Below are 51,386 nucleotides of genomic sequence, written 5' to 3'. Positions count from 1 at the left end.
ATAGGGCAACTGTGCAGAGGGGGTATTCTTTGATACAGCTGTTGGTGGTGATGCTGTTGGTTTCGATATTGGCGACGGCTGCCTTTACGGTCTATCGGGAATCGGTCCGCTCGGCCAACCTGCGTGCAGCGCATGCCGCGCTGCTGGAAAATGCGCGCTTTATGGAGCAGTTCTACGCGAAAAAGGGCAGCTTTAAGCTGACGTCGACGAAGTGGCCGGAACTGCCGGTGAAGGAGGCGGGCGGTTTCTGTATCAGGATGAGCGGTCAGGCTAAGGGCATCCTGGAGGGTAAGTTTACCTTGAAGGCGGTGGCGCTGGATAGGGAAGCGGAGCCGAGGGTGCTGCGCTTGAACGAGTCGCTGACGGCGGTGGTGTGCGGGAAGATGAAGGGGAAGGGCAGCTGTACGGACGGTGAGGAGATATTTAGGGGTAATGATGCGGAGTGCCGGCCTTTTATGGGGTGACAATAGAGTGGAAAGGAGATAAGAAAGTAAAAAGGACGTGCACAGGCACGTCCTTTCGGGAAAGGGGTTATTCGCTCCAGCTGACCCAGCCCAGCATCCAAGTAAGGAGAATCAGACCACCAAATACAATACGGTAGTAGGCAAAAGGCACATAGTTTTTACTGGAGACAAATTTCAGCAAAGCTTTTACTGCCAATAAACCGGCGATAAATGCAGCGATAAAACCGATAGCAATTTGTCCGACATCTTGCAAGGTAAAGAGTTTGTAGTTTTTTAAGATGTCGTAACCTGTTGCCGCAATCATCATTGGCACAGCAAGGAAAAATGAAAATTCGGTAGCCGTTTTACGTTCCAGTCCCCACAACATACCGCCCATAATCGTACTGCCTGAACGTGATGTACCAGGGATAAGGGCGCAAATTTGGGCGCATCCTACAACAAATGCGTCAATTGGGCGCATATCATCGACATGGTTGACTTTAGGTTTGGCTTTTGTTTGGCGTTTTTCAACCCATAAAATGAAGAAGCCACCTAATACCAGCATGGTAGCAACGGTAATCGGGTTGAAAAGATGTAATTTAATTTGTTTACTGAATAAGAGGCCAACAACCGCAGCAGGTATGAAGGCAATAAATAAATTCAGTACAAAGCGATTGGCTGTCCGTTCTTTACCGAGTCCTTTTATGATATGGGTAAATCGTTGGCGATATTCGAATACGACGGCTAATACGGCACCGAGTTGGATAGCAATTTCAAATACTTTTCCGTTGCTTTGAAAGTTCATTAAGTCACCGAATACAATCAAGTGACCGGTACTTGAAATAGGGAGGAACTCGGTTAAACCTTCGATAATACCGAGAATAAGTGCTTTAAATAAAATCAGAATGTCCATAAGTTTTCAGACGGCCTTGAGGCCGTCTTTCTTTTGTTGAATAGTTAAAGTGGTTTTGAGGATTGTTCGCGACGGACTTTGACGATGAGGTCATCTATGGTTTTCATACCGACTTTCCAGTCGCTACCATTGAAATTGACTTTGTATTTACCACCGACGATGACAGTTGGTGTGTTTTCAATTCGATAAGTTTCCGTCAATTGCTGCATTTTTGCAGCAGCCGACGCGGCAGCAGGGCTATTGTAGGCTTGAAGCAGTTTTTGACTGTCAAAACTTGTCTGTTTACCAACCCATGATCGGAATACATTTGCATCAGCCAGGTTGATTTTTTGTTCGTAAACTGCTTTGAAGATGACTGGATTGGCCTGATATTTTAAACCTGAAAGATTGACGGCAGCGGCTACTTTGGCCAAGCCTAACATTTCAGGCATCCAAACGACGTGTTCTGTCCGTAAGGAAACATCTTTGGCAAAGGTTTTGCTGTGTTGCAACAAAACGGGATCGAGATGGTAACAATGGACGCAGAAGTAGCCAAAAAATTCTAGCACTTCAATTTTTCCGGCTTGTTGCTGCGGAATAGGGCGACTGAGGACAGTATAGTCCACGCCCTCGGTAGCAGCCTGCGCACTCAGACTGAGCAGGCTCAGGCTGAGTGCGGAAATGGTTTGTTTTATATGCTGCTTCATCAGTGATTCCATTATTTGCTAGAACGAATCAAGCTGTTGATATTATGGCCTTGCAGGTTTTTTTGCAGTTTTACAGCGGCTTCCTGCGGCATGGTATTACTTTGAACTCGGTAAATGGTTTTGTCGCCGTTTTGCGATTCAACCACTTTGGAAGAAACACCTAAAATAGCTAGTTTTGCACGTTGTGAGTCTGCGCTGGAGCGGTCTGCATATGAACCAAGTTGCAGGAAGGCTTTTTTACCGCTGTTCACAGCTGCTTCGGCTTTTTCTGCTGACTGTTTACTTGCAGTGTTGCTGCTTTCTTTTGTTGTAGAGGCATTTGCTGCTTTACGTGCTTTTTCGATGCTGCCGCTGTTGAGGATTTGCTCAGGTGTCGGCTTGTTTTGTTTTTTGACTTCGGCTGCTTTTTTCTCAGCCAATTTGCGCTCGGCACGCTCTTTTTGTTTGTCGGTCAGTTGGTCGGCTGCTTTTTTATCTTTTGCAGTTTTATCAGTAGCTTCTTTTTCAGCTTTGGCTTTTTCTGCGCGTTTTTTCTCTAATTCAGCTTTTTTCTCGGCCAGTTTTTTCTTGGTGGCTTCTTTTTCTGCTTCCGTTTTTGCGGCTTTTTCTTTGGCTTCACGTTCGGCTTTGTCGACGGCAGTTTTGTCTGCTCTTTCTTTGGCTTCGCGTTCGGCTTTGTCGGCGGCGGCTTTTTCAGCTTTTTCTTTAGCTTCGCGTTCGGCTTTTTCTGTTTCAGCTTTATCCGCTTTTTCTTTGGCCTCGCGATCGGCTTTTTCCTGAGCCTCTTTTTCTGCTTGAGCTTTCTCTTCAGCTTCTTTGGCAGCCTTTTCAGCCGCTTCTTTTGCTTTGGCTTCTTTCTCCGCCGCTTCTTTTTCAGCTTTGGCTTTTTCTTCATCTGCTTGGCTGGACGAGTTGTCGGTAGCTGGGCGTTTCTCTGCTTTGTCCTGAGGTTTCAGGATTTCAGGTTCTTCGCTTTGTTTAGGCTGAGTCAGCTCTTTGAAAACGTTTTGGTTGCCTTGGTTCAAGAAGAACAAAATACCGGCAATAATACCTGTTGCCAGTATCAGGCCGAAAAAGAAACCGGCCAAGCCTTTGCCATATTGTGTAGATTTTTTCATGACTTACCTTGTAATAATGTGTTCAGACGGTCTGAAGGGAGACTGTCTGAGTTTGGATTCGATATTTTATCAATAACCGTTATGGACGGCAAAATCCTGATGCTTTGTTTACTCTAGTTTTACTTAAACATAAAGATTCAGGCCGTCTGACAAGTTAAAGGGCGCGACGGAAGCCGATGGCTTTCATCACATGGGTTTTGCTGACTTCTTCATCACCCGCCAAATCGGCCAGCGTACGGGCGACGCGCATGATGCGGTGGAAACTTCGGGCGGAAAGGGACAGTTTTTCGAGCATAGTTCCCAAGGCTTCTTGCGCTTCTTTTTGAATACGAGCTTTGCCATCGAGCTCGCCGACACTCAGTTCTGCATTGACTTTGCCTTGTCGGTTGTATTGGATTTTGCGTGCGGCGGTAACGCGTTCCAATACGGTAGCACTGGATTCGCCTGCTTCCTGTTGCATCAACTCGGCAGCGGAAAGGCTGGGTACTTCGATGGTTAAATCAATACGGTCGAGCAATGGCCCTGAAATTTTGTTGCGGTAGCGGGCAACGCTTTCAGGCGTGCAGCGGCAAGGTTTGGATGGATGACCAAGATAGCCGCAAGGGCAGGGGTTCATGGCGGCGACAAGTTGGAACTTGGCTGGATAAACTGCTTGGCGTGCGGCGCGGGAAATATGGATTTCGCCGTTTTCCAAAGGTTCGCGCAACACTTCTAATACTTTACGGTCAAACTCGGGCAATTCGTCTAAAAACAACACACCGTGATGTGCCAATGAAATTTCGCCCGGACGCGGGTCTGAACCACCACCTACCATGGCAGCCGAGCTGGCGCTGTGATGAGGGCTGCGGAAAGGGCGGTTACTGTCGAGTTGCTGTTGATGGTTGGGTAGGAGCGAACGCAATGCCCATACTTCGACTAATTCGTCTTCGGTCAAAGGCGGAAGGATGCCGGGCAAACGTTGCGAAAGCATGGATTTGCCCGTACCCGGCGGACCCATCATCAGCAGGCTGTGTCCGCCTGCCGCTGCGATTTCCAAAGCAAGGCGGGCGGTATGCTGGCCTTTAACATCAGCTAAATCAGGAATTTTACTTTGTTCAGACGGCCTTTGTGGCAGTTTGCATTCGGTTTGTGTCAACGGTTCGATGCCGTTTAAATGGGCGGCCACTTCACCCAAAGAACGCGCTCCATAAACCGCGATACCGCGCATAACGGCAGCCTGTTCGGCATTTTCTTGCGGCAATACAAACGAACGGCCTGCCTGCATTCCCTGCCATGCCATGGCCAGTGCACCGCGCACGGGACGCAGCAGGCCGGATAGCGCCAATTCTCCGGCAAACTCATATTGGGAGAGCTTTTCAGGATTGATTTGTCCCGATGCGGCAAGAATGCCTAAGGCAATCGGCAAATCGAAACGGCCGGATTCTTTTGGGAGGTCGGCCGGTGCGAGGTTGACGGTAATTTTCTTGGCGGGAAAGTCGAAGCCGCTTTGGATAATGGCGGCACGCACACGGTCGCGGCTTTCTTTAACTTCAGTATCGGGCAAACCGACGATATTGAAATGTGGCAAGCCGTTGGCAAGGTGGGCTTCCACTTCGACCAACGGCGCATTCATGCCGCTTAAGGCGCGGCTGTAAACCAAAGCAAGCGACATGTTTCAGACGGCCTTATTCGGCAGCTTCAGTTTGTTGTTTGATTTCGGCAACAGCTTCTTCTGCAGCAGCTTCGGCCGCTTTCAAAGCAGCTTCTTCAGGCTCTTGAGCGGCTTCGAGTTTGGCCAAACGGGCTTCCAATTCAGCCAGTTTGGTACGGGTTTTAATCAAAACCTGTTGTTGGATGTCGAATTCTTCGCGGGTCACCAAATCCATGCGGTTGAATGCGCTGCCGAGCATGGCTTTAACGTTTTTTTCCATGTCTTTGGCAGGGCTGTTGGCGATGGTTTCGCTGATTTTGGAGCTGACTTCTTCAAAAAGTTGTTTGCCGAACATAATCCGTATCCTTTATTCAGAATGTATATAGAAATTCAAGTGGCTATTGTATAAGGAAAAAGGCCGTCTGAAAACGGGAATTTTGAGACGGCCTTTGCTTTCTATCGTAAATATTCCGTGTATTTTAACGTTCAACACGGGCTTCAAAAATAGACATCAGCCAAGCGCCGCCTGTGAAGCCTTTGCATGAGCCGGTGGTGTGTTCCTCACTGCGGACAAACGTTTTACCGTCCCACACCGCTGCATTGCCAGACCAGCAGTCGCCGATCCCTCGGCCTTTGAAGCTGCCGCTAAGGGTGGCTGTTTTCTCATCGAATCCGCCGTGACTGCCGTATGTCATTGGCGGCAGCACTTGTTCGATTTTGGTTAATTCTTTGTTGGCAATGGCATAGTAGCCGCCGGTTTGATAGGCTCCGCCGATACAGATGGCCTCTACCAATACTTGTTGTTTGTTGAGCGGATAAATACTTAGGCTGCGATTCCAATCCATGTGCTCTTTATCATGCAGGGCGGGGCAGTAATTGTCATCGTCAGTGGGAGCATAGTTGTTGCTGTCTCGCAGCAGTTTCATGACGGCATTGTGGCGCGACGTGTTTTGCTCCAGCGTATCGCTTGCTTTTTGTAGTACGGCAACGGCACGGATAACGGGTTTGGGTTGAGGATTGAGGACTGCCTGATTGCTGTTGCCTTTGCGTATCAGCGCGGAAGGTGTGTTCAGACGGCCTTGGAATTCATCCGCTTTCAACATTGCCGCCGCTGCGCCTTTGTCGGACAAATGCCATTCATATTTTCCAGATCGGATGCTGATTTTGCTCTCTTTTTTCAATGCTTCGAGTAAGGCACTGGTTTGCGCGCTGCTCAATTTGCCTTGGCCTTTTTTGTTCAACGCCAATTTGCCCAGTGATTTACCGTTCAATACTAATTCGTTGCGGGTTGCAATGCTGGCGAGTTGTGTGTCATCGTCATTAAATGACAGCAAGGAAACTTCGCCAATTACGGCGGCATTCGCCCCTGCTTGTCGGGTAAACAGGATAGAAACCGGCGGTTCTGTTTCATCTGCCTGATATCCGGCAAGACGGCAGGTGCCGGTATTGTCGCAAGCAATGTCCCAGTCTTTGTAATTTTGATAAAAGCCTTGAGGCGGAGCAGCCAGTGCGGTGGCAGGCAAAACAGCCAGCAGCCATTTTTTCATGATGTATGCTTTCAGTTTTATTTATGTAGATTCACAAGGAAAGCATAGCAATCCAAAATTTCATTGCACTGTTTTTGTGAAAATACGATGTGTCGTTCGTAAAAAGGTTTTGAATATTTAGATGTAAAAAGGCCGTCTGAAACTCCCGTTCAGACGACCTTTATTGTTTTTCTACACGCCTGCGGCTGCTTTCAATGCGGCTGCTTTGTCGGTGCGCTCCCAAGTAAATTCAGGCTCCTCGCGGCCGAAGTGGCCGTAGGCGGCGGACTTGCTGTAAATCGGGCGCAGCAGGTCGAGCATTTGGACGATGCCTTTAGGACGCAGGTCGAAATGTTCGCGAACCAGGGCAATCAGTTTTTCTTCGCTGATTTTGCCGGTACCGAAAGTATCGATGGAAATCGAAGTCGGTTCGGCAACGCCAATGGCGTAGGAAACTTGGATTTGGCATTGGGTTGCCAAACCGGCGGCTACGATGTTTTTCGCAACATAGCGGCAGGCGTAAGCGGCGGAACGGTCCACTTTGGACGGGTCTTTGCCGGAGAATGCGCCGCCGCCGTGCGGAGCTGCGCCGCCGTAGGTATCGACGATGATTTTACGGCCGGTCAAACCGCAGTCGCCTTGCGGGCCGCCGATAACGAAGCGGCCGGTCGGGTTGATCAGGTATTTGGTTTCGTCGGTCAGCAGTTCAGACGGCAGAACCGGTTTGATGATGTGTTCGATCACGGCGTTTTTCAGCTCTTCGTAGCCGATAGACGGATCGTGCTGGGTAGACAGGACGACGGTGTCGATGCGTTTTACTTTGCCGGTTTCGCTGTCGTAAACCACGGTCAGTTGGGCTTTGGCATCAGGACGCAGCCAAGGCAGGCGGCCGTCTTTGCGCAATTCGCTTTGGCGTTGCATCAGGCGGTGGCTGTAATAGATGGCAAACGGCATCAGGGTAGGGGTTTCGTCGCAGGCATAGCCGAACATCAAACCTTGGTCGCCTGCACCTTGGTTCAAGTCGATGCCTTCGCCTTCGTTCACGCCTTGGGCGATGTCCGGAGATTGCTGGTCGTAGTACACGCCGACCGCGCAGCCGTTGGCATCAAAGCCCAGCTCGGAGGAGTTGTAGCCGATGCGTTTGATGGTTTCGCGTGCGACTTTGATGTAGTCCACTTGGGCGGTGGTAGTGATTTCGCCTGCCAATACGCACAAGCCTGTGTTGACCAAGGTTTCTGCAGCGACACGCGCTTTGGGGTCTTGCGCCAAGATGGCATCCAAAATCGCATCGGATACTTGGTCGGCAACTTTATCCGGATGGCCTTCGGATACCGATTCGGAAGTAAACAGATATTCGCTCATTGCTATTCTTTCATTAAAAACAGGCTGCTGTGTTTTCAGACGGCCTTTTATTTCGGACAGCGGAAATCATAACAAAAACTCCGCTTTTTCTCTATACAAGTGAGAAACATTCGCACTTGCCTGCTGTTTCGGAATCCTGTTGCGCGTTTCTTACAGGCAAAAAAATTCCCGCATTAAGCGGGTTTGGATTGCTCTGGCGAGCCACATCGGTTTTTCAACCGTCCACCTTACCTTTCCGTTTGAAAAGCAGGTTGGCATGGAATTCCCAACTCTTAATGCAGCGCGGATAGTAGCAGAAAAGCAGGTGTGCCGCAATATATTTGCCCGAAGTCTGTTTTGTTCAGACGGCCTGTTTCGTTTACAATCTGTCCACTTCATTTTGGTAAAACCTTATGCAAACGCTTGTTACCTTTGTTTTTAAATTTTTGGCCGCGCTGCCTTTGGCTTGGTTGCACAAATTAGGCAACCTGCTGGGCGGTTTGGGTTTTCGCGTGCTGTCGAAAGATCGCCGAAGGGTATTCGAAAACATGACACTTGCCGGCTTGAACCCGACGGATGAGGCGGTGAAAAAAGTTTTCCGTGAAACGGCAAAAGGCGGCTTGGAATTGCCGGTGGCGTTTTTCAGACGGCCTGAAGAAATTGAAAACCTGTTTGTCAGCGTCAACGGTTGGGAACATGTTCAGACGGCCTTGAGTGTGGGCGAAGGTTTGCTGTTTATCACGCCGCACATCGGCAGCTATGATTTGGCGGGCCGCTACATCAGCCAGCAACTGCCGTTTCCTCTGACGGCGATGTACAAGCCGCCGAAAATCAAGGCATTTGATGCGGTGATGCAGGCAGGGCGCGTGCGCGGTAAAGGCAAGACTGCACCGACCAGCATTCAGGGCGTCAAACAAATCATCAAAGCGCTGCGCGGCGGCGAAGCAACCATTGTGTTGCCGGACCATGTACCGTCTCCGGAAGAAGGCGGCGACGGCGTCTGGGTGGACTTTTTCGGAAAACCTGCCTATACCATGACGTTGGCGGGCAAGCTGGCGCAAGTCAAAGGCGTGAAGGCTTTGTTTTTCTGCGGCGAGCGTCTGCCCGACGGCAAAGGCTTTGTCTTGCACATTGAACCTTTGCGCGGCGAATTGAACGGCGATAAGGAGAACGACGCGCGCGTGATCAATGAAAATACCGAATATTGGATACGCCGTTTTCCGGAACAATATTTGTTTATGTACAACCGCTACAAACATCCCGAAGGCGCGCCGTTGCCGCCGCCGGAAGTATAGGCTTGCCGAATGTAAAAAACCTGCTTGGACTCAAGCAGGTTTTGTATTTGGTCGGAATGAGAGGATTCGAACCTCCGACCCCTTCGTCCCGAACGAAGTGCGCTACCGGGCTGCGCTACATTCCGAATGTGGGAAATTATAGATAGGAGAAGCCGGTTTGTACAGGGGTCGATAAATAATTAATAATTGGCTGCCGATGGGTTTGTTTTAGGCCGTCTGAAGCGATGTGTTTCAGACGGCCTGTGTTTTTGTTTGCCGCTTCTGCTGAAGCATTTGTCCTAATGGCATTATAATGTGGGCAATTGTTTTTTAGATTGTCTGCTATGTTTTATCTTTATCAGTCCGACCGTTTGGAAGCGCTTGCCGAAATGTGCGCGCATATTCATCAGGCCTTGCCCTTGGATTCTGTATTGGCGCAGGAAGAAGTGGTGGTGCAGAGCCAGGGTATGCGGCGTTATTTGAATGTGTTTTTTGCGCGCAAACTCGGCGTGGCGGCGAATTTGAAGTTCAGCCTGCCGGCCGGTTTGGCGTGGCAGCTGATGCGTAAATTGGTTCCCGATGTGCCGCCGCTCAGTCCGTTTTCGCCTGAAGTCATGCGTTGGCGTTTGCTGGATTTGTTCCGCAGCGAAGCGTTTCAGACGGCCCCGGAGTACGAAAACGTGCGCCTGAAGCTGGAAAGTTATTTGCACAGTTCGGCATCGGCGGATTATCAGCTTGCCGGACAAATGGCGGATATTTTCGACCAATATTTGGTGTACCGTCCGGATTGGATTGATGCGTGGCAGGCTGGGAAACTGCTGGGTTTGGGCGATGATGAGGATTGGCAGGCGCGGCTGTGGCGCTATTTGGACGATGGCAGCCAATCTGCGCCGCACCGCGTGGCCTTGTGGGAAAAGCTGTTGGCGCAGTTGGATAAATCGGTCTTGCCGCAAAGGTTGTTTGTATTCGGTATTTCGACAATGGCGCCGATGTATCTGCAACTGCTGCACCAAATTTCCAAACATTGCGATGTGTTTGTGTTTGCGCTCAACCCGAGCAGCCAATATTGGGGCGAGGTCATCGACGAGGCACAGATTTTGAAAAGGGGCGATGAGGCGGATTTGTCGCAGGCAGGGCATCCGCTGTTGGCTTCTTTGGGCAAGCAGGGGCGCGATTTCTTTGATTTTCTGTCGGAAGTGGAAACCGAGCAGGATATTCAGGTTTATGAAGAGGGAAAAGACGATACCTTATTACATTGCCTGCAAAACGATATCCAAAACTTAATCATGCCGTCTGAACGCTTATATCAACAGGAAGAAAGCGAAGCAGGCGCGCAATCGGCTTTGGTTCAGGTTCACGATGCGGGCGGCAATCCAGTGTGTGTTGAGCCGAACAAGCTGCTGAATGATGGCTCCGTCAAAATCGTTGCAGCACACAGCCCTTTGCGCGAATTGCAGATTTTGAAAGAAGAGCTGTCGCTGGTGTTGCAAAAAAATCCCGACTGGCAGCCGCACGATATTGCCGTGTTGACACCGAACATCGAGCCGTACAGCCCGTTTATCGAAGCCGTTTTCGGACAGGAGCAGGCAGGCAGCCAGGCTTTGCCGTATTCGATTTCGGATGTGAAACTCAGCCGCCGCCAGCCGTTGCTGTATGCTTTGGCGCAAACTTTGGACTTGCTGGAAAGCCGGTTTGAAGTGGACAAGGTTTTGCCTTTGCTGGAAAGTCGGTTGGTGTTGCAACGCTTTGGTTTGAGCGAGGAAGATGTGTCGCTGCTGCATGAGACTGTTGCCGGATTAAATGTGCATTGGGGTTTGGATCAAACCATGCGCGAGGGCAAAGACAACCTCTTTACTTGGCAACAGGCGGTAGAGCGTTTGGCTTTGGGCTGGATGCTGCCCGAAGGTGGCAACGGTATGTGGCAGGGCGTGAGCGCGTGGCATAGCAACGTCAACCAGCTGGACGTGTTCAGAGGCTTTGCCGAATTTATCCGTACTTTGGCCGATATGGCGGCGCAATGGCAAGCGCCTGCCAATGTGGAAGGCTGGGTGCAGCGTTGCCGCGATTTACTGGAGAAACTGTTTGCTCCGGATACGGACGACCAATACGCCAAGCAGCAGTTTGAGCAGTCTTTGGCGAAATGGCAGGAAGAGGCTCAGTTGGCCGAATTTGACGGATTGTTGCCGTGTAAAACCGTTATCCGCCATATCCGTCGCTTTTTGGACAGCGAAAGCCAAGCCGGTTTTTTGAGCGGCGGCATTACTTTTTGCAGTATGGTACCGATGCGCAGCCTGCCGTTTAAAATGGTTTGCCTGTTGGGTTTGAATGACGGCGATTTTCCGCGCAATACCAAAGCGGCGGTGTTCGACCTGATTGCCAAACATCCGAAAAAAGGCGACCGAGCCCGCCGCGACGACGACCGTTACCTCTTCCTCGAAGCCTTAATCAGCGCGCGCGAAATGCTGTATTTGTCTTATATCGGCCGCGATATACGCAATGATGCCGAGTTCGCGCCCTCTTCGTTAATCAGCGAGCTGCTGGATACCATTGCTGCCATGACGGGGAAAAGCGGGCGCGAGTTATCGGAGAAATGGGTGAAACATCATCCTTTGCAGGCGTTCTCACGCCGTTATTTCCAAAAGGATGCGCTTTCAGACGGCCTTTTCAGTACGCGCCAAGATTACGCCGATGCGTTGAACCAACCGCAAGCGGAAGCGCAGCCGTTTTTCCGTGAGGTTTTAAGTCAGGAAGAACCGGGCAAAACCATTCATCAAGACGAGCTCATCAGTTTTTGGCACAACCCTGTCAAAGTTTGGCTGAAGAAAAACTTAAGCTGGGATCAGCCGTATCTGGACGGCGCATGGGAATCTGCCGAACCGTTTGAGCCGCAACATGAAGGTCGGATTGCCGATGCCTATTTGGATGCGCGGCGCAAAGGGGAAGACTTTGAAGATACGGCCATTCGGCTGAATGCAGAAAGCCTGATGCCGGTAGGCGAGTTGGGTGGCTTGTGGCAGAAGCAGTATCAAATATCTGCGAAAAACGTGGATGCCGAGCTGATACGCAGTAACAAAAGGCCGTCTGAACCTTATGAAGAACACTTTGACGATTTGGTTTTACAAGGCACCATCGGCAATCTTTATGAGTGCGGCCGCATTGTGTTCCTAAATCAAAAAGACAATGCACCCAACCGCATTGCCCGTTTATTGGAGCATTTGATTTTTTGCGCCATCGCCCCTAAATCCGTTGAAAGCCGACAAACCTATATTGTCAGCCTGGGACAGACCGAAACCTATGCCGCCATCGGGCAAGAGGTGGCGAGGGCACTTTTGAAAGAATGGTTGGTATATTTCCGAATCGGACAAAATACCCCCTTGCCGTTTTTTGCCAAAACCAGCCTTGCCGCTGCGGAGGAGTACAACAAGAAAGAGGATTGGGATGCTGCCTTGAGAAAAGCCCATGAGGTTTTTAACGGCAACAAAATGAGCAAAGGGCAGAAAGAATATACCGAAGTGAAGCTGGTGTTTGGCCATTCGGACGAATCGCCTCTTGATGAGCCGCTATTTGAAAACCTCGTCGTCAATCTGCTTGTTCCGCTTTTGACCGGTGTGGCAGGGAAAACCGATACAACAGAACAGGAGTAAAGCATGGCCAATTATGCAGAATATTTGGATTTTGATACTGAAGAAGACAAATTGAAACAGCAGCAACTCTATCAGGCAACCGAGCTGTCGGCGCAAACGGTAGCGGCGGTCAAAAAGATCAGCCGTCTGCAAAACTGGCTGCTTGCCGCTGCGCCATATTGCCCTGATTGCCGCGTGTTTGTGCCGTTTATTCAAAAAATGACGGAGTTGAATCCCAATATCCGCGTCAACTATATTGCCCGAAACGATTTTGGCGACAGCAGCCGTTTTGAGAATCCGCGCCAACAGGAAATCGTCCGCGCCAATCAAAAAATTCCTGCGCTGTTTTTGATGGGTCATGAAGAGGAAGGGCCTGTGTTTAACGAGTTTCCGCAAGTGGTGTTAAACCAAATTGCGGCAGATGAAACCCGTCGCACAGAATTGCGCGATGCGTACCGTGCAGGCGAGTTTAATGCCGATATTGAGGCTCAGATTGTAGCGGCGTTGGCATGGGCAGGGCAGCGTTGTTGACAGATATTGCTGGTGTGTACAGCCATGTTTTGAACCGCTTTGATATTTTGTTTCGTAATAAAAAGGCCGTCTGAAAAGATTTCAGACGGCCTTTTTTTAATGCTTAACGCTTGATCAAATCTCGATTTTATTCGGCGTAAAGGTTTGCCATTTATTGCAGGCAGGGCAGTGCCAGAAGAAGACTTGGGATTTGAAGTGGCAGTTGCGGCAGCGGTACATGACGCTTTTTTGCAGCTGGCGGCCGATAATCGAACGAATCATATCGGCATCGGCTTTCCACTCCGGATTCATATTGCTGAGTTTCAAACCAAGCAGGCGGTACACGCCGTTGAGGTCGGGTTTTTGGCGGACGAGTTCGACAGCGATTTGCGCCGCTTCGGTTTCGCCTTTGAGCAGCAGGGCCTTCTCGTAGATGACGTTGATTAGGTCAAGATCGGGGAAGGTTTGCATATAGCCGATCAGGCGGTTGAGGCCTTCTTCCTGCTTGCCTTGCGCGGCATAGGCTTCATAGAGTTTCTCGCCAACCATGCTCAAATAGGCGTGGTTTTGCTGCTCGATGGCGGAATACGCTTCCACTGCGGCAGGGAAATTGCCCTGACGGTATTCGATGTCGCCGAGGATGATGTTGGCGCGTGTACATTTTTTGTTGGCTTCGAGTGCTTTGCCGATGTTGTAGCGGGCGGCATCGAAGTTGGATTTGAACAGCGCGGCTTGGGCAATTTCGCAATAGAACTGGGCAATTTCAAACTGGTAGGTTTGTTCGTCATGGCTCAAGAGCTGTGCCATCTCGATGGCTTTTTCCCAATCACGATCCTGTTGGTAAATGCTCAAAAGGTGTTGGCGGGCTTCGCGTGCCATATCGCCTTCCTGTAAGCCGAGGAAGATTTGTTCGGCACGGTCCACCAAGCCTGCGCTTTGGTAGTTTTGCGCCAATTCAAAAAGTACGCGCGCGCGTTTTTCGTTGACGGTGTCGGGCGAATCGAGCAGGGCGCGGTGCATATTGATGGCTTTGTCGTTTTCGCCGCGTTGGCGGTAGAGCTTGCCTAAGGTCAGATTCAAATCGTATGACTGCGGCTGCTGGTCGATGACTTCTGCCAATTCGCGTGCAGCGCGGCCGCTGTTGCGGTCAACGAGGGCGTCAAGGCTTTTGTAAAAGCCGGCCGGTATGCTTTTGGCCTGTTTCAGGACGGTCTTCATATCGACGCGCGCGGCAAACCAGCCCATAGCGAAGAAAACGGGTAGGAGGACGATGGGCAGTAAGATGACCCACAATTCGTTGTCCATGGTATTCCTTTATTGATTGGTGGCGTTACGCTTTGGGAGCGGTTTCGGAAGCCGTTGCCGGTGTTTCGGTTTTGACCGGAGTCAGGTCTTTTTCGGAAAGGTGGGCGTATTTTTTCACTTCGGCACGCAGGCGGTTGTTTTCGCTGCGCAGGGTCAGCAGACGGCCGAAGAGGGCAAACATACCGAACACGATGCCGATAATAAAGGCGCCGAAAAGCACGACAATCAGCGGCAGATTGACGTTTTGGCCGGGCAGGTAGAAGAAGGATACGGTGTGGGTATTGGTGATGGCCAGCAGGAGGAAAACAAGAAGAATCAGGATTTTGATGATGGTATAGATGAGTTTCATGGGTTGCTCCGGGTGGGCCGCGGTTGGTGCAGGCCGTCTGAAAAATGGTATCAGTTTAAACGATTTGCCGGATTTCGGATAGGACGGCATGTTTCAGACGACAGGGGAATGGTGTCTTTATGCTGACGGGTACTTGTCAAACCCATATTGAAAGGCGTATTGTTCAGTCTTTAGTTATTATCTTACAAATCAGAATAAGAAAGGCAATCATCATGAGCAGACCAGTCCCAGCCGTATTCGGCAGCGTTTTTCACGCTGAAATGCCCGTTATCGCTTATCGTGAAGGTAAATGGCAACCGGTAGAATGGCAATCTTCCAAAGACCTGACACTCGCCCCCGGCGCACATGCTTTGCATTACGGCAGCGAATGTTTTGAAGGTTTGAAGGCATTCCGTCAGGCAAACGGCAAAATCGTGATGTTCCGCCCGACCGCTAACATCGCGCGTATGCAGCAAAGCGCAGATATTCTGCACCTGCCGCGTCCTGAAACGGAAGCTTATTTGAATGCTTTGATCGAATTGGTCAAACGTTCCGCCGAGGAAATCCCTGATGCGCCTGCCGCTTTGTACCTGCGTCCGACTTTGATCGGTACCGACCCTGTGATTGGTAAAGCCGGTTCTCCTTCCGAAACAGCCTTGCTGTACATTCTGGCTTCTCCTGTCGGCGATTATTTCAAAGCCGGTTCGCCCGTTAAAATCTTGGTGGAAACCGAACACATCCGTTGCGCCCCGCACATGGGCCGCGTGAAATGCGGCGGCAACTACGCTTCCGCCATGCCTTGGGTATTGAAAGCCAAAGCAGAGCACGGTGCAAACCAAGTATTGTTCTGCCCGAATGGCGACGTTCAGGAAACCGGCGCGTCCAACTTTATCCTGATTAACGGCGATGAAATCATTACCAAACCGTTGACCGACGAATTCTTGCACGGCGTTACCCGCGATTCCGTACTGACTGTTGCCAAAGATTTGGGCTACACCGTTACCGAGTGCAACTTTACTGTCGACGAGCTGAAAACTGCGATTGAGAATGGTGCGGAAGCGATTCTGACTGGTACGGCTGCGGTTATTTCTCCGGTAACTTCTTTCGTGATTGATGGTAAAGAAATCGAAGTGAAGAGCCAAGAGCGCGGTTACGCAATCCGTAAGGCGATTACCGACATTCAATACGGTTTGACAGAAGACAAACACGGCTGGTTGGTCGAAGTTTGTTAAATAGAACGCATTTAATAAAAAAGCCGTCTGAAATATTTTTTCAGACGGCCTTTTTTATTGGTTTTTAGATGGTGAAAGCAATAATAAAATACTAAATTTTGCAAATAAACGGTAGTATTTTAAGATAATCGGTATATAATGCGCAATTATGTTGTAAAAATACATATTGAAAATATCGAATTTTATCGATTTTTCGATGAAGTTAAAAACATTTATAGATATTTATTTTGTATATTTTGTAAATTTAGTTAAATTGGGAATGCTAAAGGCATGTTGTGTTAGAATTTCCCTCCTTTTTGGCTTCGCGGGGTTAACTCTGTCACGCCAAAAAGGAAAGTAATACAAGATAAAACCATTTTTATTTTGCTATAAAAATCAAAAATAACTTAACTTTGGATGAACTAATCAATTAAAAAGGGACTCTGATACATTTCCGTCAAAAATAACCGGATACATGGTACGCGGACAGATTGCCTATAAAAGTCATCCAAGGGTTCTGTCTAAGCACCATTACCGTTTCCAATCAGAAAACCGGCAGAAGGGGAAACGCTGCCGAGTTTCTCAAAGTGGCCAGCTTCAGTTTGGCCTTTATACAGGCAATTGCTGTTACGACAGAACCCGTCTTACCTCTTTATTCAATCGAACTTTTTTGTTGCACGCTTGTGCGGTGGGAAAGGACGATATTTGATACAAGGAAATACGCTGATTATGTCACATAAACTTGCTCCTCTTGGCCGTACCCATATTCGTCACGGCTCCTCAACTCCTGAAACCACTTCCGAATCATCTTCTCCGCTAAAAGAATGGATACACACTCAAAATTGGGGGGATAGTCCGTCGGTTTTTCCAGAACCCAAGCAATTAAGCGGTAAAAATACTGTAACGAGGGAGGCGGTTCATGTGGCTGAGGCAGCAAGATTGGACAGCATTTCATCATCTTCAGACGGCCTTGTGACAAAAATGCATGTCGCACGGGCCAGCGTTGCTTCTGCAAGCGGTGTTTCCAGTAAAAACACTATTGCGCCTAAAGTAACAAATAAACCTGCCGCTGCCGATAAAGTAACGGCAGCCAAACCAGTCAATAAATCGATGGAAAAAGTCCTGGCTGAAAGGCAAAAAATTTACGAAGAGGCTAAAGCAAAAAAAATAGCCGAAGCCGCAGCAGCCAAAGCGCAGGCGGTTGAGCGCGCAAAAGAAGCGCATAAAGCGGCAGTTGAAAAAGCGATTGCAGAGCGTAAAGCCAAACAAGAAGCCGCCCGTAAAGAGAAAGAGGCGGAAGACAGAATTGCCGAAGGAAAAGAAACAGTTGAAATTGCGCATAAAAAGAATTTGAACGATTCAGACGGCCATAACAAAATTACGAGCGTTTCTGCCGGCAAAAAAAACTCCATGAGTCACGATAGCCACCTCAGCTCAGGCAAAGAAAACAAAATTGACGATCATGCCGAAAGTAGGGTCGGTGTATCTGGAAAATACCGCGTGTATCAATCTAAAGATTACGGTAATTATGTTCGTGTGAATGATTTTGGTGCCGATGCACAGGGTAAAAAAGACAGCCTTCAGGCATTTAAAGCGGCTTTAGAAGTGGCTCATAAAGAAAAAGCCATGGTCTTCTTGGATGGGACTTACTATATTTCCAACCAGATTGTGATGGATAAAACTGTTTCCGGCGCGCGCGGTTTGTTTGGCTCGGGCATGGGCAAAACCAAAGTAACGTTTGATAAGGCGCAGACAGGCGTATTCAATCCGGACACCAACCATGACGATATCCGCGAATTTGCCGGTATTTTGGTCGATGGACAAAACAATAAAACCATTGCCGACTTGTCGGTTCAATATACCAACCTTGATTTTTACCGTAAAGGCTTAAGCTATTTTGGCAAGGTAAACGGCATTTTGGTGAACGATGCGGACAATACTTTAATCAGCAAAGTAGAGGTTTCCGGAGCCAATCGTGCTGGTGTGATGTTTACGTCGACCGCTTCTTTGGAAACGGAAAACGGTCAAAAGCTGACCTTTAAAGCGCGCGTACAAAGCGGCGAAATTGATGAAAAATATGAAGCGCTGCCTTTGGGTGAAAACAACCGTATTGTTGATTCGTATCTGCACCACAACCGCGTTGCCGGTGCGCTGATCGGTTTCCAACAAAACTTTATCGGCGAGGGCAACCGTTTGGATTGGAACGGCCACGAAGCGGACGGCGGTACCGGCTACGGTATGGCTGTGGCTGCGGGTAGCTACAATTACGGCATCACATACCGTAAAAACACAACCGACCACAACTACCGCAAGGGTTTGGATGTGCATGATGGTACAGGCATTGTCATTGAAGACAATGTGTTAACGGGTGACCGGCTGTATGGCATCGTTGCCTACAACCGCCAGTTTTCTATGGATAAAGTCAAAATTACCGGCAATACCATTATCCAAGACCCGAGCTTCCGTTTGAATGTTGATGATGACTTAGGCAAGTACTACCACATGTATTCAGGGATTCAGGTGCAAACCAATACCCAATACAAAGATTTGCACTCGGCTGATAAAGGTTATTTCGATATTAGCGATAATGTCATTAAAAATCTGACGGTTTATCAAAACAATATTCAGACCTACGCGATTGAGTTCCGTAACCATGAAAGCAAAATGGATTACACGCTCAATATGGCAAACAACAAGATCAGCGGTGAATCCACCAAATATCTGATTGCCGTCATCAACGATACCTACGACCGCGTTTTATCTAAAAACGGCATTGGCAGCGGTACCATTACCATCAGCGGCAACGATGCCGATATTGGCAAGATTATGAAAGGCGCGGTACCGGTTTATGTGGAAGAACACCATGGCAATGTCGCGATGCATGGTGCGGTGACGATTCACGACAACAAAATTTCCGTACGTGAAAAATCGGACGGCTATGTCGAATTTGCTTATTTGAAAAGCAATGCCAAAGAGTACAACATCACCAATAACACATTGAAACTTGGTGGTACTCTGAATGATGCTTTGGTAGACGTACACAGTACCAACCCTAAGGGCAAGGCATCTTTAAATGTAGCCAACAATAAAATCATGACGGACATCAAAGGCGAACTGTATGATTCATGGCTGCGCTTTGAAAACGACATCAAAACGTATTCTGAAGGCAATAGCCATAACGGCGAAGCACTGAAAAAGGTGAATACGACCGGCAGTAAAGTTGCATTGAGCGATATTTTGTCAGAAGCCAACCATATTGTCGAAACGACTAAAGAGACTGTGTATCACCATACTAAGAACGTGTATACATCAGGAGTGGAAGAACATCATACAACGACAGGAATTTTGTAAGTTGTTGAAGCCTTAATCTTTATGGTTTAAATATCGATAAATAAAAAAAGGCCGTCTGAAAATTTTCAGACGGCCTTTTCATCTAACTCACATTATTTAGCCAGTTCGGCACGCAGTTTGTGGGTTACGTTCATCATCACTTGGAGTTGTTCCAAAGTTTCTTTCCAGCCACGTGTTTTCAGGCCGCAGTCTGGGTTAACCCACAGACGTTCAACCGGTACAACCTCGATGGCTTTGCGCAACAGATGCTCAACTTCAGCTTCAGTCGGTACGCGTGGGCTGTGGATGTCGTAAACACCTGGGCCAATGTCGTTCGGGTATTTGAACTCGCCGAACGCAGTCAAGAGCTCCATGTCGGAACGTGAAGTTTCGATGGTGATGACGTCAGCATCCATAGCGGCGATGGCTGGCAGGATGTCGTTGAACTCAGAGTAACACATATGAGTGTGGATTTGGGTGCTGTCTTCGCAACCGGTAGAGGACAGGCGGAAAGATTCGCCGGCCCAGTTCAGGTAGGCATCCCAATCGGCACGTTTCAAAGGCAGACCTTCGCGGATGGCAGGTTCGTCAATTTGGATGACTTTGATGCCGGCTTTTTCCAGATCCAATACTTCGTCGTTCAGAGCCAGTGCGATTTGTTTGCACACGGTAGAGCGCGGAATATCGTTGCGGACGAAAGACCATTGCAGAATGGTTACAGGGCCGGTCAACATACCTTTCATCGGGCGTTTGGTCAGGCTTTGTGCGTAAGTAGACCAAGCAACAGTCATGGCTTCAGGACGGCTTACGTCACCGAAGATGATAGGTGGTTTCACGCAGCGTGAGCCGTAGCTTTGTACCCAGCCGTATTGGGTGAATGCAAAACCGCTCAACAGTTCGCCGAAGTATTCAACCATGTCGTTACGCTCGGCTTCGCCGTGTACCAGTACGTCCAAGTCCAGTTTTTCTTGCTCTTCAACCACCAAGGCGATTTCTTTTTTCATCGCGGCTTCGTAATCGGCGGCAGACAGTTCGCCTTTTTTGAAGGCTGCGCGTGCGTGGCGGATTTCAGTAGTTTGAGGGAAAGAACCGATGTTGGTAGTCGGCAGCAGAGGCAGGTTCAACCATGCTTGTTGCGCTTTGATACGGTCGGCAAATGGAGATTTGCGTTGGTCTGCGTTGGCAGGCAAATCGGCCAGGCGTTTGGCAACGTCTGCACGGTGGATTTCACTGCTGTTGGCACGGGAGTCGGCAGCTGCTTGGCTGGCGGCCAGTTCTTCGGCAACAGAATCACGACCTTCGTTCAATGCAGCTTTCAGAACGCGCAATTCTTGGGTTTTTTGCAGGGTAAATGCCAACCAAGAGTACAGGTCAGGTTGATTGGCTTTCAGTTTTTCTTCAACTGACAAGTCAAATGGAGTGTGCAGCAGAGAGCAAGAGCTGGAGATCCACAAACGGTCGCCCAGTTTGGCTTGCAGAGGCTCGACAGTTTCCAAAACTTTGTTCAGATTGGCGCGCCAAATGTTGCGGCCGTCGATAACGCCGGCAGACAGAACTTTGTCGTAGTCGGCAAATGCGTCCAGTTGCTCAGGAGCGCGTACCAAGTCGATGTGCAGGCCGTCAACAGGCAGGGATTTCAGCAATGCGGCGTGTTCGGCAACAGAACCGAAGTAAGTGCTCAACAGGATTTTGGCGCTTACTTTGCTCAAAGTGGCGTAAACGTCTTTGTATGCTTCTACCCATTCTTTAGGCAGGTCAACAGTCAAAGCAGGCTCGTCGATTTGAATCCACTCGGCACCGGCTTCAACCAAAGCAGTCAGGATTTCAACGTAAACAGGCAACAGTTTAGGCAACAGGCTCAGACGGTCGAATTCAACGGTGCCTTTTTCTTTACCGACCCACAGGAAAGTCAACGGACCCACAACGGTCGGTTTGGCTTTCAGTCCCAAAGCTTGGGCTTCTTGCAGCTGTTGAACGTAGTGTTTGGCGTTGGCTTTGAATTCGGTATCGGCGTGGAATTCAGGCACCAAGTAGTGGTAGTTGGTGTCGAACCATTTGGTCATTTCGATAGCGAATTGGTCTTTATTACCGCGGGCTAGTTGGAAGAATTGTTCCAAAGACAGGTTTTGGCTGTCGAATCCGAAACGAGCAGGGATGGCACCGGTGGCAACTTGCAGGTCGAGGATGTGGTCGTAGAAAGTGAAATCGCCTACAGCAACGTAATCAGCGTTGGCAGCAGCTTGGTGTTTCCAGTTTTTCTCGCGCAAGTCTTTAGCAACAGCCAGCAATTCTTGCTCGCTGATTTCTTTGCGCCAGTATTTTTCTTGTGCGAATTTCAATTCGCGGAAGGCACCGACGCGCGGGAAGCCTGAAAAATGTAATGTTGTCATGTTAACTCTCCTAGTTGGAATTTTTAATCAGGCCGGTATGGCCTGAATGTTCGATATTGTAAATCAGAATGGGGAGGCCGTCTGTTTTATTAACGGGGGCGTACACCCAAAATATGGCAGATGGCGTAAGTCAGTTCGCTGCGGTTGAGGGTGTAGAAGTGGAAGTCTTTTACCCCTTCGCGAGAGAGGACTTTGACCATGTCGATGGCGATGCTGGCGGCAACAAGGTTGCGCGTGCCTTGGTCGTCATCCAAACCTTCGTACATTTTAGACAGCCAGCTTGGGATTTTGACATTAGTCACTTGGGCCATTTTGGTCAATTGTTTGAAATTGGTTACGGGCAGGATGCCGGGAACAATTTCAACGTCAATGCCCATCATCACGCAACGGTCGCGGAAGCGCAGATAGCTTTCCACGTCGAAGAAGAATTGGGTAATAACGTGGTTTGCACCCGCATCAATTTTGCGTTTCAGATTGATTAAGTCGGCTTGTGCGGATTTGGCTTCCGGGTGCACCTCTGGATAGGCCGCTACGGAAATATCAAAGTCGGCAACGGAGCGCAACAGTTTGACCAAATCTTCGGCATAGAAAGGTTTTTTCTCGTAGCCGGGCGGCTCGTCGCCACGCAGGGCGACAATGCGGCGGATACCGCTGTCCCAATAATCTTTGGCGATTTGGCGCAACTCGTCAGGGCTGGCGTCGATACCGGTCAGGTGGGGGGCTGCGTCAAGGCCGGTTTCTTGTTTGATGCGTTTAACGATACTGTGTGTGCGGTCGCGTTCGCCGGAGTTTGCACCGTAGGTTACGGAAACGAATTTCGGATGCAAGGTTTGCAGGCGATGGATGGAATCCCACAGCATGGTTTCCATTTGTTCGTTTTTCGGCGGGAAAAATTCGAACGAAACATTGATGTCGCCTTTTAAATCTGAAAGGCTGTTGTTTAAAGCGGCGATTTCTCGAGCGTGATTCATGGTTATGCACCTTCTGCATATCTTTTATTTGTTGTCAGACTGCATAATAAATTTGAGGTTGGTATGAGTCAATTTCGAAATTTTCCGAAATTGTATGAATAGATTTAATAAAGACCTCAGGTCGTCTGAAAAACTGCCTGAGGTCTTGTTTGATAGGGAAGGGAGGAAAGATTATTCTGCTTCATCTATCCATGCTTGTTGCACGGCTTCGAGAATACGCTCGCCGCAACGCGCCGGATCATCGTCAAATTCAGGCAGAGCCATAATCAAATCACGCAGTTGGGTGAAACGTACGGTTTTCGGGTCGATGCTGTCGCCGTGTAAGTCGTAGAGTTCTTCGGCGATGCGTTGGGTATCTGTCCATTTCATGATGTGTTCCTTTATTGGGTTTGGGCTATTAGTAATTATTTTAATCAAGAAGAAGTCGGACTGCCAGATTGTTTTACGGAAGATGGGCAGATAAATAATGATGTTATTTTTTAACAAAATAGCATATTTGCGTTAAAATACGGCAAGACACTTAAAACTTACGGCATATTCTCTTTGAATCTGCCGTTTTACACTTTCTATTCCGCTTTGAATGATTTGGTTTTCATACAAAATTTACACTTTGTTATGCAACCAAATTTTTTGGAATGGCTCTTAAGAAAATCCATCGCTTAAAAATAAAAGGAAAAAAGATGAATAACGCACTCAACGCCAAGCTGTCCAAACTGATTTACGCGCTCGCTTCCGATGATCCGGAGTATCTGTCCAAAGCAGGCGCATTTGACCGTTTGCTGCTGTTGGTTCGCGAACTTTATCGGATGCTGGACGAAACAGAAGGTTTGAAGCAGCTGGTGTTCCGTCTGTATTACGGCAAGCACTATGGCTTGATTAAACTGGATGCTGCTTCACCCAATGACGATGCAGGTGCATTGAGGTTGAAACGTTGGATGGTTTATTCGCGCATCGCCGAGCGTATCGAAAAATGCGGAAAGCATTTGTCGGTCGTGCTTGAAGATGCAGTGTTGGAAAATGGCGCGGACAAATCTCATTATATAGATGAAGCCAATGCCATTATCGAGCGTTTCGGTTTGGTAAGAGATGAGGCTGCACTTTCGGCCATTGAGGCGGAGGAAGTGTTGAAGGCAGAGGCTGAGCTGCCGACCGTAAACAAATCTCAGAATGCTGCTCCCCGTTATAATGGCAATATGCATCGAATCAGAATGCAAGAAAAAATTGAAAATTACTCCGCTACGCAGAAAGTGACCTCTATGCAGATTTCACGTATGCGTTTTATTTTCCCTCATATCAAATAGTTTGCTGCATAACCAAAAGGCCGTCTGAAAACCATGAATTTATGGTTTCAGACGGCCTTTTCATTAAACCTTGTTTTAATGGTCTTCACGCGCGTGGTTGATCGTATATTTAGGAATTTCTACGACCAAATCTTCATCGGCAACGACTGCCTGACAGCTCAAGCGTGAATCGGCTTCCAAGCCCCATGCTTGGTCGAGCAGGTCTTCTTCCAATTCGGTTGGTTCTTCCAGGCTGTCAAAACCTTTGCGGATAATCACGTGGCAGGTTGTGCAGGCACAGGATTTTTCACAGGCGTGATCGACTTCGATATCGTGGTCGAGCAGCACGTCAAGGACGGTTTGACCTTCCGGTGCGTCTTCGATAACCGCGCCTTCGGGGCATAATGTCGCGTGTGGGAGTACGGTAATTTTTGGCATTTTTATTGTCTCGGTTGTTTAAGAGTGGTTGTGGTTAAAGTGGTTTCAGACGGCCTTGGATATTCAATATTCAGGCTGTCTGGAAAATGGGTTTATAACATGATGCCTTTACTTCTTAAATTTTCCAAACACTCGTCCAGATAAGCATCATCATGTTCGGCATAAATCGGCGAAGTAGCTGTTTCAGCTGCGTGCGAATGGTATGGGGCAACGGCTTTACCGCGATATAGCGGGTCTTTCCATAAAGCATCGGGTTTGTAACCGCGCTTTTTCATCTCTTCCATAATCAACGCGTGATATAGATAGAGTTTGTAGGGCGAATGGGTAAAAACGTAATTAACCGTCGCATGCGGCCTGCCCCAGCCCGCTCCGCGTAAAGCGGCGCATTCGCGGTGTTGCCCCAAAAGCTGGGCACGGGGGAGTAGGGGGATAAGGGTTTGGTGCCAGAGTCGCATAAAAGAAATCGTTTCAGTTTTTGGATATTTAGATAAACGACCTTTGTATCTTCCGAGGCCGTCTGAAACTGTTTAGGCATCAAATATTATCAACGCTTTGCCCTGTTAACGCGCGTTGGATGTTACGGTTCATGCGCTTGGCGGCGAAGTTGTCGGTACTGTGGCTGAGTTTGGCAACGGCGGCACGGATGTCTTCGGCTTTGCCGTCTTTCAGACGGCCTTGCAAGTTGGCGATGTCTTGTTGAATTTGTTGCAATTCTTCGGCTTCCAACAAATCGCTATCCAACTCAAGGGCGGCGTTGACGGCATCGGTCAGGCTTTCTGCTTCGACCACGGCTTCGGCGCGTGCGCGTGCGGCCATGTCTTCGGCAGCGTTGCTCATGCTGTCTTTGAGCATTTGGGTGATGGTGCTGTCGTCCAAACCGTAGGAAGGTTTGACTTCGATTTGCGCCTGTACGCCGGTGCTTTGTTCTTGTGCGGAAACGGACAGCAATCCGTCGGCATCAACTTGGAAGGTCACGCGGATACGCGCTGCACCTGCGGTCATGGGCGGAATGCCGCGCAGAGTAAATTTGGCAAGGCTGCGGCAGTCGGAAACGAGTTCGCGCTCGCCTTGTACGACGTGTATCGTCATGGCGGTTTGACCGTCTTTGAAAGTGGTGAAGTCCTGCGCGCGTGCGGTAGGAATGGTGGAGTTGCGCGGGATGATTTTTTCGGCAAGACCGCCGTAGGTTTCCAAACCAAGCGACAAAGGTGTAACGTCCAGCAGCAGCCATTCGCCGTCGGTTTTGTTACCGGCAAGGACATTTGCCTGTATGGCGGCGCCGAGCGCGACGACTTCGTCAGGGTTGAGGTTATTCAGTGGGGTTTGACCAAAGAATGTGGCAACTGCTTGTTGAACGTGCAACATGCGGGTAGAGCCACCAACCATAATCACGCCCTTGACATCTGCCTTGGTCACGCCGGCATCTTTCAAAGCCTGTTTGACGGGTTCGATGGTTTTTTGTACCAGATTTTGGGTCAGGTTGTGAAACTCTTGGCGGGTAATGACGGTATGAACTTTATGGCCGTCTGAAAGTGTGGTTTCAATGACGGCTTCGGTTTGAGTGGTCAGTTTTTCTTTGGCGCTACGGACAAGGGAAAGCAGAAGCTGGCTGTCTTGTTCGTTGAGTTTGGAAAGGTTGTTTTGTTCGAGCAGGTGGCAGAACAAACGATGGTCGAAGTCGTCGCCGCCCAATGCGCTGTTGCCGCCGGTAGCTTTAACCTCAAACAGACCTTTGGTCAGTTGCAATACGGATACGTCGAATGTGCCACCGCCTAAGTCGTAAACGACAAACGTGCCTTCTGAGGCGTTGTCCAGTCCGTAGGCGATTGCGGCGGCAGTCGGCTCGTTGAGGAGGCGCAAGACATTCAAGCCTGCCAAGCGCGCGGCATCTTTGGTAGCTTGACGTTGGGCATCGTCAAAATAAGCGGGTACAGTAATGACGGCACCGACCAAATCGCCGCCCAATGTTTCTTCAGCACGAGATTTGAGGGCTTTGAGGATTTCTGCAGATACTTCGATAGGCGTTTTTGCACCTTGACGGGTGTTTAACTCGACCACGCGCTCATTGGGTGTAAATCGATAGGGCAGGTATTGCGCCTCTTGTGCGAGGTCGGTAAGGGTACGGCCGATCAGGCGTTTGGCGGAGCTGACTGTATTTAGCGGATCGGTTTTTTGGGCAGAAAGGGCGTTTTTGCCGACTTCAACTCCGCCATCCAAATAACGGACAACTGAAGGTAGGGTGGTGCGGCCGTCTGAATCGGGCAGGCAGACTGCGCTGCCGCTGCGTACGGTGGCTACCAAGCTGTTGGTTGTGCCTAAATCAATGCCTACGGCGAGGCGGTGTTGATGGGGGGCGGCGGACATGCCGGGTTCGGAAATCTGCAAAAGAGCCATGATTGTGTGCCTTCTGATGCTGTATTTATTAGGATGGGGCAGATTTTAGCAGATTTTTGGCAGATAGTTGAGTAGTTTGCTAGGAAATAACCATAAGGCCTAATGTTGTTTTTTGATTGAAAAGAAAGTGGATTTTGAATCCGGACTTGTATTTTTTAAGAAATGCGGATAAAATTCAGCCTCTTTGCCTTGCCTTTTACTTCGCATGGTGAAAGGCTGTTTTTAATCATCCATAAGGAGATAACATGCGTCATTACGAGATCGTGTTTATCGTTCATCCTGATCAAAGCGAGCAAGTGCCTGCTATGGTTGAGCGTTACAAAACCATGATTACTGAAGCCAACGGTAAAATCCACCGTTTGGAAGACTGGGGCCGTCGTCAATTGGCTTACCCAATCAACAAAATCCACAAAGCACACTATGTTTTGATGAATATCGAAACTACTCCTGAAGTGGTTGAAGAGCTGGAAACTGCTTTCCGCTTCAATGATGCCGTACTGCGTCACCTGACCATCAAAACAAAACACGCTGTAACTGAAGCTTCCCCAATGCTGGGAGGCGAAAAAGCAAAAAACTTGCTGAACGGTGCAGCTGAAGAAGTTGCAGCAGTCGAATAAGATTGAACAATCTGATTAAGCTTACCGCCCGTATTTTACAGGTTCAGCCTTTGAGATATACGCCGGCAGGAATTCCTGTTTTAGATGTTGTGTTGCAACATGAATCTTGGCAGGAAGAAAACGGACAGAAATGTCTGGTCAAATTTGAAATTCCTGCGCGGATTTTAGGTAAGCAGGCTGAGGAATGGCAGTATCGGCAAGATGCCATCATCGAGTCGGAAGGTTTTTTGGCGCAACGCAGCCAACGCTTCCCCAAGCCGGTACTACGCATACAGAACATTAAAGAATATAAAGGTTAAACGACAATGGCTCGTCAATCATTCAAACGTAGAAAATTCTGCCGCTTTACGGCTGAAAAAATCCAAGAAGTTGATTACAAACAAGTTGATTTGTTGAAAGACTTCATCTCTGAAAACGGCAAAATCATCCCTGCCCGCATTACTGGTACTAAAGCACACTACCAACGTCAGTTGGCTACTGCTGTGAAACGTGCCCGTTTCCTGGCTCTGTTGCCTTACACCGATCAACACAAATAATTTTGGAGTTTAAATCATGCAAATTATTCTGTTAGAAAAAATCGGCGGTCTGGGTAACTTGGGTGACATCGTTACCGTTAAAAACGGTTACGCACGCAACTTCCTGATCCCTGCTGGTAAAGCAAAACGTGCAACCGAAGCCAACATGAAAGAATTCGAAGCACGTCGTGCTGAATTGGAAGCCAAACAAGCTGAAATCTTGGCTGATGCTAAAGCACGTCAAGAAAAACTGGAAGGCCAAACCATTACTGTTGCTCAAAAAGCCGGTGTTGATGGTCGTCTGTTCGGTTCTGTTACCAATGCTGATATCGCTGAAGCGATTGTTGCTGCCGGTATCCAAGCTGCTAAAGCAAACGTACGTCTGCCTAACGGTCCTTTGAAAGCTGTTGGCGAATACGAAGTTGAAGTGGCTCTGCACACTGACGCTGTTGCTAAAATTACCGTTGCTGTTGTTGCAGCCGCTGAGTAATTGATTCATTCAAGGCCGTCTGAAAATCAAGGGTTTCCTTGGATTTCAGACGGCCTTGTTTATGTGTTTGAGCCGAAGCAAATCGGTGCCGAGTTGTTTATATTTTTGGCTGATTAAAAAGTATGGCGGTTGGCATAGAGAGATGATGTATTGTCCGAATATTCATTCGTGTTCGGGTTTGTCGTATTATTTAGTAAAGAGATTATTTATGAATAAAATTAAAATTTTTGGGATAGGTCTGACTGCTTTGGCTTTAGCTTCATGCGGCACTCCGCAAAAGCCTGCTGTTGATACGGCAAAACCTGTCGAGCCTGTTTCCTCTGCAAAACGACCTGTATTTGATGCTGCGGCTGAATCTGTTGCCAGTAGCGGTTTTAATGAAAACGTCAATGTTCAGCAGTTTATCCAATATGAAGTGAAAAACCGTCGTTTCAGTGCGGAAGAATTGCGTAATTTCTTTAATGGCGTGGTGTATAAAGGCAATATTATTACCATTATGTACCGCCCAAGCACTTCGCGTCCGTGGTATGAATTCCGCACCGGTAACTCCGGTGCAGCCAAATTTAACGGCGGCAGACAATTCTATGCGGCAAACCGTGCCGTAATCGATGATGTGGCGCGCAAATACGGCGTACCTGCCGAATTGATTGTGGCGATTCTCGGTATTGAAACCAATTACGGCAAAAATACGGGCAGCTTCCGCGTTGCCGATGCCTTGAGTACATTGGCCTTTGATTATCCCCGCCGTGCCGAATTTTTCCAAAACGAATTGAGCGAACTTTTGCTGATGGCAAAAGAAGAAAAAGAAAATATCTTTGACTTTAAAGGCAGCTATGCCGGCGCGATGGGCATGCCGCAATTTATGCCTTCAAGCTACCGTAAATGGGCGGTGGACTATGATGGTGACGGGCATCGTGATATTTGGAATAATGTTGGCGATGTGGCGGCTTCTGTCGCCAATTATATGAAACAGCATGGCTGGCAGACCGGCGGTAAGATGGTTGTGCCGGTAAGTCTGACGATTACTCCGCACTTGCAGGCGATTATCGATGAGAAAACTGCTTTGACACGTACTGTTGCGGATTTCAAAGCTTTGGGTGTCGTGCCTCAAGCTGCTGTTGCGGATAATGAAAAGGCTGTATTGTATGCTTTGGAAACCAGCCCGGGCGTATTTGAATACTATTTGGGCCTGAATAACTTCTACACAGTATGGCAATACAACCACAGCCGCATGTATGTAACAGCGGTACGCGATATTGCGAATGCAATCAATAACAATGGCCTGTAAGCCATAAGAAAACCACCCTTTGGGGTGGTTTTTAAATATCGAGGATTTGTAAAGGGGGTTAAGCTATCAGTCTGATTTTCATGGCGTAACGTTTTTTGCTGTGTCCTGAAACAAACTGTCCTCCTCGGGCAGGGGATAAAAACGCATTGCCTTCTGCGGTTGGCTCTGCACAAGTATATTGACCGTTTCGATCGCTCCAAAGGGCATACACAGGCAGATTGTGGGTACGGATATCCAGTTTCAAGCCGTCAAATGCAACGTGTGCATCCTGGTCGGAGGAAACAAATTCGGTATGGGAGATATAGTCGGCATCGTATGGGGCGCCGTTGAAATCAAATTGTGTGCCGGCGGCGGTAAAGTAGGGGTGGAATCCTGGGGACGTGCGGACGGGTGATTCGCCGTAATTGCAGACAGTTAGGATGGCGATGGCTTCATTTTCGTTAGGCAGACTGTAATCAAGCAACCATTCGACGTGTTCATAGCCTTTTTCTGTGCTGATTAATTTTAAGCCGATATCCGATTCATTTTGATGGCGGATTTCCCAGTCTGAAGTTCTGCCGAAACCATGTTGGGCCAGATGATTTTTGCTGTCCGGTCCGAATTGGGGTAAGCAAACGTGCATGCCACCGCGTAATTTTGTGTCATTGGCGACTTGGACGCTGGTTTTCGGAAATAAGACTTCCCGTCCTTTCAGAATCAGAGAATCAATATATCCGCCCATTGTATTAACTTTCATAGTGGCTGATTGGTTGCGTAGTATGATTTCAGACATAATGATTTAAGCTTTAAATTGTTTATCATTTATGTAGCATTCTAACATTGAGATGACATGCTGTCGCTGTGGGCTTGATAGAAAATCCTTAATAAAAATCAAAAAAATGCTAGAATATATGCCATTTTCTGAGGCCGTCTGAAAAGCGGATAATTCTTTTCAGACGGCCTTCCGATTTATTTCCCGTAGAGAAACAACATGGCTTATCAAGTTCTTGCACGAAAATGGCGTCCGAAAACCTTTGCCGATTTGGTCGGTCAGGAACACGTCGTCAAAGCTCTGCGCAACGCGCTCGACGAAGGCCGTCTGCACCATGCCTATCTGCTGACAGGGACGCGCGGTGTGGGCAAGACCACGATTGCCAGGATTTTGGCCAAGAGCTTGAACTGTGAAAATGCCGTGCATGGTGAGCCGTGCGGTCAGTGTGAAAGCTGTACGCAAATCGACAGCGGCCGTTATGTGGATTTATTGGAAATTGACGCGGCATCTAATACCGGTATCGACAATATCCGCGAAGTATTGGAAAACGCGCAATACGCGCCGACTGCGGGTAAATACAAAGTCTATATCATCGACGAAGTGCATATGCTTTCCAAAAGCGCGTTCAATGCCATGCTGAAGACTTTGGAAGAGCCGCCTGAGCACGTTAAATTTATTTTGGCGACCACCGATCCGCACAAAGTCCCCATTACCGTATTGAGCCGCTGTCTGCAGTTTGTGTTGCGCAACATGACAACCCAGCAGGTTGCCGAGCATTTGGCATATGTCTTGGATCGTGAAAACGTTCCTTATCAGCCGCAGGCTTTGCAACTTTTGGGACGTGCCGCCGCCGGTTCGATGCGCGATGCGTTGAGCCTTTTGGATCAGGCGATTGCCATGGGTTCGGGTAAAGTTGCCGAACAAGATGTCTGCCAGATGATCGGAGCAGTCGATAAACAATACTTGTTTGAATTGCTTGAAGGAATCATCAATCAAAACGGTGAGGCCTTGCTGGAAAAAGCTCAGGAAATGTCCGCCAGAGCGATTGGTTTTGACAGCGCATTGGCAGAATTGGCCATGCTGTTGCAACGTTTGGCTTTGATTCAAACCATTCCTTCCGCCTTGGCGAATGACGACCCTGAACGTGAAACTTTGCTGCGATTAAGTCAGGCTTTGAGTGGCGAGCAGATTCAGCTTTATTATCAATGTGCTATTCATGGTAAACAGGATTTGCCGCTGGCTCCGGACGAGTATGCCGGTTTTGTCATGACGCTTTTGCGCATGCTTGCATTTGCGCCGTTGGCCGCTTCGGGTTGCGATACGCAAAGTCAGATTGAACACACGGATTTGCATTCCGACCATCAGAAAGCTGAGGCCGAAAAAAAGCCTTTTCAGCTGCCGAAATCTGAGCCGATAGCAGCACCGGCGGTTGAGAAAGGGGCTGTTCCGAGCAAACAGGATATCGTTGAAAGGCCGTCTGAAGAAACCGTTCAGCCTATTCAGCAACAAGAGGCGGATGTACCGCCTTGGGAAGACATGCCGAGCCTAGTGTCGGCTGAGCCGCCTCAAACTCAAACGGTACAGATACAAGAAGCAGCGGAGCCATTGCCTGTTGCAAAAGTTCAGACGGCCCCTGAACCGGAAGCATATCCGCATATGGATGAGGAAATTCCGCCCCCGTTTTTTGATGAAGCATATACATATGAAGATTCACACCGTTCTGATGTGATGGAAGTACCTCAGCCGGTTGCGTCTGCTGAGCCTGAAGAAGAGGAAGGAGATGAAGAAGAGCTTCAATTCGCTCCTTTGCCTGAGTTTAAAACAGAGAATTGGCACAGCATTATCGAACGCTTCGCCCGTAAATTAGGCGCGGCGCAGATGTTGGCGCAAAATGCGGCATGGACGAGTTATGATGCGGAAGCAGGTTTAATCATGCTGTCGTTGACGGATGAAGCCAAAGCCACTGCCAATAAAGAGCGCTTGGACAAAATCTGCCAGACGTTGAGCGAGGCCTACCATCTTGGCAATTTAAGGCTGCAAACCGAGCCTTGGCAGGATGATAAAGGCTGGGAAACGCCGGTGATGCGCCGCAACCGTATTCAAGAAGAAGGGCGGCAGCAGGCGCAAGATTTGCTGGAAGCGGATACAACGGCGCAGACAATCTTGCAAACCTTTGAAGCGCAATGGCTGCCGGATTCTTTAGAGTTGGCAGGGCATTCTTAAAATACTGACATACAAGGCCGTCTGACAGGCAATAGCGTTTTTCAGACGGCATGAGTGAAACCCATTTATTCAAACCCATAGGAGTAAAACATGTTCGGAAAAGCCGGATTAGGCGGCCTGATGAAGCAGGCTCAACAAATGCAGGAAAACATGAAAAAGGCACAGGCCAAGCTGGCTGAAACCGAAGTTGAAGGTGAAGCAGGCAATGGTTTAGTGAAAGTTGTGATGACGTGTTCGCACGTTGTTCGCAAACTTGAAATCAGCCCTGATTTAATTCAAGAAGCCGCTGACGACAAAGAAATGCTGGAAGATTTGGTATTGGCCGCCATCAATGCCGCTTCTGAAAAAGCCGAGGAAACAACCAACAAAACCATGGGTGCATTTACCCAAGGCCTGCCGGCAGGCATGGGCGATTTCTTCCGCTAACCCCCGCTGCAAAGCAAACAAAGGCCGTCTGAAACGCCAAAAATCAGTTTCAGACGGCCTTCGTACTATCTGTTTTGCAGATTAAAATCAACATATCTACGGTCATTCCGCCGAAGGTATATTGAGTGTTTATTGCATTCAAACCCACTCAATCAATATTATAGTGGATTAACTTTAAACCAGTACGGCGTTGCCTCGCCTTAGCTCAAAGAGAACGATTCTCTAAGGTGCTGAAGCACCAAGTGAATCGGTTCCGTACTATCTGTACTGTCTGCGGCTTCGTCGCCTTGTCCTGATTTAAATTTAATCCACTATAAAAACCAACCGACACACCAAACAAAATGAAACCGTCCCTTCCCATCCGCTCACTTCTTCTAAGCTGTATGCTCGCCGCAGCAAGCGCAAACAGCTTTGCCGCCGAAACCATCCTTACTTCTCCGGACAAGCAGTTCAGCATTAAAAAAGTCTGCAACCACAAAACCCAAGAATGCTCTTTCTTTGCAGGCAAAAAAGCCATCGAAAAAAATCTTCCCGAAGACAGGACAAGCCATAAATGGCTTGGCAATACCTTTGCATTAAGAACCAGCTTCGGGTCGTATGATTCCTACACCACCTTCGCCGACCGTACCCACAAGCCCCATACGCTTTCCTCCGTCATCGCCACCGACAGCAAAACACAATGCGCCGTGACCGCAGATAATAAAGGCGTGTCTTTCTACTCGCTGTTCCATGAAAAACCGGTCAAATTCATTGCTGCAAACGACAAAAAATTCGGCTTCCCCCAAGATGTTGCCACGCTGGAATCCGCCGTCGAGGCAGAGTTCAAAGGCAAGAAAGTCCACATGACGTATATAAACAAAGCCGAACGCAATGTCTCGGTCGTTTTAGATAATCCGTGTGTGAAATGATGTGCCAAATTTGATGGACAAGGCCGTCTGAAAAGATGCCGTTCATTCAAAAAACGAAACAGCCCGAAACCTGACTGAAAAAAGGTTTCGGGCTGTTTGCACTTGTTCGCCAGACGAAGCGGGTAGGGCGTAAGGTTGCCAGTTTGGCGGATAGAGACCTTGGCAAAGGTCTCATGAGGATTCATGGGCTTTCTTTGGGAAAGAACAATCGTTCCTTATTGATGTAAAAAAGCCTGAACAGCAGTTCAGGCTTTTGAAATTTGGCTCCCCGACCTGGGCTCGAACCAGGGACCTGCGGATTAACAGTCCGTCGCTCTACCGACTGAGCTATCGGGGAATGGGGCGTATTATAATGGCTGGAAAAAATGTGTCAATCAGTATTTTCAAGAAAATGGTGCAAAATATTTCAAATGTTTGAATGTTAAAAATATTTTGTAATCAAGTTTCACATGCTTCCCAGCCGTTTCAGACGGCCTTTAGTATTTGGCGGTAACCAATTTGCCGTTTTGGAATACTTGCTGCTGCATCACTGTACCGTTGTAGGCGTAAGTGGTCAGCGAGCCGTTGCTTGGCGTGGCGCGGAACTGCATCAGTTGGTTGCGGCTGAGGACGTAGGGGTCCGTGCGTTTTTGGCTGTTGTCGCTGTAAAAGTCTTGGACAACGTATTCGTTGTTGCGTTTGCTGATCAGTTGGCGATGGAAGCCGCCTTTGACTGCGCTGTTGCTGGGTGTGCCGTGTGCATCGAAATAGGTCACGATTTGTTCTTCTGAGATACGGATGCCGTCTGAATCCGTGCCTTTGGTGGTTTTGGTTTTATCCAAGCCGACAGGGATGTTGATGGATGTACCCAAGCCGACATGGCGGCCGATGCTGGTGCCGACGCCTAAACCGACGGAAACACCTGGCGTGCCGACTGTACATGCGCTGAGTGAAGCGGCCAAAAGGACAGGTAAGAGAACTTTTTTCATAATGTGTATCCTTGTAATAAGAAATGTTTGTAATGTGAGAAGTATAGTATTTTTGCGGGGTGGCTGGTGTTAGTATTGGTAAAAGGGCGCAATGCCGTCTGAAGAACAAGATAGAAACGAATATATCATTCTGGTGTAGAATGTGCCGAAATAATGATTTAATAAGAATGTGAATGAATAATGAAAACTTTGAAATTTACGAAGATGCACGGCTTGGGCAATGATTTTATGGTGGTCAATGCCATCGAGCAGGACTTTGATCCGTTGGCTGCGCCGCTTACCCAATGGGCAGACCGCTATCGCGGCGTGGGTTTTGATCAGTTTTTGGTAGTGGAGAAGCCTTCTTCTGATGCGGTCGATTTTCGGTACCGCATTTTCAATGCCGATGGTCAGGAAGTAGAGCAGTGTGGCAATGGAGCGCGTTGTTTTGCGCGTTTTGTCGCGGATAAGGGTTTGACGGATAAAACGGAAATTTTAGTCGAAACGGCCAAAGGGATTATTGTGCCGAAGCTGTTGGATAACGGTTTGGTTACCGTCAACATGGGTAAACCGCGTTTCATGCCGTCTGAAATTCCGTTTGTGCCTGCGCATGGTGAAACGGAAGATGCGTTGACACATATTGTCTTAGTCGGTTTGGAGTCTGTACCGGTAAGCTGCGTGAATATGGGTAATCCGCATGCGGTGATTTTGGTTGATAATGTTGAAACCGCACCGGTGGAGCATTGGGGCGGCGCTATTGAATCGCACGGGCAGTTTCCTGAACGGGTCAATGTCGGCTTTTTGCAGGTTGAAGATGAATTGTCAGTCCGCCTGCGCGTGTTTGAACGCGGGGTGGGGGAAACTCAGGCTTGCGGCACTGGAGCGTGTGCGGCAGTGGTGGCAGGCGTGCGCAATGGCTTGCTGAAAGCGGGTGCGCCTGTGCGTGTTACTCTGCCTGGCGGCGAATTGTTTATCAGTTGGGAAGAAGGTGGCGATGTGCAAATGACCGGCCCTGCTGAAACCGTTTTTGAAGGCGAGTTGCAGTATTCATGATGGTTTCTTTGGATTTTTGGTTTGCCGTCGCGTATGCTGCGGTATCGTTGGCATTTATTTTTCGCGCACAGCGGTTTCAATGGCTTTGGGCTACGGTGTTGTTGTGGCTGGGGGTTTCGGCATTGGGTGCACGCTTGTTGCCCGGAATGTGGGGCTTTACGCATACAGGCCCTTTGTTCATCCCTCATTTTTATCTGACAATCGCCAGTATTTTCTTCTTTATCGATGACTGTAGTAAAACGGAAGACAAAAAGTTTTGGTCGGCAGGCGAATATGCCGGTTTAACCTTATTTGCGGTTTCCAATGTCGTCATGACTTTGGCTTTTGTTTTCTTGGCAGGCGTGGTTTATTTCATCTTGCCGCTGGCTGGCGCGGTTTTTGCATGGGCGGCCTTACTGAAAATTTATGCTTTGAAACCCATTTATTGGTTTGCATTGCAGGGCGTCCTGATGCTGGTGTTTTATCTGCACCGTGTGGTTGTTTGCAAGCAGTCTGCCTCTCTTTTCAGTATGCGGCAGATGTGGGCAGGTTGGATGGTTGCCGTCGTGATGCAGGCTGTAGTTGCCGTTACATTGATTTTTGAGCGCAGTGGATATTGACCGCGCTTGAACCAAAAGTTATAAAGAAAGAAATTTTCGATATTGGTTTTTCAGACGGCCTGAGTTTAATATGCAGGCTGTATTACATCTAAATCAGGAGCAGGAAATGAAAATTGCAAATAATATTACCGAGCTGATCGGCAACACACCTCTGGTGAAACTGAACCGCCTGACCGAAGGTTTAAAAGCGCAAATCGCCGTTAAACTTGAATTTTTCAATCCGGGCAGCAGCGTGAAAGACCGTATTGCCGAATCTATGATTGAAGCGGCCGAGCAAGCCGGTAAAATCAATAAAGATACCGTTATCGTCGAGGCAACCAGTGGCAATACCGGTATCGGTTTGGCCATGGTGTGTGCGGCCCGCGGTTATAAATTGGCGATTACTATGCCTGAAAGCATGAGTAAAGAACGCAAAATGCTGCTGCGTGCATTCGGTGCAGAGCTAATTTTGACACCTGCTGCCGAAGGTATGGCGGGCGCTATTGCTAAAGCCCAGTCTTTGGTGGACGAACATCCAGATACTTACTTTATGCCGCGCCAATTTGATAACGAGGCTAATCCTGAAGTTCACCGCAAAACCACTGCCGAAGAAATTTGGCGCGATACAGACGGTAAAGTAGATATTTTCGTGGCCGGTGTAGGTACAGGCGGTACGATTACCGGTGTGGGCGAAGTATTGAAAAAATACAAACCCGAAGTTCAAATCGTGGCTGTCGAGCCTGAAGCTTCCCCAGTATTGAGCGGTGGCGAGAAAGGTCCGCATCCGATTCAAGGTTTGGGTGCAGGCTTTATCCCCAGCGTTTTGAATACGACTGTTTACGACAGCATTTCCAAAGTACCTAACGAGGCAGCGTTTGAAACTGCGCGCGCTATGGCTGAAAAAGAAGGCATTTTGGTAGGTATTTCTTCAGGTGCCGCAGTATGGAGCGCATTGCAACTGGCTAAAAAACCTGAAAACGAAGGTAAGTTGATCGTTGTCTTGTTGCCATCATATGGCGAACGCTATCTTTCTACGCCTCTGTTTGCCGATTTGGCATAATATAGGATTGTTGTTAAAAGGCCGTTTTCAGACGGCCTTTTTTGCGTATGGGCTTGAGATATCGTATGAAATCTGTTGTAATTCAGTTAATGAGCTTTGAATACCATTATTCAAAAGTTGGTTTCTTCAACGAATCATGCTTATAATGCGCATTATGAAAAAATACATTCTTCCTATCTTTGCTGTGGCGGCACTTGCCGGTTGTGAATCGATTTATGTTCCAACATTGAAAGAAGTGCCAGTTCGACCAACCAACGTTAAGAAACCTAAGGCTGATTCACAAGTTTCAGCTACCGGTTATCATTTAGCTCCTTCGCATTGGGCAGATGTTTCCAAGATTCATGATGAAGCACGTCGCTTGAGTACCCAAGTGAGCCAAGGTAGTCTGACCAAAGTTCAGGCTGCACAATATTTGAACCGCTTCCGTATCCAACAAGTGGGACGCAACTCTGTCGATGACAGTATGTACGAAGTTTATCTGCGTTCTGCCGTTGACAGCCAACGTGGTGAAATTACTACCGAGCAATCCAAACAGTACATCCAAGGTGCTTTGCGCGGTTGGCAACAGCGTTGGAAAAACATGGATACCAAACCAAGCAATCCTGCGTTTACCAACTTCCTGATGGAAGTTATGGGTATGCAGCCTTTGAAATAAAAAGTCATAAACTGAGAAGGCCGTCTGAATATTCAGACGGCCTTCTTTTTGTATTTATATATGTGTAGTCGGACTTTATCCAATTAAGAACCAAACAGCTTGTCAGCCGCTTGACGGGCTTTTTCTTGAATATCTTCGGTCAGATAGTTTTTCATCTGAGAATAAACCAGCGCAATGACGGCAATGTCATCGCTGAAGCCAAATGGAATCAGAAGGTCGGGAATGCTGTCAATAGGACTGAGGAAGTAAACCAGTGCGCCGACAATAATCATTTTTGCACGTTTGGGTGTATGTTCGGATTCCCAGAGATAATAAAGCGCATAAAGCTGGCGGACGACAGGTTTACCCAAGCGACCGGCAAAGCGTCCGAGTTTTTTCATGAAGCCGGATGTGTCTAAGTTTCGACGGCGGAAGGAGGGGATGTAGTCTTCCGGATCGGGTGTGTTTTGATGAGGGGAGTGTGTCATGATGCAGCTTCCTTATAAGGTATGGAAACATGGTTGGTGTTACGTCGTATTTTAGTCTATTTGGGGCGGATGAAATGTCTTTGAATGTATAACTATGTAAGAGTAGTGATGATAATGCAATGGTAATAAGTTAAGAATGGCTTATGCCTTTGTAAAGATTAGGTATCAAGAGTGAGAATTTATCTCACAATAGATACAATTCTCAAACAATAATGATGTTATCGTAAGTGCTTTGATGGGGAGATGGCTTAATTGCAGGAAAGTAACAAAAAAGGCTAGCCACACAAAAAAAAATCTAAGAATGATTGTTTGATTTTATTAGTCTTTTGGTAAAAATCATTAGAGCATTCATAAATTGCACTGTTCAAAATGAGATAAAACAGGTAAATTATGGTTTATGTAGCTTATTGTAGTGCTGAGCTATAGGTTTTGAGCTGATAATAAATCTAGAGGAACTGACCATGTCCGCCAAATCACGCCCGGTATTTTTGGAAATTCCGAATATCCGATTGCCCATACCGGGGATTGTATCTATTCTTCACCGTATCAGCGGCGTCGGCTTGTTTGTGATGCTGCCTGTTCTCTTGTATTTCTTCTCCGGAACGCTGGATCGCGAAGCGTCGTTTGAAGCATATCGTACTGCTATTTCCAATCCGTTTGTGAAGCTGATCCTTATCGGTCTGTTGTGGGCATATCTGCACCACTTTTTCGCCGGTATCCGCTTTCTGTTTTTGGATGTACACAAAGGCTTGGAATTAAATACTGCCCGTACTACTGCTAAAGTTGTATTTGCTTCTGCTTTGATTCTGACCGTCGTTTTGGGAGCTTTGTTATGGTAGAACGTAAATTGACAGGTGCGCATTACGGTTTGCGCGATTGGGCAATGCAACGTGCAACTGCGGTCATCATGTTGGTGTACACCGTGGTTCTTTTGGTTGTTTTGTTTACGTTGCCTAAAGAGTATTCGGCATGGCAGGCATTTTTTGATCAAACTTGGGTGAAAGTATTTACCCAAGTGAGCTTCTTGGCCGTATTCCTGCATGCATGGGTAGGTATCCGCGATTTGTGGATGGACTACATTAAGCCTTTCGGCCTGCGTTTGTTTTTACAAGTTGCCACCATCGTTTGGTTGGTAGGCTGCTTGGTGTATTCAGTTAAAGTAATTTGGGGGTAAATATGGGTTTTCCTGTTCGCAAGTTTGATGCCGTGATTGTTGGCGGTGGTGGTGCAGGTTTACGCGCAGCCCTCCAATTGTCTAAATCCGGCCTGAATTGTGCTGTTTTGTCTAAAGTGTTCCCAACCCGTTCTCATACTGTAGCGGCTCAAGGCGGTATTTCTGCTTCATTGGGTAATGTGCAGGAAGACCGTTGGGATTGGCATATGTACGATACCGTGAAAGGTTCCGACTGGTTGGGCGACCAAGATGCGATTGAGTTTATGTGTCGCGCTGCGCCTGAAGCCGTAATTGAGTTGGAACACATGGGTATGCCTTTTGACCGTGTGGAAAGTGGCAAAATCTACCAACGTCCTTTCGGTGGTCATACTGCCGAACACGGTAAACGTGCGGTAGAACGTGCATGTGCGGTTGCCGACCGTACCGGTCATGCGATGTTGCATACTTTGTACCAACAAAACGTCCGTGCCAATACACAATTCTTTGTGGAATGGACGGCGCAAGATTTGATTCGTGATGAAAACGGCGACGTAGTCGGTGTAACCGCTATGGAAATGGAAACCGGCGAAGTTTATATTTTCCACGCTAAAGCTGTGATGTTTGCTACCGGTGGTGGCGGTCGTATTTATGCTTCTTCTACCAATGCTTATATGAATACCGGTGATGGTTTGGGTATTTGTGCCCGTGCAGGTATTCCGTTGGAAGACATGGAATTCTGGCAATTCCACCCGACCGGTGTAGCCGGTGCCGGTGTATTGATTACTGAGGGTGTGCGCGGTGAGGGCGGTATTCTGCTGAATGCCGATGGCGAACGCTTTATGGAACGTTACGCTCCGACTGTAAAAGACTTGGCTTCCCGTGACGTGGTTTCCCGTGCGATGGCAATGGAAATCTACGAAGGACGCGGCTGTGGTAAAAACAAAGACCACGTATTGCTGAAAATCGACCATATCGGCGCAGAAAAAATTATGGAAAAACTGCCGGGCATCCGCGAGATTTCCATTCAGTTTGCTGGTATTGACCCGATTAAAGACCCGATTCCTGTTGTGCCGACTACCCACTACATGATGGGCGGTATTCCGACCAACTACCACGGCGAAGTTGTTGTTCCGCAAGGTGAAGATTACGAAGTGCCTGTAAAAGGCCTGTATGCAGCAGGTGAGTGCGCTTGTGCTTCCGTACACGGTGCGAACCGCTTGGGTACCAACTCCCTGTTGGACTTGGTGGTATTCGGTAAAGCTGCCGGCGACAGTATGATTAAATTCATCAAAGAGCAAAGCGACTGGAAACCTCTGCCTGCTAATGCCGGTGAATTGACCCGCCAACGTATCGAGCGTTTGGACAACCAAACCGATGGTGAAAACGTTGATGCATTGCGTCGCGAACTGCAACGCTCCGTACAACTGCATGCCGGTGTGTTCCGTACCGATGAGATTCTGAGCAAAGGCGTTCGAGAAATCATGGAGATTGCCGAGCGCGTGAAACGTACTGAAATCAAAGACAAGAGCAAAGTATGGAATACCGCGCGTATCGAAGCTTTGGAATTGGATAATCTGATTGAAGTAGCGAAAGCGACTTTGGTGTCTGCCGAAGCACGTAAAGAATCGCGTGGCGCACACGCTTCAGACGACCATCCTGAGCGCGATGACGAAAACTGGATGAAACATACCCTGTATCATTCAGATACCAATACTTTGTCTTACAAACCGGTACATACCAAGCCTTTGAGCGTGGAATACATCAAACCGGCTAAACGCGTTTATTGATGAGTTTTCAGACGGCCTTTACCTTAAAGGCCGTCTGAAACCTAACCATACCCACATTGAACTGCTTGAATTCATAATACAAAATCATTGAGCAGTTTATGAGAAAAGGAACACTTCTCATGGAAAAAATGAGTTTTGAAATTTACCGTTACAACCCGGACGTTGATGCCAAACCTTATATGCAACGTTACGAGTTGGAATTGGAACCAACCGACGTTAAGCTTTTGGACGCTTTAGTGCGCCTGAAAGCACAAGACGATACATTGTCTTTCCGCCGTTCTTGCCGCGAAGGTATTTGCGGTTCTGACGGTATGAACATCAACGGTAAAAACGGCTTGGCATGTCTGACCGATCTGCGCAGCCTGAAACAGCCGGTTAAAATCCGCCCTCTGCCAGGTCTGCCTGTTATCCGCGACCTGATTGTGGATATGACCCAGTTCTTCAAACAATATCACTCAATCAAACCTTACGTTGTCAACGACAACCCTATCGATGCGGACAAAGAGCGTCTGCAAACTCAGGAAGAGCGTAAAGAGTTGGACGGTTTGTACGAGTGTATTTTGTGCGCCTGCTGTTCGACTGCCTGCCCGTCATTCTGGTGGAATCCTGATAAATTCGTTGGTCCGTCTGGCTTGCTGAATGCTTACCGTTTCATTGCGGATAGCCGTGATACCATCACTAATGAGCGTTTGGATAATCTGAACGACCCATACCGTTTGTTCCGTTGCCACACCATTATGAACTGCGTAGACGTATGTCCTAAACACTTGAATCCGACCCGAGCCATCGGTAAGATTAAAGAGATTATGTTGAAACGAGCCGTTTAAGAAATGATGGTTTTTGACGATATTGCCAAACGGAAAATCCGTTTTCAAACCCGCCGGGGATTGTTGGAATTAGACTTAATCTTCGGTAGGTTTATGGAAAAAGAATTCGAGCACCTGAGTGATCAGGAGTTGTCCGAATTTTCCGAAATCCTCGAATTTCAAGACCAAGAGTTGCTTGCCTTGATTAACGGACATTCGGCAACGGACAAGAAACACCTGATTCCCATGCTTGAAAAAATCAGACAGGCATGATGTGTTATAGAGCTTGTTTGCGATGCCAATCCGAACAAGCTTTTTCCATACTGAGGCCGTCTGAAAAAAGGACCGTGCCGCTTGGGCGGCAACGAAAGCCCCAACTTACAAAGGAGTTTAAGAATGTCTAAATCAGTCAAGCTCACCACCCCAAATCAAGAGACCTTGGAACTGCCAGTATTGGAAGCAAGTATCGGCCATGATGTGGTTGACATCCGTGCGTTGACAAAAAATACAGGTCTGTTTTCATTCGACCCAGGATTCGTGTCCACTGCAAGTTGCGAATCCAAAATCACTTATATTGACGGCGATAAAGGTCTGTTGTATTACCGTGGTTATCCTATCGAGCAGTTGGCCGAAAAATCCGATTACTTGGAAGTTTGCTATCTGTTGATTTACGGCGAATTGCCTACGCCCGAACAGAAAAAAGAATTTGATGCTACAGTCAGCCACCATACTATGGTGCATGAACAGTTGACTTGGTTCTTCCGCGGTTTCCGTCGCGATGCGCACCCGATGGCGATGATGGTGGGTGTGGTTGGCGCTTTGTCTGCTTTCTATCAAGACAGCTTGGATATTACCAATCCTGAACACCGCAAAATCGCGATTTACCGCTTAATCTCCAAAATTCCGACCATTGCGGCAATGTGTTACCGTTATTCCAACGGTTTGCCGTTCAATTATCCAAAAAATAACCTTTCCTATGCTGAAAACTTCTTGCACATGATGTTTGCCACACCGTGTGAAGAATACAAACCTAATCCAGTCTTGGCCCGCGCGCTCGACCGCATCTTTATTTTGCATGCTGATCACGAGCAAAACGCGTCAACTTCAACCGTGCGTTTGGCCGGTTCTTCCGGCGCGAACCCGTTTGCCTGTATCGCTGCCGGTATCGCCTGTCTGTGGGGTGCTTCACACGGCGGTGCAAACGAAGCTGTGTTGAAAATGTTGGATGAAATCGGCGATGTGTCTAATGTTGCTGCATACATGGAAGGCGTGAAACAACGCAGATACCGTCTGATGGGATTCGGTCACCGCGTATACCGCAATATGGACCCACGAGCCAACATCATGCGCGAAACCTGTTATGAAGTCTTGAAAGAATTGGGCTTGGAAGACAGTCCTAAATTCAAGCTGGCGATGGAATTGGAACAAATAGCACTGAAAGATCCATTCTTTGTTGAGCGCAAGCTGTATCCAAACGTCGATTTCTACTCCGGTATCGTCTTGTCCGCATTGGGCATTCCAACTGAAATGTTTACCGTTATCTTCGCATTGTCGCGCAGTGTAGGTTGGATTTCTCATTGGCATGAAATGATTAGCGATCCGGCACTGAAAATCGGTCGCCCACGTCAACTGTATACCGGTGCAGAACGTCGCGATTACGTTCCGGTAGATAAACGCTAATAGACAATACATTAATATATTGTTGAAAAGTCGTTTGAAAAAATCGAATTGCCGTTTTCAATGAGGTTGGTCGTAATTAATTAAGTTGATAGCAGGTAATTTGATTTGAAATAGGGTAGAATAAAGTGTCATTTCAGACGGCCTGAATTCCGTTCGGAGAACACGGGATTCTACCCTTTGTTTATATTTTAAAGAAAAGAGCTCACGCCATGATGGACGAAAAACTCAATTTCTCTTATCTGTTTGGTTCTAATGCGCCATACATCGAGGAGTTGTATGAAAAGTTTCTGGATAATCCGGAATCTGTCGATGAAAAATGGAAACAGTACTTTACCGATTTGAGTAAACAGCCGGGCGCAGTCGCTGTCGATGTTGCCCATACACCGATTCGTGAATCATTTGCCACTTTGGCTAAAAAGAAAATTGCCGCAGCCGTCGCAGGCGGTGTGGATGAGGCAATGATGAAAAAGCAAGTCAGCGTTTTGCGACTGATTTCTGCCTATCGTATCCAAGGCGTGGGTGCAGCCCAACTTGATCCGCTCAAACGTATCCCTCCTCAAAATATCGAAGCTCTCGATCCTAAATTCCACGGTCTGTCAGATGCCGATATGGCGCTTCAGTTCAATATGGGCGAGGGCGATTTTTCCGGTCAGAGCAAACTGCCTCTGTCCCAAATCATCAGCAACCTCAAACAAACCTACTGCGGCCATATTGCGGTAGAGTACATCTACATTCCAAATACCGAAGAGCGCCGCTGGGTTCGCAATTATTTTGAAAGCGTACTGTCTACGCCAAGCTACAACGTTGAACAAAAACGCCGTATCTTGAAAGAAATGACTGCTGCCGAAACTCTGGAACGCTACCTGCATACCAAATATGTCGGTCAAAAACGCTTTGGTGTAGAAGGCGGCGAAAGCGCGATTGCTGGTTTGAATTACCTGATTCAAAACGCCGGTAAAGACGGTGTGGAAGAAGTCATCATCGGTATGGCACACCGTGGCCGTCTGAATGTTTTGGTTAACATTTTGGGTAAAAAACCGGCTGATCTGTTTGCCGAATTTGAAGGCCGTGCCGAAATCAAATTGCCTAGCGGCGACGTGAAATACCACATGGGCTTCAGCTCCGACATCGCCACTCCGCACGGCCCAATGCACGTTTCTTTGGCATTTAACCCGTCACACTTGGAAATTGTTAACCCAGTAGTGGAAGGTTCTGCGCGCGCCAAACAAAAACGTTTGGGCGAAAACGGCCGCGATAAAGTTTTGCCAGTATTGATTCACGGTGACTCCGCATTTATCGGTTTGGGTGTTAACCAAGCAACATTCAACCTGTCTAAAACACGCGGTTATACCACCGGCGGTACTGTTCACATCGTGATCAATAACCAAATCGGCTTTACGACTTCCGATACCCGCGATACCCGTTCAACCGTACACTGTACCGATATCGCAAAAATGGTTTCCGCTCCGGTTATCCATGTGAATGGCGATGATCCTGAACGCGTTTGCTTTGCTATCCAAGCCGCTTTGGATTACCGCAAAAAATTCCATAAAGACATCGTGATCGACGTTGTCTGCTACCGTAAATGGGGCCACAACGAGGGCGATGATCCGACCCTGACCCAACCGATGATGTACAAAAAAGTATCGCAACACCCGGGTGCGCGTGCTTTGTACACCGAACAACTGATTGCCGAAGGCGTGGTAACCCAAGCTGAGGCTGACGGCTACATCCAAGCCTACCGTGATGCTTTGGACAAAGGCGAACATGTTGAACAAACAACTTTGAGCAACTTCCAACGCACACAAATCGACTGGAGCAAATACCAAGGCAAAGATTGGCGCGAAAAAATCGAAACCGGTTTGCCTGCCGCCGACATCGAGCGCCTTACCGAGAAATTTACCGCCGTACCGGAAGGCTTTGCCCTGCATCCGACTGCAAAACGTGTGATCGAAGCGCGTAAAGCCATGGCATCCGGCAAACAAGCCATCGACTGGGGTATGGCCGAAACCCTCGCATACGCAAGCCTGCTGACCAAAGGTCATGGCGTGCGTATCTCCGGTGAGGACTCCGGCCGCGGTACATTCTCACACCGTCATGCCGTTCTGCACGATCAAAAACGCGAAAAATGGGACGACGGTACTTATGTTCCTCTGCGCAACATGGGCGAAGGCTTGGGCGAGTTCCTGGTTATCGACTCTATCTTGAACGAAGAAGCCGTAATGGCGTTCGAGTACGGCTTTGCCTGCTCCGCTCCTGACAAGCTGACCATTTGGGAAGCTCAATTCGGTGACTTCGCCAACGGCGCGCAAGTAACTATCGACCAATTCCTGTCTTCAGGCGAAACCAAATGGGGTCGTTTGTGCGGTCTGACCACCATCCTGCCGCACGGTTACGACGGTCAAGGCCCTGAGCACTCTTCTGCACGCGTGGAACGTTGGTTGCAACTGTGTTCTGAGAACAATATGCAAGTCATCATGCCGTCTGAAGCGTCGCAAATGTTCCACCTCTTGCAACGTCAAGTCTTGGGTTCATACCGCAAACCACTGGTGATTTTCATGTCCAAACGCCTGTTGCGCTTCAAAGGTGCAATGAGCCCGCTGGAAAACTTTACCGAAGGTTCGACTTTCCGTCCGGTTATCGGCGATACCGCCGAACGCGCAAGCAACGACAGCGTGAAACGCGTGGTATTGTGTGCCGGTCAGGTTTACTATGACTTGGAAGCTGGCCGTGCCGAGCGTAAACTGGAAGATGATGTTGCTATCGTCCGCGTTGAGCAGCTGTATCCGTTCCCATACGAAGAGGTTAAAGCTGAACTGGCGAAATATCCGAACGCAAAATCTGTGGTTTGGGCACAAGAAGAGCCGAAAAACCAAGGTGCGTTCTACCAAATCCGCCACCGCATCGAAGACGTTATCAGCGAAGAGCAAAAACTGTCTTATGCCGGTCGTCCAAGCAGCGCATCGCCTGCAGTGGGCTACTCAAGCAAACACATTTCTCAATTGAAACAATTGGTTGAAGACGCTTTGGTATTGTAAACCAAGTAGCATTCCGTCTGAGTCTGCTCAGGCGGAATACCCATATGCAGAATTAAAAACACACAACAGGCCGTCTGAAAGGGCCATTGGAGACACAAAATGATTATTGATGTAAAAGTACCTATGCTGTCTGAAAGCGTATCTGAAGGCACGCTCTTGGAATGGAAGAAAAAAGTTGGCGAAGCAGTTGCCCGTGACGAAATTCTGATCGATATCGAAACTGACAAAGTGGTTTTGGAAGTACCTTCTCCACAAGCCGGCGTATTGGTTGAAATCGTAGCGCAAGACGGTGAAACCGTTGTTGCCGACCAAGTTTTGGCTCGTATCGATACAGCTGCTACTGCCGCTGCTGAAGCACCTGCCGCCGCACCTGCAGAAGCAGCCTCAGCTGCCGCTCCTGCTACTGCACAAAATAATGCCGCTATGCCTGCTGCCGCCAAACTGGCTGCTGAGACCGGTGTTGACGTGAACGCATTGCAAGGTTCCGGCCGTGACGGTCGCGTATTGAAAGAAGACGTACAAAATGCCGCTGCCAAACCTGCCGCAGCCGCTGCTCCTGCCGTTGCACTTCCTGCCGGCGCACGTCCTGAAGAACGCGTACCAATGAGCCGCCTGCGTGCCCGTGTTGCAGAACGCCTCTTGGCTTCTCAACAAGAAAACGCTATTCTGACTACATTCAACGAAGTCAACATGAAACCAATCATGGACTTGCGTGCGAAGTACAAAGATAAATTCGAGAAAGAACACGGCGTGAAACTGGGCTTTATGTCCTTCTTCGTTAAAGCCGCTGTTGCCGCCCTGAAAAAATACCCGGTTGTGAATGCTTCTGTTGACGGCAAAGACATCGTGTACCACGGCTACTTCGACATCGGTATCGCAATTGGCAGCCCACGCGGTTTGGTTGTGCCAATCCTGCGCGATGCCGACCAAATGAGCATTGCCGACATCGAACAAGCAATTGTTGATTACGCGAAAAAAGCTAAAGACGGCAAAATCGCTATCGAAGATCTGACCGGCGGTACCTTCAGTATCACCAACGGCGGTACTTTCGGTTCTATGATGTCTACCCCGATCATCAACCCGCCTCAATCTGCGATTTTGGGTATGCACGCCACTAAAGAGCGCGCTGTGGTTGAAAACGGCCAAGTTGTTGTCCGTCCAATGATGTATCTGGCTCTGTCTTACGACCACCGTATCATTGACGGCCGCGAAGCTGTATTGACCTTGGTAGCCATTAAAGACGCGTTGGAAGACCCAGCCCGCCTGTTGTTGGATCTGTAATCGTTTCAGACGGCCTTTTATTTGTTAATGAAAAGGCCGTCTGAATTTTTATTTAGATGTAGCGTAATGTAGTATCGTGCTACAATAGGCTCAACAAACGATTGAGGCCGTCTGAAACATTTGATTCGAATGAATCGGCAGATATGGACTTTCAGACGGCCTTTTCTTAAAACCATCAAAACGCAGTCATTCAAAATAAAAAAGAAACAAAAAGTATCGTTTTTATTTTGAGATACTGCAAAAACAAAGGATGACACGATGTCTCAATATGATGTAGTAGTGATTGGTGCAGGCCCGGGCGGATACGTTGCCGCCATTCGTGCCGCGCAACTGGGTTTCAAAACCGCTTGCGTTGACGCAGGCGTTAACAAAGCGGGCAACGCCCCAGCATTGGGCGGTACTTGCTTGAACGTAGGCTGTATCCCTTCCAAAGCCTTGTTGCAATCCAGCGAACATTTCCACGCTGCGCAACACGATTTTGCAGAACACGGTATCACTGTCGGCGACGTAAAATTCGACGCGGCCAAAATGATTGAGCGCAAAGATGCCATCGTGACCAAGCTGACCGGCGGCGTGAAATTCCTGTTCCAAAAAAATAAAGTTACCAGCCTGTTCGGTACTGCTTCCTTTGCCGGTAAAAATGGCGATGCTTACCAAATCGAAGTCGATAACAAAGGCGAGAAAACCGTTATCGAAGCCAAACACGTCATCGTAGCGACCGGTTCCGTACCGCGTCCGCTGCCACAAGTCGCTATCGACAACGTGAACGTGTTGGACAACGAAGGCGCATTGAACCTGACCGAAGTACCTGCCAAACTCGGCGTGATCGGTTCCGGCGTGATTGGTTTGGAAATGGGTTCCGTATGGAACCGCGTGGGTGCAGAAGTTACCATTCTTGAAGCCGCGCCGACCTTCCTGGCTGCCGCAGACCAACAAATCGCCAAAGAAGCCTTCAAATACTTCACCAAAGAGCAAGGTCTGAGCATCGAATTGGGCGTGAAAATCGGTGACATCAAATCTGAAGGCAAAGGCGTTTCCGTTGCTTACGAAACAGCTGCCGGCGAAGCCAAAACCGAAGTATTCGACAAACTGATCGTTGCCATCGGCCGTATTCCAAACACCAAAGGCCTGAACGCCGAAGCCGTAGGCTTGGAAAAAGACGAACGCGGCTTTATCAAAGTGGACGGCGAATGCCGTACCAACCTGCCTAACGTATGGGCAATCGGCGACGTGGTTCGCGGCCCGATGTTGGCACACAAAGCCAGCGACGAAGGCGTTGCCGTTGCCGAGCGCATTGCAGGTCAAAAACCGCATATCGATTTCAACAACGTACCGTTTGTAATTTATACCGACCCTGAAATCGCTTGGGTAGGTAAAACCGAAGAACAGCTCAAAGCCGAAGGCGTGGAGTACAAAAAAGGTACTTCAGGTTTCGGTGCAAACGGTCGCGCATTGGCAATGGGCAAAGCCAAAGGTACGGTTAAAGTGTTGGCAGATGCCAAAACCGACCGCATCTTGGGCGTACACATGATTGGCCCGGTTGTCAGCGAATTGGTTACCGAAGGCGTGACTGCGCTCGAATTCTTCGCCAGCAGCGAAGACATCGCCCGCATTATCCATGCCCACCCAACCTTGTCAGAAGTGGTTCACGAAGCTGCATTGGCGGCCGACAAACGCGCTTTGCACGGTTGATAGACATTAAGGCCGTCTGAAATTTTTCAGACGGCCTTAAGACCTTCGACAAATTGAATGTTCCGAGAGCTCCGTTTTCTGATTTATAATTCCGTCAGACAAACAAACAGCATTTACATTCATTATGAACAAAGAAATAGTCGGTATTTTCTTTATACCGATGGGCATCATCAGCATGTGTATGGCCGCATTGTGGCAGATGTATGTGATGATGACCGAAACTTATACGCTCAACCGTTTCAAAGATAAAGAATTGGTTTGGCGCGTGGCATTGTTGTTTATCAGTTTCAGCCTTGCCGTTTATCTGCTCTGCCCGAATTCGCGTAAAAAAGGCATTGTCTTTTTTATTCTCGGGGGAGGCGGCGCAACCATGTATCTGCTGGCGCGGATGTGGTTGCCCTTCAGTAAATAGTAGGGCCGTCTGAAAATATGGGATTGGCCGCAGGGCGATTCCTAAAACCCACTCACCTTAAGGAGAAATCCATGAATTTACACGAGTATCAGGCTAAAGAACTGCTGGCTAGCTACGGTTTGCCCGTACAAGGCGGTATTTTGGCACATAACGGCGAAGAAGCCGCTGCAGCTTACGACAAATTGGGCGGCAAATTCGCTGTTGTCAAAGCACAAGTACACGCCGGCGGCCGCGGTAAAGCGGGCGGCGTAAAAGTCGTTAAAAGCCGCGAAGAAGCTAAAGAAGTGGCTGAAAGCCTGATTGGCACCAACTTGGTAACTTACCAAACCGATGCCAACGGCCAACCTGTCAACAGCGTTTTGGTTTGCGAAGATATGTATCCTGTTCAAACCGAGCTGTACTTGGGCGCAGTGGTTGACCGTTCTACCCGCCGCGTTACATTCATGGCTTCTACCGAAGGCGGCGTGGAAATTGAAAAAGTTGCTGCCGAAACTCCTGAAAAAATCTTCAAAGTAACCGTTGATCCGCTGGTCGGCCTGCAACCTTGCCAAGCTCGCGAAGTTGCCTTCCAACTGGGCTTGAAAGACAAACAAATCAACGAGTTTGTCAAACTGATGACCGGCGCGTACAAAGCGTTTATCGAAAACGACTTCGCACTGTTTGAAGTAAACCCATTGGCAGTCCGTGAAAACGGCGACTTGGCCTGTGTGGACGGCAAAATCGGTATTGACAGCAACGCGCTCTACCGCCTGCCGAAAATTGCCGCTTTGCGCGACAAATCTCAAGAAAACGAACGTGAGCTGAAAGCTTCTGAATTCGACCTGAACTATGTTGCCCTGGAAGGCAAC

Annotated in this window: 48 protein-coding genes, 2 tRNA genes, 1 pseudogene and 1 riboswitch (1 of these 52 only partly in view); of the genes and pseudogenes, 30 read left to right on the top strand and 21 right to left on the bottom strand. The window is 48.4% G+C overall.

Features of this window, described 5'->3' with window-relative positions; translation table 11 throughout:
- Window positions 1-11: 11 nt before the first annotated feature.
- Window positions 12-464, top strand: coding sequence for a type IV pilin protein (locus ACTHTK_RS03825; RefSeq protein ID WP_440378386.1), 453 nt, complete (start codon window positions 12-14; stop codon window positions 462-464).
- A 67-nt stretch (window positions 465-531) separates the two neighbouring features.
- On the opposite strand, the gene ACTHTK_RS03820 is transcribed toward ACTHTK_RS03825, so the two are convergent.
- From ACTHTK_RS03820 to metK, 7 genes are all read right to left on the bottom strand, one after another.
- Window positions 532-1,356, bottom strand: a complete 825-nt coding sequence (locus tag ACTHTK_RS03820; RefSeq protein ID WP_107723649.1) for an undecaprenyl-diphosphate phosphatase — start codon at window positions 1,354-1,356, stop codon at window positions 532-534.
- A 44-nt stretch (window positions 1,357-1,400) separates the two neighbouring features.
- Window positions 1,401-2,042 (bottom strand): thiol:disulfide interchange protein DsbA/DsbL, encoded by a 642-nt coding sequence (locus ACTHTK_RS03815; RefSeq protein WP_107723680.1) that lies wholly within the window; start codon window positions 2,040-2,042, stop codon window positions 1,401-1,403.
- An 11-nt stretch (window positions 2,043-2,053) separates the two neighbouring features.
- Window positions 2,054-3,160 (bottom strand): SPOR domain-containing protein, encoded by a 1,107-nt coding sequence (locus tag ACTHTK_RS03810; RefSeq protein WP_107723648.1) that lies wholly within the window; start codon window positions 3,158-3,160, stop codon window positions 2,054-2,056.
- 154 nt (window positions 3,161-3,314) lie between these two features.
- Window positions 3,315-4,811 (bottom strand): YifB family Mg chelatase-like AAA ATPase, encoded by a 1,497-nt coding sequence (locus ACTHTK_RS03805; protein WP_107723647.1) that lies wholly within the window; start codon window positions 4,809-4,811, stop codon window positions 3,315-3,317.
- Window positions 4,812-4,824: 13 nt separating this feature from the next.
- On the bottom strand, window positions 4,825-5,145 hold the full coding sequence (locus ACTHTK_RS03800) for an accessory factor UbiK family protein (protein WP_003684455.1): 321 nt from the start codon (window positions 5,143-5,145) through the stop codon (window positions 4,825-4,827).
- A gap of 124 nt (window positions 5,146-5,269) precedes the next feature.
- A complete protein-coding gene (locus ACTHTK_RS03795) occupies window positions 5,270-6,337 on the bottom strand; it encodes a DUF1176 domain-containing protein (protein ID WP_440378376.1) in 1,068 nt (355 codons plus the stop codon).
- A 171-nt stretch (window positions 6,338-6,508) separates the two neighbouring features.
- Window positions 6,509-7,678: a methionine adenosyltransferase gene (gene metK / locus ACTHTK_RS03790; RefSeq protein ID WP_049351011.1), complete on the bottom strand. Its 1,170-nt coding sequence runs from the start codon at window positions 7,676-7,678 to the stop codon at window positions 6,509-6,511.
- A 173-nt stretch (window positions 7,679-7,851) separates the two neighbouring features.
- A riboswitch (SAM-I-IV-variant riboswitch) is annotated at window positions 7,852-7,962 on the bottom strand.
- Between the two features lie 108 nt (window positions 7,963-8,070).
- On the opposite strand from metK, the gene ACTHTK_RS03785 reads away from it, so the two are divergent.
- Window positions 8,071-8,952, top strand: a complete 882-nt coding sequence (locus ACTHTK_RS03785) for a lysophospholipid acyltransferase family protein (RefSeq protein ID WP_440378375.1) — start codon at window positions 8,071-8,073, stop codon at window positions 8,950-8,952.
- A gap of 48 nt (window positions 8,953-9,000) precedes the next feature.
- On the opposite strand, the gene ACTHTK_RS03780 is transcribed toward ACTHTK_RS03785, so the two are convergent.
- A tRNA-Pro gene (locus tag ACTHTK_RS03780) sits at window positions 9,001-9,077 on the bottom strand.
- Between the two features lie 198 nt (window positions 9,078-9,275).
- Here ACTHTK_RS03780 and recC point away from each other — a divergent pair.
- Window positions 9,276-12,575: an exodeoxyribonuclease V subunit gamma gene (gene recC, locus ACTHTK_RS03775; protein ID WP_440378374.1), complete on the top strand. Its 3,300-nt coding sequence runs from the start codon at window positions 9,276-9,278 to the stop codon at window positions 12,573-12,575.
- A 3-nt stretch (window positions 12,576-12,578) separates the two neighbouring features.
- Window positions 12,579-13,085, top strand: coding sequence for a thioredoxin family protein (locus tag ACTHTK_RS03770; protein ID WP_070645421.1), 507 nt, complete (start codon window positions 12,579-12,581; stop codon window positions 13,083-13,085).
- Between the two features lie 114 nt (window positions 13,086-13,199).
- Here ACTHTK_RS03770 and lapB read toward each other — a convergent pair whose 3' ends face one another.
- Window positions 13,200-14,369: a lipopolysaccharide assembly protein LapB gene (lapB, locus tag ACTHTK_RS03765; protein WP_063076142.1), complete on the bottom strand. Its 1,170-nt coding sequence runs from the start codon at window positions 14,367-14,369 to the stop codon at window positions 13,200-13,202.
- Window positions 14,370-14,394: 25 nt separating this feature from the next.
- Window positions 14,395-14,718, bottom strand: a complete 324-nt coding sequence (locus ACTHTK_RS03760; RefSeq protein WP_036490154.1) for a LapA family protein — start codon at window positions 14,716-14,718, stop codon at window positions 14,395-14,397.
- Window positions 14,719-14,930: 212 nt separating this feature from the next.
- Between ACTHTK_RS03760 and ilvE the strand changes: the two genes are divergently transcribed.
- Together ilvE and ACTHTK_RS03750 are read left to right on the top strand one after the other, a co-directional pair.
- Entirely contained in the window at window positions 14,931-15,929 is a 999-nt protein-coding gene (gene ilvE, locus ACTHTK_RS03755) for a branched-chain-amino-acid transaminase (protein WP_440378373.1), read from the top strand.
- Window positions 15,930-17,018: 1,089 nt separating this feature from the next.
- Window positions 17,019-19,259, top strand: a complete 2,241-nt coding sequence (locus ACTHTK_RS03750; RefSeq protein ID WP_440378385.1) for a right-handed parallel beta-helix repeat-containing protein — start codon at window positions 17,019-17,021, stop codon at window positions 19,257-19,259.
- Between the two features lie 92 nt (window positions 19,260-19,351).
- On the opposite strand, the gene metE is transcribed toward ACTHTK_RS03750, so the two are convergent.
- The 3 genes from metE to iscX form a co-directional block, all read right to left on the bottom strand.
- Window positions 19,352-21,628, bottom strand: coding sequence for a 5-methyltetrahydropteroyltriglutamate--homocysteine S-methyltransferase (metE, locus tag ACTHTK_RS03745; RefSeq protein WP_440378372.1), 2,277 nt, complete (start codon window positions 21,626-21,628; stop codon window positions 19,352-19,354).
- 89 nt (window positions 21,629-21,717) lie between these two features.
- On the bottom strand, window positions 21,718-22,599 hold the full coding sequence (gene metF, locus ACTHTK_RS03740) for a methylenetetrahydrofolate reductase (RefSeq protein ID WP_049323818.1): 882 nt from the start codon (window positions 22,597-22,599) through the stop codon (window positions 21,718-21,720).
- 171 nt (window positions 22,600-22,770) lie between these two features.
- Window positions 22,771-22,968, bottom strand: coding sequence for a Fe-S cluster assembly protein IscX (gene iscX / locus ACTHTK_RS03735; protein WP_003682097.1), 198 nt, complete (start codon window positions 22,966-22,968; stop codon window positions 22,771-22,773).
- 311 nt (window positions 22,969-23,279) lie between these two features.
- Between iscX and ACTHTK_RS03730 the strand changes: the two genes are divergently transcribed.
- Complete coding sequence (locus ACTHTK_RS03730) at window positions 23,280-23,900, top strand: hypothetical protein (RefSeq protein ID WP_107723639.1); 621 nt, start codon at window positions 23,280-23,282, stop codon at window positions 23,898-23,900.
- 75 nt (window positions 23,901-23,975) lie between these two features.
- On the opposite strand, the gene fdx is transcribed toward ACTHTK_RS03730, so the two are convergent.
- From fdx to hscA, 3 genes are all read right to left on the bottom strand, one after another.
- Window positions 23,976-24,317 carry an ISC system 2Fe-2S type ferredoxin gene (gene fdx, locus ACTHTK_RS03725; protein WP_003686005.1) on the bottom strand — a complete coding sequence of 114 codons (342 nt, stop codon included), beginning with the start codon at window positions 24,315-24,317 and terminating at the stop codon, window positions 23,976-23,978.
- A gap of 92 nt (window positions 24,318-24,409) precedes the next feature.
- On the bottom strand, window positions 24,410-24,772 hold the full coding sequence (locus tag ACTHTK_RS03720) for a TIGR02328 family protein (protein ID WP_107723638.1): 363 nt from the start codon (window positions 24,770-24,772) through the stop codon (window positions 24,410-24,412).
- Between the two features lie 79 nt (window positions 24,773-24,851).
- On the bottom strand, window positions 24,852-26,711 hold the full coding sequence (gene hscA / locus ACTHTK_RS03715) for a Fe-S protein assembly chaperone HscA (protein ID WP_107723637.1): 1,860 nt from the start codon (window positions 26,709-26,711) through the stop codon (window positions 24,852-24,854).
- A 245-nt stretch (window positions 26,712-26,956) separates the two neighbouring features.
- On the opposite strand from hscA, the gene rpsF reads away from it, so the two are divergent.
- The 5 genes from rpsF (at window position 26,957) to mltB (ending at window position 29,621) form a co-directional block, all read left to right on the top strand.
- Window positions 26,957-27,328, top strand: coding sequence for a 30S ribosomal protein S6 (gene rpsF / locus ACTHTK_RS03710; RefSeq protein WP_107723636.1), 372 nt, complete (start codon window positions 26,957-26,959; stop codon window positions 27,326-27,328).
- Complete coding sequence (gene priB, locus ACTHTK_RS03705; RefSeq protein WP_191620669.1) at window positions 27,325-27,627, top strand: primosomal replication protein N; 303 nt, start codon at window positions 27,325-27,327, stop codon at window positions 27,625-27,627. Before rpsF ends, priB begins: the two co-directional genes overlap by 4 nt.
- 6 nt (window positions 27,628-27,633) lie before the next feature.
- Complete coding sequence (gene rpsR / locus ACTHTK_RS03700) at window positions 27,634-27,864, top strand: 30S ribosomal protein S18 (protein WP_003678863.1); 231 nt, start codon at window positions 27,634-27,636, stop codon at window positions 27,862-27,864.
- Between the two features lie 16 nt (window positions 27,865-27,880).
- The gene (gene rplI, locus ACTHTK_RS03695) at window positions 27,881-28,333 is read left to right on the top strand and encodes a 50S ribosomal protein L9 (RefSeq protein WP_003678862.1); all 453 of its coding nucleotides are present in this window, start codon (window positions 27,881-27,883) and stop codon (window positions 28,331-28,333) included.
- Between the two features lie 208 nt (window positions 28,334-28,541).
- Window positions 28,542-29,621 (top strand): lytic murein transglycosylase B, encoded by a 1,080-nt coding sequence (gene mltB / locus ACTHTK_RS03690; protein ID WP_070825675.1) that lies wholly within the window; start codon window positions 28,542-28,544, stop codon window positions 29,619-29,621.
- Between the two features lie 58 nt (window positions 29,622-29,679).
- Here the strand turns inward: mltB and ACTHTK_RS03685 are convergent, their stop codons facing one another.
- Window positions 29,680-30,393 (bottom strand): aldose epimerase family protein, encoded by a 714-nt coding sequence (locus ACTHTK_RS03685; RefSeq protein ID WP_107723635.1) that lies wholly within the window; start codon window positions 30,391-30,393, stop codon window positions 29,680-29,682.
- 198 nt (window positions 30,394-30,591) lie between these two features.
- On the opposite strand from ACTHTK_RS03685, the gene dnaX reads away from it, so the two are divergent.
- Window positions 30,592-32,595 (top strand): DNA polymerase III subunit gamma/tau, encoded by a 2,004-nt coding sequence (gene dnaX / locus ACTHTK_RS03680; protein ID WP_107723634.1) that lies wholly within the window; start codon window positions 30,592-30,594, stop codon window positions 32,593-32,595.
- A 90-nt stretch (window positions 32,596-32,685) separates the two neighbouring features.
- Window positions 32,686-33,021, top strand: a complete 336-nt coding sequence (locus tag ACTHTK_RS03675; protein WP_003678854.1) for a YbaB/EbfC family nucleoid-associated protein — start codon at window positions 32,686-32,688, stop codon at window positions 33,019-33,021.
- A gap of 253 nt (window positions 33,022-33,274) precedes the next feature.
- On the opposite strand, the pseudogene ACTHTK_RS03670 reads toward ACTHTK_RS03675, so the two are convergent.
- Window positions 33,275-33,337, bottom strand: a pseudogene (locus ACTHTK_RS03670) (transposase); the annotation flags it as partial.
- A gap of 25 nt (window positions 33,338-33,362) precedes the next feature.
- Here ACTHTK_RS03670 and ACTHTK_RS03665 point away from each other — a divergent pair.
- Complete coding sequence (locus ACTHTK_RS03665) at window positions 33,363-33,929, top strand: hypothetical protein (RefSeq protein WP_371459447.1); 567 nt, start codon at window positions 33,363-33,365, stop codon at window positions 33,927-33,929.
- Between the two features lie 261 nt (window positions 33,930-34,190).
- Here the strand turns inward: ACTHTK_RS03665 and ACTHTK_RS03660 are convergent.
- Window positions 34,191-34,266, bottom strand: a tRNA-Asn gene (locus ACTHTK_RS03660).
- Between the two features lie 139 nt (window positions 34,267-34,405).
- The gene (locus tag ACTHTK_RS03655; RefSeq protein WP_440378371.1) at window positions 34,406-34,897 is read right to left on the bottom strand and encodes a NemA protein; all 492 of its coding nucleotides are present in this window, start codon (window positions 34,895-34,897) and stop codon (window positions 34,406-34,408) included.
- A 180-nt stretch (window positions 34,898-35,077) separates the two neighbouring features.
- Between ACTHTK_RS03655 and dapF the strand changes: the two genes are divergently transcribed.
- The 4 genes from dapF (at window position 35,078) to ACTHTK_RS03635 (ending at window position 38,222) form a co-directional block, all read left to right on the top strand.
- Window positions 35,078-35,929: a diaminopimelate epimerase gene (gene dapF, locus ACTHTK_RS03650; RefSeq protein WP_107723631.1), complete on the top strand. Its 852-nt coding sequence runs from the start codon at window positions 35,078-35,080 to the stop codon at window positions 35,927-35,929.
- The gene (locus tag ACTHTK_RS03645) at window positions 35,926-36,528 is read left to right on the top strand and encodes a hypothetical protein (RefSeq protein ID WP_107723630.1); all 603 of its coding nucleotides are present in this window, start codon (window positions 35,926-35,928) and stop codon (window positions 36,526-36,528) included. The genes dapF and ACTHTK_RS03645 overlap by 4 nt, the downstream gene beginning before the upstream one ends.
- Window positions 36,529-36,634: 106 nt before the next feature.
- A complete protein-coding gene (cysK, locus tag ACTHTK_RS03640; RefSeq protein WP_107723629.1) occupies window positions 36,635-37,567 on the top strand; it encodes a cysteine synthase A in 933 nt (310 codons plus the stop codon).
- A gap of 154 nt (window positions 37,568-37,721) precedes the next feature.
- Window positions 37,722-38,222, top strand: a complete 501-nt coding sequence (locus ACTHTK_RS03635) for a membrane lipoprotein lipid attachment site-containing protein (protein ID WP_371440888.1) — start codon at window positions 37,722-37,724, stop codon at window positions 38,220-38,222.
- An 83-nt stretch (window positions 38,223-38,305) separates the two neighbouring features.
- On the opposite strand, the gene ACTHTK_RS03630 is transcribed toward ACTHTK_RS03635, so the two are convergent.
- The gene (locus ACTHTK_RS03630) at window positions 38,306-38,689 is read right to left on the bottom strand and encodes a YkvA family protein (protein WP_049329785.1); all 384 of its coding nucleotides are present in this window, start codon (window positions 38,687-38,689) and stop codon (window positions 38,306-38,308) included.
- Window positions 38,690-39,150: 461 nt separating this feature from the next.
- On the opposite strand from ACTHTK_RS03630, the gene sdhC reads away from it, so the two are divergent.
- From sdhC to sucC, 11 genes are all read left to right on the top strand, one after another.
- A complete protein-coding gene (sdhC, locus tag ACTHTK_RS03625; protein WP_049336763.1) occupies window positions 39,151-39,528 on the top strand; it encodes a succinate dehydrogenase, cytochrome b556 subunit in 378 nt (125 codons plus the stop codon).
- Window positions 39,522-39,863: a succinate dehydrogenase, hydrophobic membrane anchor protein gene (sdhD, locus tag ACTHTK_RS03620; protein WP_003678837.1), complete on the top strand. Its 342-nt coding sequence runs from the start codon at window positions 39,522-39,524 to the stop codon at window positions 39,861-39,863. The genes sdhC and sdhD overlap by 7 nt, the downstream gene beginning before the upstream one ends.
- 2 nt (window positions 39,864-39,865) lie before the next feature.
- Window positions 39,866-41,629, top strand: a complete 1,764-nt coding sequence (gene sdhA / locus ACTHTK_RS03615; protein ID WP_004519265.1) for a succinate dehydrogenase flavoprotein subunit — start codon at window positions 39,866-39,868, stop codon at window positions 41,627-41,629.
- A 119-nt stretch (window positions 41,630-41,748) separates the two neighbouring features.
- The gene (locus tag ACTHTK_RS03610) at window positions 41,749-42,456 is read left to right on the top strand and encodes a succinate dehydrogenase iron-sulfur subunit (RefSeq protein ID WP_003678833.1); all 708 of its coding nucleotides are present in this window, start codon (window positions 41,749-41,751) and stop codon (window positions 42,454-42,456) included.
- A gap of 3 nt (window positions 42,457-42,459) precedes the next feature.
- Complete coding sequence (locus ACTHTK_RS03605; protein ID WP_003678830.1) at window positions 42,460-42,708, top strand: FAD assembly factor SdhE; 249 nt, start codon at window positions 42,460-42,462, stop codon at window positions 42,706-42,708.
- 123 nt (window positions 42,709-42,831) lie between these two features.
- Window positions 42,832-44,115, top strand: coding sequence for a citrate synthase (gltA, locus tag ACTHTK_RS03600; protein WP_107723628.1), 1,284 nt, complete (start codon window positions 42,832-42,834; stop codon window positions 44,113-44,115).
- Between the two features lie 209 nt (window positions 44,116-44,324).
- A complete protein-coding gene (locus tag ACTHTK_RS03595; protein ID WP_440378370.1) occupies window positions 44,325-47,153 on the top strand; it encodes a 2-oxoglutarate dehydrogenase E1 component in 2,829 nt (942 codons plus the stop codon).
- 99 nt (window positions 47,154-47,252) lie between these two features.
- Window positions 47,253-48,434 carry a 2-oxoglutarate dehydrogenase complex dihydrolipoyllysine-residue succinyltransferase gene (odhB, locus tag ACTHTK_RS03590; protein ID WP_440378369.1) on the top strand — a complete coding sequence of 394 codons (1,182 nt, stop codon included), beginning with the start codon at window positions 47,253-47,255 and terminating at the stop codon, window positions 48,432-48,434.
- Window positions 48,435-48,692: 258 nt separating this feature from the next.
- The gene (gene lpdA / locus ACTHTK_RS03585) at window positions 48,693-50,126 is read left to right on the top strand and encodes a dihydrolipoyl dehydrogenase (RefSeq protein ID WP_002217382.1); all 1,434 of its coding nucleotides are present in this window, start codon (window positions 48,693-48,695) and stop codon (window positions 50,124-50,126) included.
- A 124-nt stretch (window positions 50,127-50,250) separates the two neighbouring features.
- Window positions 50,251-50,538, top strand: a complete 288-nt coding sequence (locus ACTHTK_RS03580; RefSeq protein WP_004519272.1) for a hypothetical protein — start codon at window positions 50,251-50,253, stop codon at window positions 50,536-50,538.
- 71 nt (window positions 50,539-50,609) lie between these two features.
- Window positions 50,610-51,386: the 5' portion of an ADP-forming succinate--CoA ligase subunit beta gene (sucC, locus tag ACTHTK_RS03575; RefSeq protein ID WP_049330956.1), read on the top strand. 390 nt of this gene lie beyond the right edge of the window; only the first 777 of its 1,167 coding nucleotides appear in the window; it begins with the start codon at window positions 50,610-50,612; the stop codon falls past the right edge of the window.

This window comes from Neisseria sp. P0006.S009, from assembly GCF_051962915.1.
GTDB classification, from domain to species: domain Bacteria; phylum Pseudomonadota; class Gammaproteobacteria; order Burkholderiales; family Neisseriaceae; genus Neisseria; species Neisseria subflava_E.
Note: the sequence above shows the minus strand (reverse complement) of the source record. Positions and strands in the feature narration are given on the sequence as shown.

Bases quoted from the DNA above. Each gene is read 5' to 3' on its own strand.
- ACTHTK_RS03820 (WP_107723649.1), bottom strand. From the start codon at position 1,356: ATGGACATTCTGATTTTATTTAAAGCACTTATTCTCGGTATTATCGAA.
- ACTHTK_RS03815 (WP_107723680.1), bottom strand. From the start codon at position 2,042: ATGAAGCAGCATATAAAACAAACCATTTCCGCACTCAGCCTGAGCCTG.
- ACTHTK_RS03810 (WP_107723648.1), bottom strand. From the start codon at position 3,160: ATGAAAAAATCTACACAATATGGCAAAGGCTTGGCCGGTTTCTTTTTC.
- ACTHTK_RS03805 (WP_107723647.1), bottom strand. From the start codon at position 4,811: ATGTCGCTTGCTTTGGTTTACAGCCGCGCCTTAAGCGGCATGAATGCG.
- ACTHTK_RS03800 (WP_003684455.1), bottom strand. From the start codon at position 5,145: ATGTTCGGCAAACAACTTTTTGAAGAAGTCAGCTCCAAAATCAGCGAA.
- ACTHTK_RS03795 (WP_440378376.1), bottom strand. From the start codon at position 6,337: ATGAAAAAATGGCTGCTGGCTGTTTTGCCTGCCACCGCACTGGCTGCT.
- metK (WP_049351011.1), bottom strand. From the start codon at position 7,678: ATGAGCGAATATCTGTTTACTTCCGAATCGGTATCCGAAGGCCATCCG.
- ACTHTK_RS03785 (WP_440378375.1), top strand. From the start codon at position 8,071: ATGCAAACGCTTGTTACCTTTGTTTTTAAATTTTTGGCCGCGCTGCCT.
- recC (WP_440378374.1), top strand. From the start codon at position 9,276: ATGTTTTATCTTTATCAGTCCGACCGTTTGGAAGCGCTTGCCGAAATG.
- ACTHTK_RS03770 (WP_070645421.1), top strand. From the start codon at position 12,579: ATGGCCAATTATGCAGAATATTTGGATTTTGATACTGAAGAAGACAAA.
- lapB (WP_063076142.1), bottom strand. From the start codon at position 14,369: ATGGACAACGAATTGTGGGTCATCTTACTGCCCATCGTCCTCCTACCC.
- ACTHTK_RS03760 (WP_036490154.1), bottom strand. From the start codon at position 14,718: ATGAAACTCATCTATACCATCATCAAAATCCTGATTCTTCTTGTTTTC.
- ilvE (WP_440378373.1), top strand. From the start codon at position 14,931: ATGAGCAGACCAGTCCCAGCCGTATTCGGCAGCGTTTTTCACGCTGAA.
- ACTHTK_RS03750 (WP_440378385.1), top strand. From the start codon at position 17,019: ATGGAAAAAGTCCTGGCTGAAAGGCAAAAAATTTACGAAGAGGCTAAA.
- metE (WP_440378372.1), bottom strand. From the start codon at position 21,628: ATGACAACATTACATTTTTCAGGCTTCCCGCGCGTCGGTGCCTTCCGC.
- metF (WP_049323818.1), bottom strand. From the start codon at position 22,599: ATGAATCACGCTCGAGAAATCGCCGCTTTAAACAACAGCCTTTCAGAT.
- iscX (WP_003682097.1), bottom strand. From the start codon at position 22,968: ATGAAATGGACAGATACCCAACGCATCGCCGAAGAACTCTACGACTTA.
- ACTHTK_RS03730 (WP_107723639.1), top strand. From the start codon at position 23,280: ATGAATAACGCACTCAACGCCAAGCTGTCCAAACTGATTTACGCGCTC.
- fdx (WP_003686005.1), bottom strand. From the start codon at position 24,317: ATGCCAAAAATTACCGTACTCCCACACGCGACATTATGCCCCGAAGGC.
- ACTHTK_RS03720 (WP_107723638.1), bottom strand. From the start codon at position 24,772: ATGCGACTCTGGCACCAAACCCTTATCCCCCTACTCCCCCGTGCCCAG.
- hscA (WP_107723637.1), bottom strand. From the start codon at position 26,711: ATGGCTCTTTTGCAGATTTCCGAACCCGGCATGTCCGCCGCCCCCCAT.
- rpsF (WP_107723636.1), top strand. From the start codon at position 26,957: ATGCGTCATTACGAGATCGTGTTTATCGTTCATCCTGATCAAAGCGAG.
- rpsR (WP_003678863.1), top strand. From the start codon at position 27,634: ATGGCTCGTCAATCATTCAAACGTAGAAAATTCTGCCGCTTTACGGCT.
- rplI (WP_003678862.1), top strand. From the start codon at position 27,881: ATGCAAATTATTCTGTTAGAAAAAATCGGCGGTCTGGGTAACTTGGGT.
- mltB (WP_070825675.1), top strand. From the start codon at position 28,542: ATGAATAAAATTAAAATTTTTGGGATAGGTCTGACTGCTTTGGCTTTA.
- ACTHTK_RS03685 (WP_107723635.1), bottom strand. From the start codon at position 30,393: ATGTCTGAAATCATACTACGCAACCAATCAGCCACTATGAAAGTTAAT.
- dnaX (WP_107723634.1), top strand. From the start codon at position 30,592: ATGGCTTATCAAGTTCTTGCACGAAAATGGCGTCCGAAAACCTTTGCC.
- ACTHTK_RS03675 (WP_003678854.1), top strand. From the start codon at position 32,686: ATGTTCGGAAAAGCCGGATTAGGCGGCCTGATGAAGCAGGCTCAACAA.
- ACTHTK_RS03665 (WP_371459447.1), top strand. From the start codon at position 33,363: ATGAAACCGTCCCTTCCCATCCGCTCACTTCTTCTAAGCTGTATGCTC.
- ACTHTK_RS03655 (WP_440378371.1), bottom strand. From the start codon at position 34,897: ATGAAAAAAGTTCTCTTACCTGTCCTTTTGGCCGCTTCACTCAGCGCA.
- dapF (WP_107723631.1), top strand. From the start codon at position 35,078: ATGAAAACTTTGAAATTTACGAAGATGCACGGCTTGGGCAATGATTTT.
- ACTHTK_RS03645 (WP_107723630.1), top strand. From the start codon at position 35,926: ATGATGGTTTCTTTGGATTTTTGGTTTGCCGTCGCGTATGCTGCGGTA.
- cysK (WP_107723629.1), top strand. From the start codon at position 36,635: ATGAAAATTGCAAATAATATTACCGAGCTGATCGGCAACACACCTCTG.
- ACTHTK_RS03635 (WP_371440888.1), top strand. From the start codon at position 37,722: ATGAAAAAATACATTCTTCCTATCTTTGCTGTGGCGGCACTTGCCGGT.
- ACTHTK_RS03630 (WP_049329785.1), bottom strand. From the start codon at position 38,689: ATGACACACTCCCCTCATCAAAACACACCCGATCCGGAAGACTACATC.
- sdhC (WP_049336763.1), top strand. From the start codon at position 39,151: ATGTCCGCCAAATCACGCCCGGTATTTTTGGAAATTCCGAATATCCGA.
- sdhD (WP_003678837.1), top strand. From the start codon at position 39,522: ATGGTAGAACGTAAATTGACAGGTGCGCATTACGGTTTGCGCGATTGG.
- sdhA (WP_004519265.1), top strand. From the start codon at position 39,866: ATGGGTTTTCCTGTTCGCAAGTTTGATGCCGTGATTGTTGGCGGTGGT.
- ACTHTK_RS03610 (WP_003678833.1), top strand. From the start codon at position 41,749: ATGGAAAAAATGAGTTTTGAAATTTACCGTTACAACCCGGACGTTGAT.
- ACTHTK_RS03605 (WP_003678830.1), top strand. From the start codon at position 42,460: ATGATGGTTTTTGACGATATTGCCAAACGGAAAATCCGTTTTCAAACC.
- gltA (WP_107723628.1), top strand. From the start codon at position 42,832: ATGTCTAAATCAGTCAAGCTCACCACCCCAAATCAAGAGACCTTGGAA.
- ACTHTK_RS03595 (WP_440378370.1), top strand. From the start codon at position 44,325: ATGATGGACGAAAAACTCAATTTCTCTTATCTGTTTGGTTCTAATGCG.
- odhB (WP_440378369.1), top strand. From the start codon at position 47,253: ATGATTATTGATGTAAAAGTACCTATGCTGTCTGAAAGCGTATCTGAA.
- lpdA (WP_002217382.1), top strand. From the start codon at position 48,693: ATGTCTCAATATGATGTAGTAGTGATTGGTGCAGGCCCGGGCGGATAC.
- ACTHTK_RS03580 (WP_004519272.1), top strand. From the start codon at position 50,251: ATGAACAAAGAAATAGTCGGTATTTTCTTTATACCGATGGGCATCATC.